This is a genomic window from Crocinitomix catalasitica ATCC 23190 (assembly GCF_000621625.1).
Lineage (GTDB): Bacteria > Bacteroidota > Bacteroidia > Flavobacteriales_D > Crocinitomicaceae > Crocinitomix > Crocinitomix catalasitica.
This window is the reverse complement of record NZ_JHXV01000034.1, coordinates 1-49,170: the sequence shown is the minus strand read 5'-3', so window position 1 is coordinate 49,170 and position 49,170 is coordinate 1. Positions and strand designations below refer to the sequence as shown.

General features: G+C 34.5%; 50 protein-coding genes and 1 pseudogene. 10 read left to right on the top strand and 41 right to left on the bottom strand.

Annotation, left to right across the window (positions count from 1 at the left end; all coding sequences use genetic code 11):
* The 33 genes and pseudogenes from T367_RS0116740 to rpsL all read right to left on the bottom strand — a co-directional run.
* Positions 1–3,350 (bottom strand): annotated as a pseudogene (locus T367_RS0116740) (SprB repeat-containing protein); the annotation flags it as partial.
* Positions 3,351–3,652: 302 nt separating this feature from the next.
* Positions 3,653–4,123, bottom strand: coding sequence for a 50S ribosomal protein L17 (gene rplQ / locus T367_RS0116735; protein ID WP_027420885.1), 471 nt, complete (start codon positions 4,121–4,123; stop codon positions 3,653–3,655).
* 150 nt (positions 4,124–4,273) lie between these two features.
* Positions 4,274–5,266: a DNA-directed RNA polymerase subunit alpha gene (locus T367_RS0116730; RefSeq protein WP_027420884.1), complete on the bottom strand. Its 993-nt coding sequence runs from the start codon at positions 5,264–5,266 to the stop codon at positions 4,274–4,276.
* A 133-nt stretch (positions 5,267–5,399) separates the two neighbouring features.
* Positions 5,400–6,005, bottom strand: a complete 606-nt coding sequence (gene rpsD / locus T367_RS0116725; protein WP_027420883.1) for a 30S ribosomal protein S4 — start codon at positions 6,003–6,005, stop codon at positions 5,400–5,402.
* 25 nt (positions 6,006–6,030) lie between these two features.
* Positions 6,031–6,417: a 30S ribosomal protein S11 gene (gene rpsK, locus T367_RS0116720; RefSeq protein WP_027420882.1), complete on the bottom strand. Its 387-nt coding sequence runs from the start codon at positions 6,415–6,417 to the stop codon at positions 6,031–6,033.
* Between the two features lie 10 nt (positions 6,418–6,427).
* Entirely contained in the window at positions 6,428–6,802 is a 375-nt protein-coding gene (rpsM, locus tag T367_RS0116715) for a 30S ribosomal protein S13 (RefSeq protein ID WP_027420881.1), read from the bottom strand.
* Between the two features lie 14 nt (positions 6,803–6,816).
* Positions 6,817–6,933 (bottom strand): 50S ribosomal protein L36, encoded by a 117-nt coding sequence (rpmJ, locus tag T367_RS24560; RefSeq protein WP_072032221.1) that lies wholly within the window; start codon positions 6,931–6,933, stop codon positions 6,817–6,819.
* Between the two features lie 7 nt (positions 6,934–6,940).
* Positions 6,941–7,159, bottom strand: coding sequence for a translation initiation factor IF-1 (gene infA, locus T367_RS0116710; protein WP_027420880.1), 219 nt, complete (start codon positions 7,157–7,159; stop codon positions 6,941–6,943).
* 6 nt (positions 7,160–7,165) lie between these two features.
* The gene (secY, locus tag T367_RS0116705) at positions 7,166–8,491 is read right to left on the bottom strand and encodes a preprotein translocase subunit SecY (protein ID WP_027420879.1); all 1,326 of its coding nucleotides are present in this window, start codon (positions 8,489–8,491) and stop codon (positions 7,166–7,168) included.
* Between the two features lie 20 nt (positions 8,492–8,511).
* Positions 8,512–8,958 carry a 50S ribosomal protein L15 gene (gene rplO / locus T367_RS0116700; RefSeq protein ID WP_027420878.1) on the bottom strand — a complete coding sequence of 149 codons (447 nt, stop codon included), beginning with the start codon at positions 8,956–8,958 and terminating at the stop codon, positions 8,512–8,514.
* A gap of 20 nt (positions 8,959–8,978) precedes the next feature.
* On the bottom strand, positions 8,979–9,155 hold the full coding sequence (gene rpmD / locus T367_RS0116695; RefSeq protein WP_027420877.1) for a 50S ribosomal protein L30: 177 nt from the start codon (positions 9,153–9,155) through the stop codon (positions 8,979–8,981).
* A gap of 13 nt (positions 9,156–9,168) precedes the next feature.
* Positions 9,169–9,678 (bottom strand): 30S ribosomal protein S5, encoded by a 510-nt coding sequence (rpsE, locus tag T367_RS0116690; protein WP_027420876.1) that lies wholly within the window; start codon positions 9,676–9,678, stop codon positions 9,169–9,171.
* Positions 9,679–9,681: 3 nt separating this feature from the next.
* Positions 9,682–10,035, bottom strand: coding sequence for a 50S ribosomal protein L18 (rplR, locus tag T367_RS0116685; protein WP_027420875.1), 354 nt, complete (start codon positions 10,033–10,035; stop codon positions 9,682–9,684).
* An 8-nt stretch (positions 10,036–10,043) separates the two neighbouring features.
* Positions 10,044–10,595 (bottom strand): 50S ribosomal protein L6, encoded by a 552-nt coding sequence (gene rplF, locus T367_RS0116680; protein ID WP_027420874.1) that lies wholly within the window; start codon positions 10,593–10,595, stop codon positions 10,044–10,046.
* A 20-nt stretch (positions 10,596–10,615) separates the two neighbouring features.
* On the bottom strand, positions 10,616–11,008 hold the full coding sequence (rpsH, locus tag T367_RS0116675) for a 30S ribosomal protein S8 (protein ID WP_027420873.1): 393 nt from the start codon (positions 11,006–11,008) through the stop codon (positions 10,616–10,618).
* A 12-nt stretch (positions 11,009–11,020) separates the two neighbouring features.
* Positions 11,021–11,308: a 30S ribosomal protein S14 gene (gene rpsN, locus T367_RS0116670; RefSeq protein WP_027420872.1), complete on the bottom strand. Its 288-nt coding sequence runs from the start codon at positions 11,306–11,308 to the stop codon at positions 11,021–11,023.
* 5 nt (positions 11,309–11,313) lie between these two features.
* Complete coding sequence (gene rplE / locus T367_RS0116665) at positions 11,314–11,865, bottom strand: 50S ribosomal protein L5 (protein WP_027420871.1); 552 nt, start codon at positions 11,863–11,865, stop codon at positions 11,314–11,316.
* Positions 11,865–12,182, bottom strand: coding sequence for a 50S ribosomal protein L24 (rplX, locus tag T367_RS0116660; protein WP_027420870.1), 318 nt, complete (start codon positions 12,180–12,182; stop codon positions 11,865–11,867). Before rplX ends, rplE begins: the two co-directional genes overlap by 1 nt.
* A gap of 11 nt (positions 12,183–12,193) precedes the next feature.
* A complete protein-coding gene (gene rplN, locus T367_RS0116655; protein WP_027420869.1) occupies positions 12,194–12,562 on the bottom strand; it encodes a 50S ribosomal protein L14 in 369 nt (122 codons plus the stop codon).
* 6 nt (positions 12,563–12,568) lie between these two features.
* Complete coding sequence (gene rpsQ, locus T367_RS0116650; RefSeq protein WP_027420868.1) at positions 12,569–12,829, bottom strand: 30S ribosomal protein S17; 261 nt, start codon at positions 12,827–12,829, stop codon at positions 12,569–12,571.
* A gap of 15 nt (positions 12,830–12,844) precedes the next feature.
* On the bottom strand, positions 12,845–13,054 hold the full coding sequence (gene rpmC / locus T367_RS0116645) for a 50S ribosomal protein L29 (RefSeq protein ID WP_027420867.1): 210 nt from the start codon (positions 13,052–13,054) through the stop codon (positions 12,845–12,847).
* Positions 13,055–13,060: 6 nt separating this feature from the next.
* Positions 13,061–13,483: a 50S ribosomal protein L16 gene (rplP, locus tag T367_RS0116640; RefSeq protein ID WP_027420866.1), complete on the bottom strand. Its 423-nt coding sequence runs from the start codon at positions 13,481–13,483 to the stop codon at positions 13,061–13,063.
* A 16-nt stretch (positions 13,484–13,499) separates the two neighbouring features.
* Positions 13,500–14,210 (bottom strand): 30S ribosomal protein S3, encoded by a 711-nt coding sequence (gene rpsC / locus T367_RS0116635; RefSeq protein ID WP_027420865.1) that lies wholly within the window; start codon positions 14,208–14,210, stop codon positions 13,500–13,502.
* Positions 14,194–14,613 (bottom strand): 50S ribosomal protein L22, encoded by a 420-nt coding sequence (rplV, locus tag T367_RS0116630; protein WP_027420864.1) that lies wholly within the window; start codon positions 14,611–14,613, stop codon positions 14,194–14,196. The genes rpsC and rplV overlap by 17 nt, the downstream gene beginning before the upstream one ends.
* Positions 14,614–14,633: 20 nt before the next feature.
* On the bottom strand, positions 14,634–14,906 hold the full coding sequence (gene rpsS / locus T367_RS0116625; protein WP_027420863.1) for a 30S ribosomal protein S19: 273 nt from the start codon (positions 14,904–14,906) through the stop codon (positions 14,634–14,636).
* Positions 14,907–14,913: 7 nt separating this feature from the next.
* Entirely contained in the window at positions 14,914–15,738 is an 825-nt protein-coding gene (gene rplB / locus T367_RS0116620) for a 50S ribosomal protein L2 (RefSeq protein ID WP_027420862.1), read from the bottom strand.
* 6 nt (positions 15,739–15,744) lie between these two features.
* Entirely contained in the window at positions 15,745–16,041 is a 297-nt protein-coding gene (rplW, locus tag T367_RS0116615; RefSeq protein ID WP_027420861.1) for a 50S ribosomal protein L23, read from the bottom strand.
* 11 nt (positions 16,042–16,052) lie between these two features.
* The gene (rplD, locus tag T367_RS0116610; RefSeq protein ID WP_027420860.1) at positions 16,053–16,679 is read right to left on the bottom strand and encodes a 50S ribosomal protein L4; all 627 of its coding nucleotides are present in this window, start codon (positions 16,677–16,679) and stop codon (positions 16,053–16,055) included.
* Position 16,680: 1 nt separating this feature from the next.
* Positions 16,681–17,295 carry a 50S ribosomal protein L3 gene (rplC, locus tag T367_RS0116605; protein ID WP_027420859.1) on the bottom strand — a complete coding sequence of 205 codons (615 nt, stop codon included), beginning with the start codon at positions 17,293–17,295 and terminating at the stop codon, positions 16,681–16,683.
* 17 nt (positions 17,296–17,312) lie between these two features.
* On the bottom strand, positions 17,313–17,618 hold the full coding sequence (rpsJ, locus tag T367_RS0116600) for a 30S ribosomal protein S10 (protein ID WP_027420858.1): 306 nt from the start codon (positions 17,616–17,618) through the stop codon (positions 17,313–17,315).
* Positions 17,619–17,636: 18 nt separating this feature from the next.
* Complete coding sequence (gene fusA / locus T367_RS0116595; RefSeq protein ID WP_035845438.1) at positions 17,637–19,775, bottom strand: elongation factor G; 2,139 nt, start codon at positions 19,773–19,775, stop codon at positions 17,637–17,639.
* 2 nt (positions 19,776–19,777) lie between these two features.
* A complete protein-coding gene (gene rpsG, locus T367_RS0116590; protein WP_027420856.1) occupies positions 19,778–20,251 on the bottom strand; it encodes a 30S ribosomal protein S7 in 474 nt (157 codons plus the stop codon).
* Positions 20,252–20,262: 11 nt separating this feature from the next.
* Entirely contained in the window at positions 20,263–20,637 is a 375-nt protein-coding gene (gene rpsL / locus T367_RS0116585; protein WP_027420855.1) for a 30S ribosomal protein S12, read from the bottom strand.
* A gap of 255 nt (positions 20,638–20,892) precedes the next feature.
* Between rpsL and T367_RS0116580 the strand changes: the two genes are divergently transcribed.
* Entirely contained in the window at positions 20,893–23,166 is a 2,274-nt protein-coding gene (locus tag T367_RS0116580) for an ATP-dependent helicase (RefSeq protein WP_027420854.1), read from the top strand.
* Position 23,167: 1 nt separating this feature from the next.
* Here the strand turns inward: T367_RS0116580 and T367_RS0116575 are convergent, their stop codons facing one another.
* Positions 23,168–26,188 (bottom strand): sensor histidine kinase, encoded by a 3,021-nt coding sequence (locus T367_RS0116575; RefSeq protein ID WP_027420853.1) that lies wholly within the window; start codon positions 26,186–26,188, stop codon positions 23,168–23,170.
* Between the two features lie 72 nt (positions 26,189–26,260).
* Here T367_RS0116575 and pbpC point away from each other — a divergent pair, with 72 nt between their 5' ends.
* Entirely contained in the window at positions 26,261–28,636 is a 2,376-nt protein-coding gene (gene pbpC / locus T367_RS0116570) for a penicillin-binding protein 1C (RefSeq protein ID WP_245593065.1), read from the top strand.
* On the opposite strand, the gene ispF is transcribed toward pbpC, so the two are convergent.
* The 3 genes from ispF to porU all read right to left on the bottom strand — a co-directional run bounded on the left by ispF (position 28,633) and on the right by porU (position 34,396).
* Positions 28,633–29,127 carry a 2-C-methyl-D-erythritol 2,4-cyclodiphosphate synthase gene (gene ispF, locus T367_RS0116565; protein ID WP_245593064.1) on the bottom strand — a complete coding sequence of 165 codons (495 nt, stop codon included), beginning with the start codon at positions 29,125–29,127 and terminating at the stop codon, positions 28,633–28,635. The two genes, pbpC and ispF, sit on opposite strands and share 4 nt — an antisense overlap.
* A complete protein-coding gene (gene porV, locus T367_RS22825; protein ID WP_072032220.1) occupies positions 29,117–30,373 on the bottom strand; it encodes a type IX secretion system outer membrane channel protein PorV in 1,257 nt (418 codons plus the stop codon). The genes ispF and porV overlap by 11 nt, the downstream gene beginning before the upstream one ends.
* A gap of 165 nt (positions 30,374–30,538) precedes the next feature.
* Positions 30,539–34,396, bottom strand: coding sequence for a type IX secretion system sortase PorU (gene porU, locus T367_RS24185; RefSeq protein WP_027420850.1), 3,858 nt, complete (start codon positions 34,394–34,396; stop codon positions 30,539–30,541).
* Positions 34,397–34,556: 160 nt separating this feature from the next.
* Here porU and T367_RS0116550 point away from each other — a divergent pair, with 160 nt between their 5' ends.
* The 3 genes from T367_RS0116550 to T367_RS0116540 all read left to right on the top strand — a co-directional run bounded on the left by T367_RS0116550 (position 34,557) and on the right by T367_RS0116540 (position 39,481).
* Positions 34,557–35,546 carry a PorP/SprF family type IX secretion system membrane protein gene (locus T367_RS0116550; protein WP_027420849.1) on the top strand — a complete coding sequence of 330 codons (990 nt, stop codon included), beginning with the start codon at positions 34,557–34,559 and terminating at the stop codon, positions 35,544–35,546.
* 72 nt (positions 35,547–35,618) lie between these two features.
* Positions 35,619–37,673, top strand: coding sequence for an SUMF1/EgtB/PvdO family nonheme iron enzyme (locus T367_RS25210; protein ID WP_051568625.1), 2,055 nt, complete (start codon positions 35,619–35,621; stop codon positions 37,671–37,673).
* 98 nt (positions 37,674–37,771) lie between these two features.
* Positions 37,772–39,481: a DUF4139 domain-containing protein gene (locus T367_RS0116540; RefSeq protein ID WP_169736080.1), complete on the top strand. Its 1,710-nt coding sequence runs from the start codon at positions 37,772–37,774 to the stop codon at positions 39,479–39,481.
* A gap of 1 nt (position 39,482) precedes the next feature.
* Here T367_RS0116540 and T367_RS0116535 read toward each other — a convergent pair whose 3' ends face one another.
* Positions 39,483–40,253, bottom strand: a complete 771-nt coding sequence (locus T367_RS0116535; RefSeq protein ID WP_027420847.1) for a lysophospholipid acyltransferase family protein — start codon at positions 40,251–40,253, stop codon at positions 39,483–39,485.
* A 149-nt stretch (positions 40,254–40,402) separates the two neighbouring features.
* On the opposite strand from T367_RS0116535, the gene T367_RS22810 reads away from it, so the two are divergent.
* Genes T367_RS22810 through moaA form a run of 3 tightly spaced genes read left to right on the top strand, consistent with a single transcriptional unit; the run spans position 40,403 to position 43,575 of the window.
* The gene (locus T367_RS22810) at positions 40,403–42,262 is read left to right on the top strand and encodes a T9SS type A sorting domain-containing protein (RefSeq protein WP_051568624.1); all 1,860 of its coding nucleotides are present in this window, start codon (positions 40,403–40,405) and stop codon (positions 42,260–42,262) included.
* Positions 42,262–42,576 (top strand): hypothetical protein, encoded by a 315-nt coding sequence (locus T367_RS25670; RefSeq protein ID WP_027420845.1) that lies wholly within the window; start codon positions 42,262–42,264, stop codon positions 42,574–42,576. Before T367_RS22810 ends, T367_RS25670 begins: the two co-directional genes overlap by 1 nt.
* Before the next feature lie 9 nt (positions 42,577–42,585).
* Positions 42,586–43,575: a GTP 3',8-cyclase MoaA gene (moaA, locus tag T367_RS0116515; RefSeq protein WP_027420844.1), complete on the top strand. Its 990-nt coding sequence runs from the start codon at positions 42,586–42,588 to the stop codon at positions 43,573–43,575.
* Here the strand turns inward: moaA and T367_RS0116510 are convergent, their stop codons facing one another.
* The 3 genes from T367_RS0116510 to T367_RS0116500 all read right to left on the bottom strand — a co-directional run bounded on the left by T367_RS0116510 (position 43,576) and on the right by T367_RS0116500 (position 45,898).
* Positions 43,576–44,247: a response regulator transcription factor gene (locus T367_RS0116510; protein WP_027420843.1), complete on the bottom strand. Its 672-nt coding sequence runs from the start codon at positions 44,245–44,247 to the stop codon at positions 43,576–43,578.
* 7 nt (positions 44,248–44,254) lie between these two features.
* On the bottom strand, positions 44,255–45,412 hold the full coding sequence (locus T367_RS0116505) for a PAS domain-containing sensor histidine kinase (protein WP_027420842.1): 1,158 nt from the start codon (positions 45,410–45,412) through the stop codon (positions 44,255–44,257).
* 96 nt (positions 45,413–45,508) lie between these two features.
* Complete coding sequence (locus T367_RS0116500; protein WP_027420841.1) at positions 45,509–45,898, bottom strand: DUF7793 family protein; 390 nt, start codon at positions 45,896–45,898, stop codon at positions 45,509–45,511.
* 192 nt (positions 45,899–46,090) lie between these two features.
* Between T367_RS0116500 and T367_RS24175 the strand changes: the two genes are divergently transcribed.
* Both T367_RS24175 and T367_RS0116490 read left to right on the top strand, forming a co-directional pair.
* A complete protein-coding gene (locus tag T367_RS24175) occupies positions 46,091–48,562 on the top strand; it encodes an aminotransferase class I/II-fold pyridoxal phosphate-dependent enzyme (RefSeq protein WP_051568623.1) in 2,472 nt (823 codons plus the stop codon).
* 343 nt (positions 48,563–48,905) lie between these two features.
* Positions 48,906–49,170, top strand: a 265-nt coding sequence (locus T367_RS0116490; RefSeq protein ID WP_027418676.1) for an ISAon1 family transposase N-terminal region protein, incomplete at its 3' end; no start/stop codon positions are given.

Below are 49,170 nucleotides of genomic sequence, written 5' to 3'. Positions count from 1 at the left end.
ATTACAACATTAGACTCAGAAGAGAATGAAGGACAACCTTCGTTTCTTGTACATCTTAGGAAATAAGTTGTTTCTGTCAACATTCCTGGATCATAAGATGCATCAGTATTTGCTCCTAGTGCAGGAGTCCAATAAGGCTCACCTGGTACAACTGGTACTAATACATTACTTTGAATCCATAAATATTCAACTGGACCGATACCACCTGAAGCAGGTGTTACACTTGTCAGCATTGCTGGATCGAATGGTCCACATGATTCTTGATCTTCAGCGATTAAGCCTGGATCAGTTACATCACAACAAACTGGTCTTCCAATAAGCACAGCTTCGTCAATCATTTCACATCCATTAGCATCCGTTACAGTTACAGAGTAAGTTCCGAAATCTAAATCTGAAACTGAAGCAGTAGTTGCTCCGTTGCTCCATAAATAAGAATAAGGCGCTTCACCACCAGTTACTATCACTTCTGCAGAACCGTCATGGCCTTCGCCATCACAAGTAGAAGCAGACGCAGTAACATCTATTACTAATAAGGCAGGATCAACTAAAGTAATTTCAGCTGTTACCATACAAGCATTTGAATCTCTAACAGTCACAGAATAAGTATCTGCACTTAAACCAGAAATTGAAGCTGTTGTTTCACCATTACTCCATAAATAAGTATAAGGAGTCGTTCCACCAGTAGCTAGTACTGAAGCAGTTCCGTCCTGATCACCATTACAAGTAATTTCTGTAGAACTTAGATCAAGGATTAAAGAATCCGGAGATACTACTTCAACTTCGTTAGTGTATTCACATCCGTTAGCATCAGAAATAATCACTGAATAAGTTCCAGCAGCTAAATCAGAAATTGTAGAAGTCGTTCCACCATTACTCCATAAATAAGTATAAGGAGATGTTCCACCACTTACTGTAGCAGTTGCAAATCCAGTCTCATCACCGTAACAAGCCACACTTGAACCGTACATAGTAGCAGTTAAAGCATCGGGAGCACTAATCTCAGCATCAGCAGATGCAGTACATCCGTTAGCGTCAGTAATAGTTAAAGAATAAGTTCCAACACCTAAACCAGCAATTGATTCAGTTGTTTCGCCATTGCTCCATAAATATGTAAATGGTGCTGTTCCACCTGTGATAGTTGAAGAAACAGTTCCATTAAGATCACCATTACACAATAAATCCTCAGCTGTAAGGCTCAGGTCAACTGCTGGGTGAATAATAATAGTAACAACGTTAGATTCTGAAGAGAATGCAGGGCATCCTTCATTTCTAGTACATCTTAAAAAGTAAGTCGTTTCTGTAAGAACACCTGGATCATAAGTTTCACCAGTATTAGCTCCTAAAGCTGCAGACCAATAAGGTCCACCAGGAATAACAGCTACTAAAGTATCACTTTGAATCCATAAATATTCTGGAGGTCCAACTCCACCTGAAGCAGGTGAAACGCTAGTAATTAACGCCGCGTCTGTAGGTCCACAATATTCTTGATCTTCGGCTATAATACCAGGATCAGTTACATCACAACAAGGAGCTCCAAGAAGTTCATAAACCTCTTCAACTTCACAACCTAAATCGTCAGTTACAGTCACAGTATAAGAACCTTCAGCTAATCCAGAGATTGTTGCTGTAGTTTCACCATTACTCCAAGCGTATGTATAAGGACCAGTTCCTTCAGAAGCCGTAGCTGTTAAAGAACCTGATTCAAGCGCATCACAAGTAGGTGCTGTAGCTACTTCAACTTCAACCGCTGGGCTTTCAGTTATAGTAATTGTCACCATATTAGATTCACCATAATACATATCACAACCTTCATTTCTTGAACATCTCAAGTAATAAGTAGTTTGAGACAATACACCAGGTGCATAACTCTCACCTGTTGCTCCAGGTATCATCGACCAATCTTCGTTACCAACAATATTAGGTACATTTACATGTGATTGCATCCAAACATATTCTACCGGACCAACGCCGCCAGAAGAAGGAGAAACACTTGTAATTTCATCAGGAGTTGTTCCTTCACAAATAGTTTGATTCGCAGCGATAACACCTGGAATAGTAATTGGACAACAATCAGGTAGTCCAGCTAATACTTCAGTTGCTTCAGTAGCACATTCATTTGCATCAGAAACAGTAACAGTATAAGAACCATTATCTACACCAGAAATAGTTGCAGTTGATTCACCATTACTCCATAAATAAGAATACGGCGCTGTTCCTAAAGAAGCAGTTGCCGTCAGATTTCCACCGTCTAAATCATCACATGTCGGTTCTGTTGCTGCTACTTCAACAGATGGACTTGGATTAACAGTGATTGTAATCATATTAGATTCACCAGTAAAAAAATCATCACAACCAACATTTCTTGAACATCTCAAGAAATAAGTCGTTTCAGTTAAAGGTCCTGGAGAATAACTTGCAGAATTTGCTCCAGCTATACCAGACCAATGAGGACTATCAACATAATTTGGAACATCAACTAATGATTTCATCCAAACATATTCAATAGGCCCTACTCCACCAGAAGGATCTTCAACACTAACTATAGTAGCAGGAGTTTCTCCAGCACAAATAGTTTGATTAGATCCAATTTCTCCTGGATTATTTACATTACAACATACTGGAGACGTTACCGTTCCAATAGTAGAATTAGTACAACCATAATTATCTGTTACAGTAACAGCATAATCTCCTGGCTCTAGACCAGAAATAGTTCTTGTCCCTACAGGAGAACCATCAACAGTCCACTCGTATGAATAAGGAGCACATGTTCCAGATCCAGTCGCTCTTAAACGACCATCATCATCACAAGTCTGATCCAATTCAACGACAGCAATTCTTGGGTTACTATTAATAGTAACCTTAGTTGCTGGAGTTTCACCTGGCCATGAACCGGCACAAGCACGTCGAGAGCATCTTACAAAATACATTGTACTAGATACTTCGACAGTAAAACTAGATTCAGTACTTGGAACAGATCCAGGTACTCTACTTAGACTACCACCAGGAGTAGTTTTGTACATCCACACATATTGAATGTCTTCGTCATCCGATCCACCGGATGCTTCTTCAACATTTGATAGTGTGATAGTAACCGGCCCATCCGAACAAAATTCATTGTCTGGAACTGTCTCGCCATCATATAACACTTCAAATGATCCTGAAGCAGTCACATTACGACAAGGCGGAGCCGGCATTTCATTATCGGTGACTTTCACCGCGTTTTCGATTTCGTCGTTTTCGTAGAAATACGAAAAGTCAGACTTTCCCCGTATCTCCGTTCGTCCAAACATCACTGCAGGCAGTGCGAGAAGGACGACCAAAAACAACCGAGAGTAGGTTTTTAGGCGCATAATTTGTTTTTTAGTTTATAATTATTAAATAGCTTGTCTCATTATTAACGGGTTAGTAGCATTTAACCGTCAATAATTCAACGCCTCAAAAATATAAAAAAAAAACCATCTATTTCGATAAACACCTCATTTTTATAGACAAACATCAATTTCAGCCCGATTAAAACAAATAGATTATTCTCGAACTAGGCGTTTTTACTGAGTTTTCTATAGGACTTTAACTGGAGAAAAAAATTAAAAAAAAAGCACAAAAAAAAGGGTTCCAAAATGGAACCCTTTAAATATTTTGTAGAAAAAATTACTTATTCTTCTTCTTTACTCGCTTCTTCAGTAGTTGCAGCAGCAGCTGTTGCTGATTTTCCACCTCTTCTTGAACGACGTGTAGTTTTAGGTGCATTTGAAGAACCATATACTTCATTGAAGTCAACTAATTCTATTAAACACATTTCAGCATTATCACCAAGTCTATTTCCCGTTCTAATTATACGTGTATAACCACCTGGACGATCAGCAATTTTTGGCGCAATATCTCTGAATAATTCAGTTACTGCATATTTACTTTTTAAATATTTGAATACGATTCTTCTTGAGTGAGTAGAATCCGTTTTACTTTTCGTTATAAGCGGTTCAACATATACTCTTAAAGCTTTAGCTTTTGCTAAAGTTGTATTAATTCTTTTGTGTTCAATTAAAGAACAAGCCATATTAGAAAGCATTGCTTTTCTATGCGCCGACTTTCTGCTTAAATGGTTTACTTTTTTACCGTGTCTCATTTTTTTTAATTTGTGTTCAAACCTGCTATAGAACTTGAACTAGTGTTTGTTTTAAACTCTACCTTACTTTATTATTAAACTTTCTCATAAGGATTTTGAAAGTAAAAATCAGTCTACCTATATAATAAGCAGACTGATTTTTTAATCTTATTACTCTTTATCTAATTTGTATTTAGAAACATTCATTCCGAATGCTAAACCTTTAGCTTCTACTAAATCTTCCAATTCAGTTAAAGATTTTTTACCAAAGTTTCTAAATTTCAATAAATCATTTTTATTGTAAGATACAAGATCACCTAATGTTTCAACATCTGCTGCTTTTAAACAGTTTAATGCTCTAACAGATAGATCTAAATCAACCAATTTAGATTTTAATAACTGACGCATGTGAAGCGACGTTTCATCAAACTCTTCAGTTTCAGATTTAATTTCAGTATCTAAAGTAATTCTCTCATCTGAGAATAACATAAAGTGGTGAATCAAAATTTTAGCAGCTTCTTGCAATGCATCTTTCGGAGCAATTGAACCATCAGATTGAATGTCAAAAATTAATTTTTCATAATCCGTTTTTTGTTCAACTCTATAATTCTCGATTGTATATTTTACATTCTTAATAGGTGTAAAAATAGAATCTATCGAAATAGTACCAAATGCAGCACCTGCATTTTTGTTTTCTTCAGCTGGCATGTACCCACGACCTTTTACGATCTCAACTTCCATGCTAAATTTAACAGACGGTTCCATTTGACAAATCACCAAATCAGGATTTAATACTTGAAATGCAGTTGTAAATTTACCTATATCTCCAGCAGTTAAAGTTTCTTGTCCAGATACAGAAACGATAACTTTTTCAGTATCCGTTCCTTCTATTTGTTGTTTGAATCTTACTTGCTTAAGATTTAATATAATTTCTGTTACATCATCAACCACACCTTTTAGTGTAGAAAATTCATGATCAACGCCTTCAATTTTAATATTTGAAATAGCGAAACCTTCTAAAGAAGATAACAATATTCTTCTTAATGCGTTACCAATTGTAACACCGTAACCAGGTTCTAGTGGTCTGAATTCGAATTGACCTCTAAAGTCATCCGATTCAATCATTATAACCTTATCCGGTTTTTGGAAATCTAAAATAGCCATTTATTTATCTTCTTTTTAATTGAAAAACTAGTTGCGCGGTTTATTTGCTTGAAGATGTTGCAAAAAAACCCTTTGGCCAGTATCCAATGTGGTTTATTTAATTTGCGTACTAAGAAATAATAATGATTAATTATTATTTCGAATAAAGCTCAACAATAAGTTGTTCTTTAATACTTTCAGGAATCATTTCTCTGTTAGGTTTATTCAAAAATTTACCTTCCATAGATGTTGGATTCCAATCAAGCCAATCAAATTTCGCATAGTTAGAACTAATTGAAGTAGAAATAGTTTCAAGAGATTTTGATTTCTCTCTAACACTTACTACATCACCAACACTTAAAGTATAAGAAGGGATATTTACGATCTCACCATTTACAGTAATGTGTTTGTGTCCTACTAATTGACGAGCACCTCTTCTGGTAGGAGATAAACCTAATCTAAATACAGTATTGTCTAATCTAGACTCACATAATATCAATAAGTTTTCACCCGTAATACCTTTCATACGAGATGCTTTTTTGAACAAGTTAGAGAATTGCTTTTCCAAAATACCATAAGTATATTTTGCTTTTTGCTTCTCCATCAACTGAATAGAATATTCAGATTGTTTACCTCTTCTTTTATTAGGACCATGTTGACCAGGGCCATAATTTTTTCTTTCCAAAGCCTTATCAGGACCAAAAATAGGATCTCTAAATCTTCGTGCTATTTTAGACTTTGGGCCAGTGTATCTTGCCATCTTCTCTTTTTTACAATATTCTTAATTAAACTCTTCTTCTTTTAGGTGGACGACACCCGTTGTGAGGCATTGGTGTGATATCTACTATTTCAGTAACTTCTACACCAGTATTGTGAATTGCTCTAATCGCTGATTCTCTTCCAGAACCAGGACCTTTCACATACACTTTTACCTTTCTTAATCCAAGATCATGTGCCTCTTTAGTACACTCTTCAGCTGCAACTTGTGCCGCATACGGAGTATTCTTTTTAGACCCTCTAAATCCCATTTTACCCGCTGATGACCAAGAAATAACTTGACCACCGTTGTTGGTTAACGAGATAATAATATTGTTGAAAGAAGCTTGAATATGCGCTTGGCCTACTGCTTCAACTTTAACACTTTTCTTTTTTACTTTACCTGCTTTCGCCATAACTCAGCTATTATTTAGTTGCTTTTTTCTTGTTAGCAACCGTTTTTCTTCTACCTTTTCTGGTTCTTGAATTATTCTTAGTTCTTTGTCCTCTCAATGGAAGACCAGCTCTATGTCTAATTCCTCTATTACATCCGATGTCCATTAAACGTTTAATGTTTAATTGTACTTCAGATCTTAAAGCACCTTCAACTTTTATTTCCGTAACGTAGCTACGAATTTTTCCAGTTTGGTCATCTGACCAATCAGATACTTTTAAGTTTTGATCAACACCGCAATCATCTAAGATCTTTTCAGCGGTACTTTTACCAACTCCGTAGATGTATGTCAATGCAATTACACCTCTTTTTTCCTTTGGTAAATCTATTCCAGCGATTCTAGCCATAATTCAAATATATCTTAACCTTGTCTTTGTTTAAACTTTGGGTTTTTCTTGTTTATAACATAAACAACCCCTCTTCTTTTTACGATCTTACAATCTGCTGACCGTTTTTTTACAGATGCTCTTACTTTCATTTTAATTTTATTTATACCTGTACGTAATTCGTCCCTTAGTTAAGTCATAAGGCGACATTTCTAATTTAACTTTATCACCAGGCAAAATTTTAATATAATGCATTCTCATTTTCCCTGAGATATGAGCTGTTATCATGTGTCCATTTTCCAGCTCAACTCGAAACATTGCGTTTGACAATGCCTCTATAATGGTTCCATCTTGTTCTATCGAAGCTTGTTTAGCCATAATTAATTATATAACACTTGAAAGTTCACGTTCACCTCTTCTACCACGAATGGTACCACCTTCCATCAAACCGTCATAATGTCTATTTAGTAGATAAGTTTCAATTTGTTGTAATGTATCTAAAACTACACCAACCATAATCAGCATTGATGTACCTCCCATAAACATTGCAAACGCATCCCCAACACCAAACATCATAGCGAAAGCCGGAATAATGGCAATTGCTGCTAAAAGAAGTGATCCTGGGAAAGTAATTCTTGACAAAATATTATCTAGAAAATCTGCAGTTTCTGTTCCTGGTTTAACCCCCGGTACAAAACCACCATTTCTTTTTAAGTCATCTGCAATTTGTTTAGGATTGATTGTAATAGCCGTATAGAAATACGTAAATATTATAATCATCAAAGCAAAAACAAAATTATACCAGAATCCTCTAAAATCTGCCAAAGCAGCAAAGACTACATTTGAGGATCCGATCATAGAAGGAACCGTCATAATAGCTTGTGCAAAGATAATAGGCATTACACCTGAAGCATTTACCTTTAAAGGAATATAACTTCTAGAGTTCGTTTGTGTTGCTGCAGCGTTACCACCAACAATCTTTTTAGCATAATTGATAGGCACTCTTCTCACACCTTGTACAATAAGAACAGTAACAAGGATAATTGCGAAGAATACTATTAACTCAACTATAAACATAAAGATTGATCCAGCACCACTCATTCTTGCTCCAAATTCTGTAACGATAGAACCTGGAAAACGAGCTAATATACCAACAGTAATTAACAAAGAAATTCCGTTTCCAATACCTTTATCAGTAATTCGCTCACCTAACCACATTGCAAACATGGTACCGGCAATTAGTAAAGAGATTGAACTCACCCACCATAAAAGAGCGGGATTGTTAGCACCACCTTGATCAATTACATATAGTTGCAAATAACTAGGTGCTTGGAAAGCACAAATTGCAATTGTTAAAAAACGGGTATACCCATTAATTTTACGACGACCGCTTTCGCCATCTTTTTGCATTTTTTGTACAACTGGCACGGCCATTCCGAGCAATTGCATAATAATGGAAGCCGATATATACGGCATAATTCCCAAAGCCATAATCGAAGCTTTAGAGAAAGCACCACCAGCAAATAAATCTAGAAGACCAACAAGTCCTCCACCACCGCCACTTGCAGCAAGTGCAGCTTGATCTACTCCTGGAATTATAATAAAAGAACCGACTCTATAGATTAGAATTAACCCTAGAGTTAATCCTATTCTATTTCTAAGCTCTTCGACTTTCCAAATATTTTTTATTGTATCTATAAATTTTTTCATTCAAGGTGTGTGTTAGGTCATTAAACTGTTTCTACACTTCCGCCTGCAGATTCGATACCAGCTTGCGCTGAACCAGAAAAAGCATTTGCTGAAACTTTCAATGAAGCTTTCAATTCCCCTCTACCTAATATTTTTACTAAATCATTTTTAGATGCTAAGCCGTTTTCTTTCAAAAACTCGATAGTGATTTCATTCACTTTCGTTTTATCAGCTAAAGCTTGTAAAGTATCAAGGTTAATTCCTTTATACTCTACTCTATTAAAGTTAGTAAATCCGAATTTCGGTACACGTCTTTGTAAAGGCATTTGACCACCTTCAAATCCGATTTTTCTGCTGTAACCAGAACGTGATTTAGCACCTTTATGTCCTCTAGTGGCAGTACCACCGTGACCAGATCCTGAACCTCTACCAATTCGTTTTACACTTTTAGTAGCTCCTTTTGCTGGTTTTATATTGTTTAAATTCATTTCTATTACTATTAGAATTTTTAATCAATGATTTCTATCATGTGAGAAACTTTATTCACCATTCCCATAATTTGAGGAGTAGCTTCTTTCTCAATAGTTTGGTTTAGTTTTCTAAACCCAAGTGCCACCAATGTTCTCTTTTGATCGATTGGACGATTTATTGCACTTTTAACTTGTTTTATTTTAATCTTAGCCATTTCTTAAAACTTTTTATCCTAGGAAAACTTTATCTAAAGAAACACCTCTATCGTGTGCAACCATTACTGCATCTCTCATATGCGTCAACGCATCAATTGTTGCTTTAACAACATTATGAGGATTAGAAGACCCTTGCGATTTAGCAAGGATATCAGTAATACCAGCGCTTTCAAGAACAGCTCTCATTGCACCACCAGCGATAACACCAGTACCGTGAGAAGCAGGTCTTAAGAAGACACGAGCCCCTGAAAACTTACCTTTTTGTGCATGAGGTACAGTTCCGTTAATAATAGGCACTTTAATTAGGTTCTTTTTTGCATCATCAACCCCTTTAGAGATTGCTTCAACTACTTCTTTTGCTTTACCTAGACCGTGACCAACTACACCACTTTCGTCACCAACAACAACTACTGCTGAGAAACTGAATGTACGACCACCTTTAGTTACTTTAGTTACACGGTTAAGTGTTACTAATTTGTCTTTTAATTCTAAATCCGTAGATCTAACTGTTTTTGCTTTCATTTATTAAAATTTTAATCCACCTTCACGTGCACCGTCAGCTAGAGACTTCACTCTACCGTGGTACTGGTATCCATTTCTATCAAAAACTACTTTTGCAACTCCAGCACCAATCGCTTTAGTTGCTAAATCTTTTCCTATAATTTCTGCTGCTTCGGACTTTGTTTTACCCTCTACAGTTTTATTTTTATAAGATGAGGCAGAAACAACAGTTACACCATTAACGTCATCGATAATTTGTGCGTAAATCTGTTTGTTTGATCTATAAACACTTAAACGTGGTTGTTCAGTAGTTCCGAAAACTTTCTTACGGATTCTACGTTTTATTTTCGCTCTTTTTTCAACTTTCTTTAAAGCCATAATCTTAATTATTTCGCAGCTGATTTACCAGCTTTTCTTCTAATAAACTCATCTGAATATCTGATACCTTTACCTTTGAACGGTTCTGGTTTTCTTAGCGATCTAATTTTAGCCGCTGCAGCACCTAATAATTGTTTATCATGCGACTCCAAAGTAACTACAGGAGGTTTACCTTTTAACGTTTCCGCATTCAAGATAATTTCACTTGGTAATTCAATTATTACAGGATGAGAATATCCGATAACCATTTCTAATTTTTGACCAGTAGCGGTTGCTCTATAACCTACACCAAAAAATTCTAATTTTTTAGAAAAGCCTTTAGACACCCCAATAATCATATTATTCACTAAAGATCTGTATAACCCGTGTTTTGCACGAACATCTTTGTGATCTGAAGAACGTTCGAAAGTAAGTGTATTACCTTCTTGTTTGATTGCAATACTCGGGTCAACAACTTGTGTCAATTCGCCCTTTGGTCCTTTTACAGAAATCAATCCTTCTTCAATCTTAACTTCTACTCCGCTTTCTATAGTAACCGGTGCATTTCCAATTCTAGACATAACTAATTTTCTTTACTTTTTTAATAAACGTAACAAAGAACTTCTCCACCAATTTTATTTTGGCGCGCTTCTTTATCTGAAATTACACCTTTAGATGTAGAGATAATTGCGATACCTAAGCCATTTAAAACTCTTGGTAAAGCGTCAGCTCCGACATACTTTCTTAAACCGGGTGAACTTGCTCGTTCTATTTTTTTAATTGCAGGAGAACTATCAACATATTTTAATGCTATCTTGATAATACCTTGCTTATCGTCTTCCACTACTTTGTGACTAAGGATATAACCTTTGTCTTCCAAAATTTTAGTGATTTCCTTTTTGATACCTGACGCTGGAATTTCGACAACTTTATGTCTCGCCATTTGCGCGTTTCTAATACGCGTCAAAAAATCTGCTATTGGATCTGTATTCATAGTAATTCTTTTTTACCAGCTTGCTTTTGTAACACCTGGGATTTTTCCATTTAAGGCCATTTCTCTAAAAGTTACCCTAGAGATCCCAAACTGTCTCATGTATCCTCTAGGACGTCCTGTTAATTGACATCTATTATGTACTCTAATCGGCATAGAGTTTTTAGGAAGTTTTTGTAATGCCATCATTGCATCCCAATCACCTTCACTAGCCGCTTTTCTTAATTCAGTTCTTTTGTCTGCATATTTAGCAGCCATTTTGATCTTCTTTCGCTGTTTTGCTTTAATTGATTCTTTTGCCATCCTTCTTAATTTTTAACAAATGGAAATCCAAATTCTTTCATTAAAGCCTTTCCTTCTTCATCAGAAGAAGTTGAAGTCACGAAAGTTATATCCATTCCGAATATTTTATTTACTTTATCGATATCGATTTCTGGGAAAATAATATGCTCTTTGATCCCCATGTTGAAATTTCCAGTTCCGTCAAAACCTTTATCATTTACTCCTTTGAAATCTCTTGTTCTAGGAAGCGCGATATTGATAAGACGATCTAAAAATTCGTACATTTTGTCACCACGAAGTGTAATTTTCACACCTACTGGCATACCTTTTCTCAATTTGAAATTTGAGATATCTTTTTTTGACAACGTTGAAACTGCTTTTTGACCTGCAATGATAGTCATATCATTTACTGCAGAATCAACCAATTTCTTGTCTGAGATTGCGTCACCAACTCCCTGGCTCAATACAATCTTTTTTAACTTAGGTATTCTCATTACAGATTTGAATTCAAATTGTTCTTTCAATTTTCCTGCAATCTCTTCAGAATACTTCGTTTTTAATCTTGGTGTATAGCTCATTATTTAACTACCTCCCCGTTCTTTTTTAAAATTCTAACCAATTTACCGTTTTCGTCTAATTTACGGCCTACTCTAGACTTGACACCGTTAACAGTTAACATAATATTCGAAATATGAATACCAGCTTCTGCTTCTTCGATTCCACCTTGAGGATTGGACGCACTAGGCTTCACATGTTTTTTAACAACATTTACACCCTCAACAATTGCACGATTTTTCTTTCTGTCGATAGATAAAACTTTACCTTCTTTATCCTTAGACGTTCCGCTAAGCACCGTTACGGTGTCTCCAACTTTTACGTGTAGTTTCTTTTGCATTTTTCTTAATTTTAAAGTACCTCCGGCGCTAATGAAACAACTTTCATATATTGCTTATCTCTTAATTCACGAGCAACAGGTCCAAAAATACGTGTTCCACGCATTTCACCAGCTTCGTTTAAAAGAACAACAGCATTATCATCAAATCGGACGTATGAACCGTCCGGACGTCTTACTTCTTTTTTTACTCTAACAATAACAGCTTTAGATACCTGACCTTTTTTTACGTTTCCTGAAGGTATTGCACTTTTTACAGTCACAACAATCTTATCACCTACAGAAGCGTAACGTCTTTTCGTACCTCCTAAAACCCGAATACACAAAACTTCTTTTGCACCACTATTATCGGCTACTGCTAATCTACTTTCTGACTGAATCATTGTTTTCTATTTAGCTCTTTCAATAATTTCTACTAATCTCCAGCACTTATTTTTACTAAGTGGTCGAGTCTCCATTATACGAATAGTGTCACCTGGGTTACACTCGTTTTTTTCGTCGTGGGCGACAAATTTAGTAGTTTTTTTCACGAACTTACCATATTTCTCGTGTTTTACTTTTCTTTCTACAGAAACAACAACAGATTTTTCCATCTTATTGCTAGTAACCACACCGATACGTTCTTTTCTTAAATTTCTTTTATTTTCCATTATTGGAATAATTTATTAAAGAGAAGTCGTCTCAGTGCTTAACACTCGACTTCTAATTTCGGTTTGTAAACGAGCGATCGTTTTACGACCGTCTCTTATTTGGATAGGATTCTCTAGTTGAGAAACCTTATGACTTAAAGTTAATTTTTCGTGCTGCGCAGTTAATTCAACTAACTTTTCTTTTAAGTCCTCGATTGACAATTCTTTAATTTCCGCTTGTTTCATATTTTACTATTTTCCTACGTAGTCATTTCTAACTACAAATTTACACTTAAGCGGAAGTTTTTGAGCTGCCAAACGCATAGCTTCGCGTGCAGTATCCAGATCTACCCCTTCTGCTTCGAATAAGATACGTCCTGGTCTGACAACGGCTACCCAATGACTTGGAGCACCTTTACCTTTACCCATCCTTACTTCGGCTGGTTTAGCGGTAATTGGTTTGTCAGGAAATACACGGATCCATACTTTACCTTCTCTCTTCATGTAACGCGTAACTGCGATACGAGAAGCTTCAATTTGACGTGAAGTAAGCCACCCTGGCTCTAATGACTTCAATCCAAAAGATCCGAATGCAATTTGACTACCACGATGAGCAAGTCCTGTATTTCGTCCCTTTTGGGCTTTTCTAAATTTAGTTCTTTTAGGCTGTAACATTTTCGAATACCTTTACTTATTTATTCTTTCTTCTGTTTGTGAATTTAGGTTTGCCAGCGCTTCTTTTTTGTTGAAGACCAACATTTGGAGATAAATCTCTCTTACCATAAACTTCACCCTTACAAATCCACACTTTAATTCCTATACGACCATAAGTAGTATGTGCTTCAGCTAGTGCGTAATCAATATCAGCTCTAAACGTATGTAAAGGTGTTCTACCATCCTTATACATTTCGTTTCTTGCCATCTCAGCCCCGTTTAAACGACCTGAAATTTTAATTTTAATACCTTCTGCACCCATTCTCATTGTAGACTGGATTGCCATCTTAATCGCTCTTCTAAAAGAGATACGACCTTCAATTTGGCGAGCCACACTATCAGCTACAAGTTTTGCATCTAATTCTGGTCTTTTAATTTCAAATATATTAATTTGAACTTCTTTACCAGTAATTTTTTTCAACTCTTCTTTTAGCTTATCTACTTCTTGTCCACCTTTACCAATAATTACACCTGGACGAGCCGTGTTGATAGTTACAGTAACAAGCTTAATTGTACGTTCAATAATAATTTTAGAGATACTTGCTTTGCTTAAACGTGCATTAAGGTATTCTCTGATTTTATAATCTTCTACAATTTTAGCAGAATAGTCCCTACCTCCAAACCAGTTAGATTCCCAACCTTGGATGAACCCTAATCTATTACCTATTGGATTAGTTTTTTGTCCCATTCGATTTTGTTTTTACACTATCAACAATGATAGTAGTGTGATTTGATCTTTTTCTAATTCTATGTGCTCTACCTTGAGGTGCAGGTTGAATTCTTTTCAACATACCTGCATTGTCTACTCTTACTTCAGAAACAACTAATGTTTCATCTTCAAGGTTTTTATCTGCATTTTTTTGTTCCCAATTGGCGATAGCCGAACGTAACAATTTTTCTAGTCTACCTGACGCTTCTTTAGAGTTGTGTGACAAAATATTTAACGCTTTGTTCACTTCAACACCTCTTACTATGTCAGCAACTAATCTCATTTTTCTAGCAGAGATAGGGCAATTGTTCAACTTTGCAATAGCAATAGTTGATTTATGCGCTTTTAGTTGTTCTGCTTTTAATCTTTTTCTAGCCCCCATGACGATCTTCTATTTGACTATTATTTCTTTTTCTTTTTGTCCGCGTGACCTCTGAAAGTACGTGTTGGAGCGAACTCACCCAACTTGTGACCTACCATGTTTTCAGTTACATAAACAGGTATGAATTTGTTCCCATTATGCACAGCTATTGTTAAACCAACAAAGTCTGGTGTAATGGTTGAAGATCTTGACCATGTTTTGATTACAGCCTTTTTTTGTGACCCTTGAGTCTCTTCAACTTTCTGCATTAATTTATAATGTACGAAAGGTGGTTTTTTTAATGATCTACTCATACCTTAATTATTTCTTTCTCTTTTCAATTATATACTTAGACGAGTACTTCTTCGCTGATCTCGTCTTATATCCCTTCGCAGGAATACCATTTCTTGATCTTGGGTGACCTCCTGAAGATTTACCTTCACCACCACCCATTGGGTGATCGACTGGATTCATTACAACACCTCTAACTCTAGGTCTTCTACCTTTCCATCTTGAACGTCCTGCTTTACCTGAAACCAATAACATATGCTCTGCATTTGAAACTGCTCCAATAGTAGCTAAACACGTTACAAGAATCATTCTAGTTTCACCAGAAGGCATCTTAACGATAGCATATTTACCATCACGCGCTTGTAATTGAGCATAACAACCAGCCCCTCTTGCGATAGACGCTCCTTTATTTGGCTTTAACTCGATATTATGAATTACAGTACCTAAAGGAATATCACTTAAGAATAAAGCATTACCTACTTCAACTTCGCTCCCTTTACCAGACTTAATTACATCCCCAACTTTTAAACCTTCTGGGTGTATAATATATCTTTTCTCACCGTCAGCATAGAATAATAATGCAATTCTAGCAGAACGATTCGGATCGTATTCGATTGATTTTACTGTTGCAGGAATTCCAAATTTTTCACGTTTGAAATCTACAATTCTATATTTTTTCTTGTGACCACCACCTAAGTATCTCATGGTCATTTTACCAGTGTTGTTTCTACCACCTGATCTTGTCTTAGTGGTAACCAAAGACTTTTCTGGTGTCGACTTTGTGATTTCTTTGTAATCACTAGCGATTTTATGTCTTTGACCTGGTGTAGTTGGTTTTAACTTTCTAACTCCCATCTTATCTTAAATATTGTCGTACAAATTAATATCTTCTCCTTCAGCTACAGTTACGATTGCTTTTTTCCAAATTGAATTGGTTTGTTCAGCAACCCCACGAGAAGTGTATTTTCTTTTCGCTTTTCCTCCGCCGTAAGTCATTGTACGTACGTTTTCTACTGTGACACCATATAAATTCTCAATAGCGTCTTTAATTTCCAATTTATTAGCTCTTCTATCAACTACAAAAGCGTATCTGTTATTCAGTTCGCTATCAAGCGTTGCTTTTTCAGTTAATAGTGGCTTTTTTATCATATTGTTCATCTCTTCAACTATTAATTCAATATGGTTACTATTTTATCTACAGCGCTTTCAAGGATAACTACCTTATTAGCATTTAAGATCTCATATGTGTTTAAGCTATCAGCCGTAACTACATTTGCTCCAGGAATATTTCTAGAAGACAAATATACTTTACTATCATCAGCAGGTAAAACAAAAAGAACTTTTTCGAAAGCGATATTCATCGCCGTCATGATTGTCATGAAATCTTTCGTTTTCACGTCAGCCATATCAAAATTATCAACTACGATAATATTGTTTTCTTTAGCCTTATAAGTCAATGCTGATTTTCTAGCTAAACGTTTTAACTTAACGTTCAATTTGAAATCGTAGTTTCTTGGTCTTGGACCGAAAACTCTACCACCACCTCTAAAGATTGGTGATTTAATACTTCCTGCACGAGCAGTACCAGTACCTTTTTGTTTTTTGATTTTACGCGTACTTCCGGCAATATCAGCACGTTCTTTCGATTTGTGCGTTCCTTGACGTTGTGCAGCTAAATACTGTTTTACATCTAGGTAAATTGCATGATCATTTGGTTCAATACCAAAGACAGAATCGGCAAGCGTAACCTTTGCGGCAGTTTCTTTACCTTTTGTGTTTACAACTTTAATTTCCATCTTATCTTTCAATTATTACGTAAGAACCATTTGCACCGGGTACAGAACCTTTCACCAAAATTACATTCTTATCATTTAACACTTTCAATACTTGCAAGTTTGACTGCGTAACGCGAGCGTTACCAGTTTGACCTGCCATTCTCATCCCTTTGAATACTCTAGCTGGATAAGAAGCTGCACCGATTGAACCTGGTGCTCTTAATCTGTTGTGCTGACCGTGTGTAGCTTGACCAACTCCGGCGAATCCATGACGTTTTACAACACCTTGAAAACCTTTACCTTTTGAGGTTCCTACAACATCAACGAAAGTACCTTCTTTGAAGATATCAACTCCAACAACGTCTCCCATTTTTAAGTCATTAAAAACAGGAAACTCAACCAATTTTCTTTTTGGTGTAGTTTTCGCTTTTTTAAAGTGACCCATCATGGCACTTGTAGTATTCTTTTCACGCTTATCATCATAAGCTAACTGAATGGCAGAATACCCATCTTTTTCTTCGGTTTTCACTTGCGTTACAACGCAAGGACCTGCTTCTATCACTGTGCATGGTGTTGCCTTACCCTCGGCACTGTAGATGCTAGTCATCCCGATTTTTTTTCCAATAATCCCTGGCATACTTAAATTATTACTAATTAAACTTTAATTTCAACATTAACACCACTTGGCAATTCCAACTTCATTAATGCGTCTACAGTTTTTGATGACGAACTATAAATGTCAATCAATCTTTTGTAAGCACACAATTTAAATTGCTCTCTTGCTTTTTTGTTCACGTGTGGTGACTTCAACACGGTGTAAATTCTTTTGTGAGTTGGTAATGGAATAGGTCCACTAACTACAGCTCCAGTTGCTTTAACCGCTTTTACAATCTTTTCAGCAGACTTATCTACTAAATTGTGATCGTAAGACTTTAACTTTATTCTGATCTTTTGGCTCATCTTAAATAGATCTTATTATTATGCTTCAATTTTTCCTTGTACTTTCTTAATCACTTGGTCCGCGATATTTCGTGGCGTAGTTGCGTAGTGTGAGAACTCCATAGTTGAAGTTGCTCTACCAGAAGATAATGTTCTTAATGTTGTTACATATCCAAACATTTCTGATAAAGGCACATCACACTTTATAACTTTAGCACCAGATCTATCATCCATACCATTGATTTGACCTCTTCTCTTATTCAAATCGGCAACAATATCTCCCATGTTTTCTTCAGGAGTTACTGCTTCAACTTTCATAATAGGCTCTAACAACTCAGGAGATGCATTTTTCAATGCATGTCTATACGCCATTTTAGCACAAATCTCAAAAGACAAAGCATCTGAATCGACATCGTGATAAGAACCATCTAATAACTCAACAACGATACTATCAATTGGGAATCCAGCAAGGATACCGTTCTTCATAGAATCTTTGAATCCTTTTTCAACTGAAGGGATGAATTCTCTTGGAATGTTACCACCTTTAATTTTATTAATGAATTCAAGACCTCGTTTTTCTTTATCTTCTTGCGGGTAAATTTTAACAGAGATATCTGCGAATTTACCACGACCACCAGATTGTTTTTTATAAACTTCCTTGTGTTCAACAGAAGATGTGATACGTTCTTTATATGCTACCTGAGGCGCACCTTCGTTAACCTCTACACCAAACTCTCTTCTCAAACGATCAACCAATACTTCCAAGTGTAACTCTCCCATTCCAGAAATAACAGTTTGACCTGAATCTGCGTTAGTAGAAATTTGGAAAGTTGGATCTTCTTCAGATAGTTTACTTAATCCCATCCCTAATTTATCAACATCAGCTTGAGTTTTAGGCTCAATAGCAATACCAATAACCGGATCTGGGAAATCCATAGATTCTAATACAATTGGGTGTTTTTCATCACATAAAGTATCACCAGTACGAATGTCTTTAAATCCAACACCTGCACCTATATCACCTGCTTCGATAAAATCGATTGCATTTTGTTTATTAGAGTGCATTTGGAAGATACGAGAAATACGTTCTTTCTTATCTGTTCTAGTATTATGAATATAAGATCCAGCCTCAATACGACCAGAATACATTCTAAAGAAACATAAACGTCCAACAAACGGATCCGTAGCAATTTTAAATGCTAAAGCAGCAGTTGGTTCATCTACGCTTGGTTTTCTTTTTTCGATCTCATCAGTTTTAGGATTAAACCCTTCTACTGATTCGATATCCATCGGAGATGGTAAAAATGCCATGACAGCATCTAAAAGGTTTTGAACACCTTTATTTTTGAAAGAAGATCCACACATGATAGGTTGAATCGACATATTGATTGTTGCTTTTCTAATAGCTACAAACATCTCATCAACTGTAATTGAATCAGAATCTTCAAAGAATTTCTCCATTAAAGCTTCATCAGATTCAGCTACTGCCTCTATCAATTTATCTCTCCATTCTTGTGCTTCTTCAAGTAAATCAGCTGGAATTTCAACATCAGTCCAAGTTGAACCGTAGTTCTCCTCATCCCAAACAATTCCTTTCATTGTAATTAAATCTACAACACCTTTAAACTCATCTTCAGCTCCAATAGGAATTTGAAGAGGAATAGGATTTCCACCTAATCTTTCTCTAACTTCCTTAACACACTTCATGAAATCTGCACCTGCACGGTCCATTTTATTCACGAAACATATTCTTGGTACTTTATATTTATCAGCCTGTCTCCATACAGTTTCAGATTGTGGCTCAACACCAGAAGCAGCACAAATTAATGCAACTGCACCATCTAAAACACGTAATGAACGCTCCACCTCAACTGTAAAGTCAACGTGACCAGGCGTATCAATAATGTTAATCTTGTATTCTTTTGTACTATCAATAGCTTCGCCTTGAACAGTAGGGTATTTCCAGAAACAAGTAGTAGCAGCAGAAGTAATTGTAATACCTCTTTCTTGCTCTTGCTCCATCCAATCCATAGTTGCAGCACCATCATGCACCTCACCAATTTTATGACTTACACCAGTATAAAATAAAATACGCTCAGTTGTAGTAGTTTTACCTGCATCAACATGGGCCATAATCCCAATGTTCCTAGTGAAAGTTAAATCTCTTTTCTTAGCCATCTTTAGAATCTATTAAAATGTGAAAATGCTTTGTTTGCCTCAGCCATTCTGTGCATATCCTCTTTTTTCTTATAAGCAGCGCCTTCTTCTTTAGCAGCAGCCATAATTTCAAAAGCTAATTTTTGAGCCATTGTTTTTTCATTACGTTTTCTTGAAAAACCAATCAACCATTTCATAGCTAATGATTGTTTTCTATTGTCACGTACAGGTGTTGGGATTTGGAAAGTTGCCCCTCCAACTCTTCTTGATCTAACCTCAACGTTAGGAGTCACATTCGTTAATGCTCTTTTCCAAACATCAACTGGACTTTCTTCTTCATTCTTAGCAGCTACAATATCCATTGCATCATAAAATATCTTAAAAGAGATACTTTTCTTACCGTGTAACATTAAGTTATTTACAAACTTAGTCACCAAAATATCTTTGTACTTTGGATCAGGTAAAATCGTGTGTTTTTTTGCTTGTCTTCTTCTCATGATTCCTTAGCTTATTTCTTTGGACGTTTAGCTCCGTATTTAGATCTTCTTTGAAGTCTGCCTTCTACACCAGCAGTATCTAAAGCACCACGAACAACGTGATATCTTACACCTGGTAAATCTTTTACTCTACCACCTCTTACAAGTACAATTGAGTGCTCTTGTAGATTGTGTCCTTCTCCTCCGATGTAGGCATTCACCTCTTTACCATTGGTAAGTCTTACCCTAGCTACTTTTCTCATAGCTGAGTTTGGTTTTTTCGGCGTGGTTGTGTAAACTCTTACACAAACCCCTCTTCGCTGCGGGCAAGAATCGAGTGCTGCTGATTTACTCGTCTTTACCTGAGCTACTCTACCCTTTCTAATTAATTGCTGAATAGTTGGCATATTACCTTATCTGTTTTTACTAATAATTTACAATACAATACATCCAAATTCGTGAAAATTCGGAGTGCAAAGGTATTAAGTTTTTTCTATTTTCCAACATTTAGTATATTATTTTTTACATTTTTCACAAAAGACTGTTGAAAATCCATTTTCTACTCATTTTTTGGTGCAAAATTAAACCATATATCAAAACCTTTTAAATAACATTTTTACATGGATAGAAAAAAGTAAAAATTTAATGTATATTTTTGTTTCATGAATTATTTGTCGACATTAAATCCTGAACAATTAGCAGCTGTAGAAAACACAGAAGGCGCTACAATGGTTATTGCTGGAGCAGGTTCTGGAAAAACACGTGTACTCACATACCGAATTGCTCATATGATAGAGAAAGGTGTCGACTCCTTTAATATATTAGCATTAACCTTTACCAATAAAGCGGCGAAGGAAATGAAGGACAGAATTGCTTCTATCATTGGTCAGTCTGAAGCAAAAAATATATCAATGGGGACTTTTCACTCTGTATTTGCGAGAATACTAAGATTTCACAGTGATAAGTTAGGTTATCCTTCGAACTTTACCATTTATGATACTCAAGATTCGAGAAGTTTAATTCGTACTATTATAAGAGAACTAAAACTTGACGATAAAATATATAAACCTGCGCTAGTGGGTAGTCGTATTTCGTCTGCAAAAAACAATCTAATATCTGCAGCAGCTTATGAAGCTAATACAGATATAATAAGTGAAGATAGGCTGAGCGGTAAACCAAGATTATTCGAAATATTTAGAGCTTACGAAAAAAGATGTTTCAAGGCGGGAGCAATGGATTTTGATGATTTACTTTATAAAACAAATGTTTTGCTAAGAGATCATGCTGACGTATTACATTACTATCAGCATAAATTTAAATATATTTTGGTAGATGAGTATCAGGATACAAATTACTCCCAATATCTAATTGTTAAAAAATTAGCTGCTGCATACAATAATATTTGCGTCGTTGGAGATGATGCACAAAGTATATACTCTTTTAGGGGTGCAAATATTGAAAACATACTGAACTTTAAAAATGATTATAAAGATCATAAAGTATTTAAGCTCGAACAAAACTATAGAAGTACAAAGGTTATCGTTAACGCGGCCAATAGTGTAATCGAAAAAAACACCAACCAAATTCAAAAAACGGTTTGGACGGATAATACAGACGGAAACAAAATAAAAGTAATTCGAACACTTACGGATAACGAAGAAGGCAAAACTATTACGAATCAAATTTTTGACACGAAACAAAACGAACAAGCTGCCAATTCGGACTTTGCTATTTTATATCGAACGAATGCTCAATCTCGATCTTTTGAGGAATCTTTAAGAAAACTAAACTTACCCTATAAGATATACGGAGGTTTATCTTTCTACCAGCGTAAAGAGATTAAAGATTTATTGGGTTATTTCAGACTTACGGCCAATCATCAAGATGAGGAAGCATTAAAACGAATTATCAATTATCCTAAACGAGGAATAGGAAATACAACTGTTGAAAAAATTATTGTAGCTGCTAGTGAGCACGATGTGAGCATGTGGGAAGTAATTACACAACCGGGGAAATATCCGACGGATATCCCTTCTGGAGCAAAGAGCAAACTTAACGCCTTTGTTAGCACGATTAAAGGTTATGCTATTTTACTTGAAAAAATTGATGGATTTGAATTGGCGGAACAAATTGCTAAAAGTTCGGGAATCCTTAAAGAGTTGTATGATGATAAGTCTCCTGAAGGTGTTTCTCGTCATGAAAACATACAAGCATTATTAGCAGGTATAAAAGAGTTCACAGAAACAGTTGGTGAAGGTGAGACGGCATATTTAAGTGACTTTATGGTTGACGTTGCATTATTAACAGATGCTGATCAAGACAAAGAAGAAGACAAAGACAAAATTACTTTGATGACAATTCATGCATCTAAAGGACTTGAATTTCCATATGTATATATTGTTGGATTAGAAGAAAATCTATTCCCTTCGCAAATGGCTTTAAGTTCTAGAACTGACTTAGAAGAGGAAAGGCGATTATTTTATGTAGCTTTAACTAGAGCAGAAAAACAGGCAACATTATCCTATGCTACTAGTCGATTTAAATGGGGGAATATTGTAACAAGTGAACCTAGTCGTTTTATTGAAGAAATTGATCCTAAACATTTAGAGATCCTTAATAATAAATCCAACCAATCTGGTGGGCGATCAATGAATCAAGTTAACCTTGAGAAAAAGATCAATCAAACCAAGGAAAGTTTATTTTCAAGCAGAAGGCATCTAAGACCTGTCAGCAAGGCTAAACCTATGACAAGTGGAGGAACTGCTGCAAGTGAATTGAATTTGAAAGTTGGTAATAATGTTGTTCATGAAAAGTTTGGTAAAGGAAAGGTAATTGGACTTGAAGGCACACCTCCGGTTAAAGCAACAGTATTCTTTCCGCAAGTAGGAAATAAACAATTACTTCTAAAATTCGCAAAATTAGATCTACTCGATTAAATTATTTCAGTCTAATTTTTAGGATTATTTTAGTTCCAATTGGTTGCCCAGCCGCATCTTTCAAATCACTTATTTTAAAATGTTGCTGGTTATTTTCGCCATTAATATTACTCAAGCGTTCTTGAGTCACTTCTAAGGCTAAAGATTTGTGAAAGGCTTCTTTTTGAGCCAGGTTTTGAACAGCCGCTCCCCTACCTTTCCCATTATCTTCAATTATACACACCAAATGCTGATCCAACTCAATAGCAAAGGAAATTTTAATACGACCTATATAGTCAATATTTTTAAATCCATGAATAATTGCATTTTCTACAAAGGGTTGTAGAATTAATGGAGGAATAAGCGCTTCGAATGTTTCGACATCTTCTGCTATATCGACGATAAAATCAATCTCTTGATTTGTTGTCAATCGTTCTAACTGAATATAATTAGAAACTGTTTCCAATTCATCGTCAATAGAAATATTCTTCTCTCTAGAATTTTCGAGTACTTGCCTCATCAATTTTGAGAATTTTGACAGTGCATATCTTGCATTATCAGCATCATTTAAAATGATAAGGTTATGAATAGAGTTAAGTGCATTAAAAATAAAATGCGGATTCATTTGCAACCGCAATGCCTTTTGCTCTAGTTCCAGTAAATTTTTCTCCAATGTTAATTTTTCTTGTATTCCTCTTGACTTCTTTTTTTGTCGTCGAAGGATGAAAAATATTATTGCCGCGATTAATAATATGATAATTGAATAATAAGCCAACCTAAAAGGCCATGTTTGCCAATAAGGTTTTAAGATTTTAAACTTGATGACGATTGGGTTATCCCAGCGATTATTTGCAGACGCCCAAACCTTAAACACATAATTACCCGGTGCTAAATTTGAATAAACGGCAGCATTATTTTTTGATGGTGGCGACCATGAAGGGTCAACATTACTCATTTGCCAACGATAACGTATATTTTTTACTTGTGTAAAATGTATTGCTTTAAAATTAAAACTTAAATGATTTTTATCATGTGGTAATTCCATACCACTTCCAATTTGACCTTCACTAAAGAAATGAGCATATTCAGTTGACTTAATGGATTCATAAACAATTTGAAAATCTTCTAAAAACAATAAAGCATCCTGCTGTTCATCATTTGAGAACTCATTATTAGTGAACTGGTATAAACCATTTACTGTACCGATCCACAAATTATTATTTTTGTCAACGCTTCCGCCATTCACATTGGTCTCAACTCCTTTAAACCCATCTTCAAATCCAAAATGATCAACCAGAAAAGGATTTAACAAACTGTCGAATTCAATTTTATCCAATCCTTTTTCGGTACCAATCCAAACAGTATTTCCCGTATTCATGAGTTGATAAATATTTTTTGAAGAAGCAATTTCCAAACCCAACCATTTTTCTTCGATAATTTTATCTCCCTCTATTTTAATACTGAGTAGACCATTATCCTTTGTTCCGAGCCAAACACCAGTTGGCGTCTCAATTAAGTTTCGGAAATAATAACCTGCCTTATTAAAAATAACAAGTTCATTGTTTTTTAAATAACCAAATTGCCCCGATGCAGAAGTGAACCATAATTTGTTATCAATCAATTTTAAATCGGTTATGGACTGTGGTAATTCTTTTCTAAAAACCTTTACGAAATTCATTAAATAAGGAAAATTCGCGTTTCTATTTAACCTAAATAACCCTGCATCTCCGGTTCCTATATAGAGTTGTTTCTTTTCGTCTTCTGCAAAACAACGGACCCAATTCCCCATTCTATCACCTGTATTATTCGGTGTAAATATTGTATCACCAAAAACAGGTGAAAAATAACCTAAACTACTTCCTTCAGTTCCAAACCAAAGACCACCATATTTATCTTCATAGATTGATTTTACTTTTTCATTGTAAAAACCCTTTTCTTTATCAAACAATAGGTTATTCTCATTATTTAAACGCATTACACCAGTCCCTTCTGTTGCGAGCCATATATTATCTTTAGAATCGTTTAAAGCCACAAAAACGTAATCTCCATTTAGCCCACTCATTCTATTGTATTCAATAAACGGACTATTTTGAAAGATAGCGATTCCTCCACCACTGGTCCCTATCCAAATATTCCCCCAATAATCAGCCTGAATTAAACGAACATGATTATTTGAAAGACCATTTGCAGTGTTGTAATTGATTAAGCTATTCTTTTCAGGATTATAGACATAAACTCCATTGTTCATAGTACCAATCCACAATTCCTTATTATTCGAATTATACAGTGACAAAACAATCTTTCCTTTTAATTCGTTTAGTTTTTTAGGAATACTGACTGATTTATTATAAAAATTGACCCCACCTCCATAAAGACCAATTACATAATGATCTTGAAAAAAAGTGGCAACAGTAGCATAATCCGTACTTAGACCTCTGTTTTTATTCAACTTCTTGTAGGGATCATTCAATTTGAACATTCCGATGGATGTACAAACCCATAAATCATTATTAGGATCTTTAAAAAACGACTGGATATCAATTTCATCATGCGTTAAATTCGCATCGTAAGGAACAATTTTATTATTGACTATTTGGTATAAACCTTTATCAGACCCAAGAAGAATTAAATCATCTTTGGTAATAATTGATTGGAAAATAATTTGATTGTCTGCAGATCGAACATTTCTGATCCATTTTTTAGATTGGTCATAAATAGAAACGCCTCCTTTTTGACAAACGAATATTTCATTTCCTATTTGGGACATGGCCATTACCCTATTCGAAATTAGCGAATCGCTAATATTTAAATAATTGAATTCTTCGCCATCAAAGATTGTAATTCCGCCTCCTTGTGTCCCTATCCAAGCCTCTTGTTTATTGTCAAAAATTAGTGAAAAAGCCTGAGACTGAGAAAGACCGTCTTGAATGTTTATTTTTTTAAAATTATAGGCTTGTGCAAAAACTTGACTCCAGCTTAAAGCTGAGCATAGAATTCCTATAATTAAATAAATTTTAAATATTTTCTTACAAAAAAAAACCAAAGCTAGTCGAATAATAAAGCAGTGCTAAAAGTGAAAATAAATTGTGTAGTTTTAACATGCTAAATATACGATTTGAAACGCATAAAGAACATAGGAAGTAAATTTATTAAAACTATAAAGCGGTATAAATACTTGCTTTCGACTATTTTCGGTGTTTTTATAATTCTTTGGATATTCTGTTTACCCAAACAACTTTTTGATCATTCTACCAGCACTGTAATCCTAGACAGGGATGGGAAATTATTAGGAGCAACCATAGCACGAGATGGGCAATGGCGATTCCCTCACAACGATAGTGTTCCTGAAAAGTTTAAAATTGCGATACTTGAATTCGAAGACAGGAATTTCGAACGCCATTTAGGCGTAAGTGTTCGAGGATTGTCAAGGGCCGTTTATCAAAATATTAAAAATGGGTCGATGGTAAGTGGAGGAAGCACTATTACGATGCAAATAATGCGTATGTCGCGAAACAAAGGCAGCCGATCACTTTTTCAAAAGCTAATAGAGATGTTTTGCGCCACCCGTGCAGAATGGAGATACAATAAAGAAGAATTACTCGCTATATATGCTTCTAATATTCCTATGGGAGGAAATGTTGTTGGTATAGACGCTGCAGCCTGGAGATATTTTGGACGCCCAGCAAAAGATTTATCTTGGGCCGAGACATCTACTTTAGCTGTATTACCCAATGCACCATCGCTGATGCATCCTGGAAAAAATCGTGAAAAACTATTACAAAAAAGGAACAGGTTATTAGACCGACTTTTGACGACAGAAAAAATAGATTCATTAACATGGGAGCTTGCCAAAACAGAGCCGTTACCAGACAAGCCTCATGATATACCAAGAATTGCTCCTCACTTATTAACACGCGCAATTCAAGACGGCAACCTCGGTAAAGTGATTCATACAAGCATAGATCTGAACATGCAGAAACGTGTAAATAATATTGTGCAATATCATCATGAAAAACTAAAAGAGAATAAAATTTATAATGCCGCAGTGCTCGTTATGGATATTGAAACAGCTCAAGTATTAGCATATACAGGAAATGTTCCAAACTTAGCATCAGAACATGGTAAAGACGTTGATATTATTCCTGCTCCAAGAAGTTCAGGTAGCATTTTAAAGCCATTTCTATATGCAGGAATGCTGTCGGATGGATCTATTACTCCCCATATGTTAATTCAAGATGTTCCAACAGTTATGTCAGGTTATTCACCTAAAAATTACAATACGAAATATGACGGAATTGTACCAGCAGACGAAGCAATATACCGATCCTTAAATGTTCCTCTGATTCGTATGCTTACAAAGTTCGGCATCGAGAAATTCCATCACTTATTACATGAATTAAATTTCAGCACGATCAATCAACCTGCAGAGCATTATGGTTTATCACTCATTTTAGGAGGTGCTGAGACAAGTTTATGGGATTTAGTATCCGCCTATGGTGTTTTAGCGAGAAGTCTCCTAGCATATCCTGAAAAGCCTTCCAATTTAAATCAAAAGGCAAATTATATATTCAATAGTAAAAATATAAGTCAGGATAATAATTATGTGATTAATCCAGCGAACGCTTATTATATGTTTGAAGCGATGAAAGAAGTTCAACGACCAGGCGAAGATATTAATTGGGATTTATTTTCAACGGCTCAAAAGATCGGTTGGAAAACGGGAACAAGTTATGGCTTTAGAGATGCTTGGGCGGTTGGCACGAATGGTAAATATGTTATTGGTGTATGGGTTGGCAATGCTGATGGCGAAGGAAGACCTGGATTAATTGGAAGAGAAGCAGCTGCTCCTATACTATTCGATGTATTTTCCAGCTTACCTGAATCGGATTGGTTTAAAGCGCCTTTTGACGAAATGGTTGAAATTAATATCTGTCAAAAGTCGGGACAACGGGCTGGTGATGCATGTGAACCGATAAAAAAAGAATGGTTACCCAAATCGAGTTTAAGATCAGAATCTTGTCAATATCACGAATTCATTTATTTGGATGCTAGCTCAAGTTATCGGGTGAATTCTGCATGCTACGAACTTTCAAATTCAAAAAAAACAAGTTGGTTTAGACTTCCAGCGCTTGTAGAGTATTATTATAAGAATGTAAATCCAAATTACAAAAAACTACCTCCCTATATGCCCGGATGTGAGAAAAACTTATCGAAAAATGCATTTACAATCATCTATCCTAAATCGAATAGTCAAATATTTATACCAACTAATTTAAAAGAAGTAAAAGAGAAGATCATTTTAGAAGCGACACATTTAGAACCCAATGTGACTTTATTTTGGCATTTAGACAATATTTATCTTGGCAAAACGCAGTATATTCATCAAATAGAATCGAGACCAGAACCCGGTCTACACACCTTAAAAGTAATCGATGAATTGGGCAATGAACAAGTTGTAAAATTTGCGGTAATTATAAAGCCTGAAAACTAGTCCTTATAAATCAAAACCGAAGCATAAGCTTGAATACCCTCACTATTGCCGATATACCCCATTTTCTCACCTCTAGTAGCCTTTATTGAAACCGCATCTTCATCTATATCCAATAATAATGCAATGATTTTTTGCATGACTGGAATGTGAGGATTTACTTTTGGTTTCTCGAGTAATACTGTACAATCTAAATTACCAATTCGATAACCTTTGGCTTTTACTTTATTAAAACATTCTTTAAGGAGAATAGTACTATCAGCATTTTTATAATTGGGATCAGTATCTGGAAAATGATAACCTATATCTCTAAGGTTAGCAGCACCAAGAATAGCATCAGAAATTGCATGTAATAAAACATCTGCATCGGAATGACCGAGGGCTCCAAAATCAGCAGCCAACTCAACACCACCTATTATTAACTTACGTCCAGGTACCAGCTGATGAATATCAACACCAAATCCAGTTCGAATATGAAATGAATTAGATGCCACTATCTTCCGCTGCCTTACTTCCGTTTCCGCTTAAAGTTTTTGTACCAAATTTGAATTTAAGAGAAAATCTAATTGTATTCGCTAGTGGATTTGTCTTTTTTAACGCAGCCAAATAAGAAATATCTATTCCGAAAACGCTGTAATAAACACCAGCTCCAAATGTTAAATATTTACGATCTCCTTTAGATCTATGCTCATAAAAATAACCAGCTCTTAAAGCAAGTATATCACTATACATATATTCTAAACCTCCACCAATATTGATCTCATTTAATTCCTCAGTTAGCTTACTCCCTGGTTTCAATGCAAAAGTACTATCAGAATCTGCAGCTGAGTTTCCAGGAGCATCATAAAAAGATTGTAAAATACCAGAAATAGCACCAACATCGTTATCTTTACCTGAAACAACTGTGCCGTCTCCATCTCTTTTAGGCGTAGTAGGCACTAATAGTTTATTAAAATCTACAGTAGCAGTCATTGCATTATAATCGTCAAAATCTAATTTCAATGCTGTTCCTAATTTTAAATTAGTAGGTAAAAAATCTCTATCCGATTCAGATGTATAAGCTACCTTATTACCGATATTCATAATACTTGCTCCGAAAGACCATGTACCATCATAATCACCAATATTCAATTCGTTATTATAGAATTGATAAGATAGATCAACAGCACCAGCTACACCAGCCTTAGTAGTTGTATTTCCTGAATTCACTCCTCCTGTTAAGTTAGAGTATATAAATTTCACGTTTGCACCAATCGAACTTCTATCAGAAAGTTTCAAAGCATACCCTCCTAAAACCTCAAATTCGTTTGGATTAAAAGGTAGGGTCACATTCCCTAATTCATCAGTAAAAGTAATATTCCCTAAAGAAAAGTATCTAAGAGAACCTCCTATAACTTGGTTTTTTCCAATTTTAGTATACCCGCTTAAGTATGATAAATGGATGTCGTTCACTAAACTTTTTAGCCATGGCGAATATGACGCACTAAATTCAGCTTTCTCTTCTGAAAAAGCTAATTTTGCTGTATTCCAGTGAAATGAATTAGCATCTGCAGATGTTGCAGCTCCCGCATCACCTAAAGCACCAGCACGAGAATCGGGCGCAATAATTAAAAAAGGTACTGCCGTTGTAATCGTATTTAGCGGCGTTTGTCCAAACTCAATACCATCTTTTGAAATGACTTGAGAAAAACCTGAAACTGACATCATTATCGAAGTCAGCAATATATATCTTTTTTTCATCTTATACTTTAAAAACTAATATCTCAATATACGTATTAAAACAAAGTATATTGTTAGTGGTTAAAAAAATTATGCTCTTATCTGAATAAAAACTTTTCCACCCTTAAATAAACTTGCGCTAAAATTACTGAATTAACTCAATTAATGCAATACATTTAATAATTACTATAATATTACCAATTTTTCAATCTTATCAGCACGCTTTCCATCGCAGGTCTCTAGGCTGAGTTCATAAATGTATACACCACGTGCTAATTTATCTCCAAAATCATCTCGTCCATCCCAATGAATACCTTCGCTTCTGAAACCTGAAGAACGTGTAATTTGCTGAATTGTTTTAACAAGTTTACCAGAAATTGTAAAAATTTCTATCGACACATTCATCGCATTACAGATTTGATTGTGTTCAAAATAAAAATCTGTACTTGTAGTAAAGGGATTAGGATAATTAAGTAAGTGAGAAATTCCAATCTCCTCATCATTCATCACGACAAAATCCAAAGTCATTTCAGAAGAATTATTATTTACATCCCATATTTTAAAGGTAATTTGATGCGGTCCCTCCTCTAATTCAGTCATTCGGTATAAGACTTTACCACTTTGATATGTATCTAAATCGGCTTCATAAAAATTATTCAAAAAGATAGGTTCTGCCGTATTACCATCTAGTATAATAGTGATATCATGCCCTATCCCATTTCCAGTTGTATTGATCCCATTTTCGTCTGAGACATGAGCAATAAATAAAGGTTCTCCATTGGTTAATCCACCATGAACAAAATTTTCATCGTTCATAAACAACTCAATTTGCGGACCGACATCATCAACTAAACCATCGGGGTTGATTCCACCAACTACAACAGAGGTATCAAAGCCATAATAATTGGAAGATTCATCGTTCGCATAATAGCTAACCTTACCAAGTCCAAAACTGTAATCAATATCTTTTGGAACAACAAAAGTAAATTTGAACTGTCCATCTGCAACAGTTGCCTTTCCTTTATAGATAATGTTATTTCTATCATTAAAATCTTTTATTGGGGAACCGGGATCTTGACCAAGCGTTTGTTTGACTTTACTTTTATCATATACCGTTGGATAAACAGTTCCATTGAAACCAGTTAATGGTACATCCAAATAATCTGTTAAATGGCCACTAATTGTAACCCTAGATAAAGCCTTTAGTGTATCAATTGGCATATCAATACTCACTCCATTAATACTATCAGTATGAATTCGTGCCGAAGGTTTACCTAATTTCATTGCTGGATCACCAAGTAATGAAAAATTTCTAATATGATTTCCTCCTCCAGCTGACAGATTCTTTGATTGGCGAAGTATTTCACCAATAGGCAAAGGCTCACCATTAACTTCATTAAAAATAACACGATATAAATTACCAACTATTGTAGAATTAAAAGAAATACTTACAAGCCTTGTTGTCGTTAACATCCCCACTGCTCCACCGTATGGAGAAGTTAAGGTTATTTCCCCTGCAGATTCTTTAGAAGGATCGTCAAAACGGCTAAACTCACATGTTGCTGACACAAATACTGTAAGATTATTTACATTCGTCCAATTCCTAATCATATCAATATCTACAGTCCTTTCTTGTGTTAAACCAGTTTCTCCTCCATGTCCAACATAATTAAAAAGTAAAGCACCTCTTTCTATGTTTTGGTCAATCGCTTCCTCAACTGCTGGGTAACGTTGACCTCCTGAGGTTGTTATTTGTTTATATGCATCTAGATAAAGTTTCGTTATATTAATCTCAGGATGATTTAAATTAGTATAATTACTTACATCTTCACAATCCGTTACAAACTTCCCATCATCCTCATCATCCGCCATTAAAACAACTCGATTCCGCCAATCTCCAAAAGTAGACGCGTAACCAGATGCATCACATTGAACTCCTGTAGCATTACTGAATAAAGTAGAACCATATTTCATATAATGTTCTATTTTATTAATAACATCATTTGCCACTTCATTCGTTGAAACAGGAATTCGCCCTATGGCCACATCTATTAAATCTGATTTATCGATTCGATCTTCATCATCTAACAGCGCAAAAAAGTCATCAGCAGTATAAGAAGAACTAAAATTGATGTATTTTTTTTCACCTATAATATCCGTCTTATTATAGGTAGGCATTAAATAATTATTCTTCGATATTCGATTTAGCGGATCATAGGTTCCATCGCCAAAAAGACAGATATAATCTAACATTTTTGAAACATCACCTGCTGCTCGATCATAAAACATTTTAGCAAACCATCTTATTGCAACAGGATCTGAAACACCACTACTAAATTCATTATATATTTTTTGAATCGGAACAACATTAACAGTTAAACCTCTTTCTCGATGTATATTAGCCAAACGCTCAGCAGAAGTCAGTAAAGATTCATGAGAAACAATTAAATAATCGAACGGTGCCAATGCATGCAGATTTTGATTTTCAATTTTTCCTAGAAATGCTCCAGACTTTATAGGCGTAAAAGTTTGGTTCGATTTAAAACTTGAAAACAAACGTAAACTATCAGCGTTCATCTTAAAGGTATAAATAGAACCAGCCAAAGAACCATTAACTTTCTTCACATTTGTAGGATCTGTTATTTCCCAAATTTGTAAATCTTCATTCGCATTTGATATATTGTACTGTGCCACATTCCCTGCTCCCACACTTTCTAGACTACTAATAATAAATTGACCTGTTCCAACCTGTAATCTACGTGTATAATTCAGTTGTATAAAATCAATCCAACCTTCAGTATCTGCAGATGTTCGAACTAAGTTTACCTGAAAACGAAGATTACTAGATCCAGACTTAAAACTAGCATCACTTGACATCAGACGTCCTTTTAAATAATCTCCCACTGAAATATTAGTATCAAAGAAATCATCTACTAAAACACCATCAACTAAAACGTTATACTTCGCCGTACCCGTTTTTATAGCAGACCCCATCTGGGTACGAACATATACAGAATCAGCCACCTCTCTATTCTCAATATTAAATACGACCTCATGTTCCAATAAAATATCCAAATTCTCACCAAGCCAAATATCACCAGATCCTAATGTATTTACATCATTTGACTCATGATAGGAATAAGATTGATAAGATGATAAATTATGTGTAGTTGCGTCTGCCGAATTACCGACCGAAGAAATTCTTTTAGGAGGAACACTTGCATTTACATGGATGAAATAATAGTTTAACGAATCGATTTGATTCTTTCTCGCATAAATTCTGTTCGGTGAATAAGTCACCACATCCGGTCCTTTACCATAAAACAAGATGTAATCACTTGTATTAAACACGCCATCCCCTTCACCTACAATTTGTATTGCATTTTTAAGTAAATCGTCAGGATGATATTCTGAATTTAGAATGGGTAATGTAGGTACATGATTCCCATATATATTAATATGAAGTGGATTTAAAGTCCCCATATTAATACCAAGTTCACTCAAAAAATTATAATCAATTTTTTGAATCCCATCATTTTTTACGCCAATCTTATACCAATCACCAGAAGCAAGAACAGATGTGGAAGCAAATTCAGCTTCTCTATTCCCAGATGTAAAAACGCGCTCACCACTTACTTCAAATATTATCTCCTTTACCATTTTGGATTCTCCACCGATCAATAAGACGGGATTAAAATTTAAAACAGCAAAATTCTCAGCTTTCGATATTTTAAATAGAATTTCTAAATCTAAATCACTTGTTAAAGCCTTTTTAACGTCCAAATCGGTTACTGTAACCGCTTCGTAAGAAATACTTTTTACAGTATATGAAAAGTTATACTTTCCTCGCATAGTGATTGGTCTAGCGGTATTAACTTTATAACGATTGGATACATTCTCAAGATAACATTCCGAACATAACTCATTTTGCGCGTCCCAATTGAGCTTTAAGCTTATCGTTTCGGATTGTGAAAAACCTAAAAAAGGCAATATAATTAGGGTGAACGCTAAAAATAAATAAGTTTGATTTAATTTTTTTCTCATAATTGAACAAAGAGATGTCGATTTTGTTTTAAAAACGAACTAAATTAGCTATTATTGCAAATCTTGATAAAGATTTAATTTCTTTTTACCATATTTGACTTTTAAAATATTAGGTATTTAAGCAAAATTAATATTTTTGGTACTATAACACCAAGTTAGAATGATGAAAAAACTACTTATTGGGGTGTTTGCGGTATTCATTGGTCTAAGTGCGAAAGCACAGGACCCAGAGTTTACGCAATTTTACGCCAACCCTATTTATTTGAACCCGGCCATGGCAGGATCCCATGGATGCCCAAGGTTTAATTTGAATTACCGAAACCAATGGCCTTCTATTTCAGGCGCATTTGTTACCAACAGTATTTCTTACGACCAATATGTAAATATTTTACGTGGTGGTATAGCAGTGATGGTAACCAATGATATGGCTGGTAAAAACACTTTAAACTGGTCGACTGTTAATTTAGCATATAGCTATCACTTACAAGTTTCTAGGAAATTTACTTTTTTGATTGGCGCTCAAGCTGGGTGGAATCAAAAATTTATTGATTGGAACAAACTAACATTTGGCGATCAAATTGATCCTCGAAGAGGTTTTATTTACCAGACAGGAGATTTACCAAGAGGTAGATTATTAGACAATGGTTGGGGTACTAAAGGATTCATTGATTTATCAGCAGGTATTGTTGGTTATTCTGAGAACTTTTATTTTGGTTTCGCTGCTAAGCACTTAAACACACCAGAAGAGAGTTTAATTCTAAATCCTGACGGTCAGAGTAATTTACCAATGCGTTTTACGGCACATATTGGAACGAATATAGAATTTGGAAAAGGATCACAATACAGTAATGTAACATCTATCTCTCCAAACATTATATATACCTACCAAGATGGTTTTATGCAATTAAATTTTGGAACTTATATTAAGTATGGGGCGTTTACTGCTGGAGCATGGTGGCGTGCACGTGATGCTTTTATACTTTCAATTGGAGTTGACGCTGGAAACTTTAGATTAGGATATAGTTATGATATTACAATTTCTCCTTTGACGAATGCTTCGGGAGGATCACACGAACTTTCTTTAGGTTTTAACTTAAGCTGTAAAGAAAAATTAAAAAGTTTTAGAACAATTTCTTGTCCATCTTTCTAAAAAATGTAACCATTTTGTATAAAAAGGTGTAACTATAAAATATATATTTGTTATAGCATAAAGTATTCAATAATGAAAACGCAAATTAAATCATTAAAAATGAAGGGGAATAGACTATTTCTTATAGTGTTAGCTGGGATGGCTCTGATGGCTTGTTCAAGAGAACGATCTAATACTACAGGTTGGGAATTTAACAACCCACAAAATGGCGGCTTTCAAAAAGTTCCATTTTTCGATCAAGAAACTGGTCCTGGGCTAATTTTAGTTGAAGGTGGTACTTTCACTATGGGTAGATCTGAGCAAGATGTTACTTACGAATGGAATAATATTCCAAGACGTGTAACTGTGTCTTCTTTCTATATTGACCAATTTGAGGTAACTAACTTTAACTGGTTAGAATATTTATATTGGGTAAAAAGAACTTACGAAGAGTTTCCAATGATATACAGACAAGCATTGCCTGATACTCTATGTTGGAGAAGCCCGATGGCTTATAACGAACCTTACGTTGAGTATTATTTACGTCACCCTTCTTACCAAAACTATCCTGTTGTTGGAGTTAGTTGGAAACAAGCAAATGATTTTTGTTCTTGGAGATCTGATCGAGTTAACGAGTTTATATTAGTAAGAGAAGGTGTATTGGCTTTGAATCCTGATCAAGGTGGTGAGCCATTCACAACTGATGCCTATTTAGCCGATCAATATCATCCACAAGAAGAAAACTTTTTGAGAAACTTATCTCCTAATCAAGGTTGGAGTGGTAAGAAAAAAGATCTAGGACAACGAATTGTTCGAATGGAGGATGGTATTCTTTTACCAAAATATAGACTCCCAACTGAAGCTGAATGGGAATTTGCTTATTATGGTTTAGTCGGAAGTATGACGAATGCTGAAGATCCAGGTGTAATTGAAAATAGAAGAACTTATCCTTGGACTGGACACTGGGTTAGACAAGACAATAAAGAATTTCAAGGTGATATTAGAGCAAACTTTGTTAGAGGAAGAGGTGATTATATGGGCGCAGCAGGTGCTTTAAATGATGCTGCTGACGTTACTGCTCCTGTTGATTCTTATTGGCCAAATGATTATGGTTTATACCATATGGCTGGTAACGTATCGGAATGGGTAATGGATGTTTACCGTCCTTTATCTCACGAAGATTTTGACGAGTTTAGACCATTTAGAGGTAACGTTTTCAAAACCAAAGTCCTTGGTAATGACGGTGTGATTGATGAAAAAACTACACAAATTCTTTATGATGTTCATGGAATTAAAGAATTCTTACACGAATTTGAAAGTAAAAGATTCCAAAGAATTTCTGCACAAGAGCACGTACCAGGTAATACGGATACAACTTCTATTATGTTTGAAGGGATGTCTAAAAATGTGAAATCAAGAAATGATATCGATTTTTATAATAGTCCTCCTGAACGAGTTTACTTATCAAAAAGTAAAGCAAAGGATTCTTTAGAATTATTGTTATTAGATGAATTAAACATTGTAGTTGATAGAGCAATTCAAATGGCAGATGATCAATTCTACATGGAAGCTTCTGAAACTATTCAAACAAACATCTTTGATGGTTTATTTGATGGAATTGATCCTAGATTTATTCGTGCCGATGGTGTTGGTAATGAATACCCACTAGAAATTATTCCAATCCTTAGAGAAGGTATCTCTTCTTATATTGTGAATACTCCAGGGAATCTTAAATATAGAGAAGTTGTTGCTGAAGAAAACATCAACAGAAGAAATTATAGAAATGCAGATTATAAAGATCATTTAGATGGTGATTTCGAATCATCTTCAAGATTTAATGATGATGAGCGTAAGAATGATATTAACGCAGGTGTTAGAGATCAATCTTTAGTAATGTATCAAAATGATCACGAAGAATTCGATTTAAACGGAAATCAAATTAAGCCTAACGACAAAACAAGTTGGCCTACTACATTAATCTCTGATGATTCTAGAGTATACAAAGGTGGATCTTGGAGAGATAGAGCTTATTGGATTGTAGGTTCAAACAGACGTTTTTTAGATCAAGATCAATCATCTGCAACAATTGGATTCAGATGTGCAATGGACAGAATGGGAAGTCCTAAAGGTCTAGGAAGATACAGATAGAGATCATTTTAAAATATATTTAAAAGCCTACTTTTTAAAAAGTAGGCTTTTTTTTTGAACCAAAGTGAATGACAAATGTACAGGTAGAAAAAAACATCATGAAAAATATACTTGCATTCATCATCATCTCTCTCACAATACCCTTTTCAAAAGCGGCAAACGACATACCTACAAAAATAAATAAAGTTGTAGTCTATCAACAAGGCGCACAAATAAACAGAACAGGTAATTACGTTGCACAAAAAGGAATAACAGAAATAGTAGTTAGTAACGTTAGTCCTACCATCAACTCAAATACATTACAAATCAAAGCCACGGGAAATATGGTGATTCTTGATTCGAAAATTAAAATAAAGTACCCCGAACCTACGCTCGCACCAGACCCAAATAATATTCCACCAAATATCCGAAAAGAGATTAAACAATTACAAGATTCATTATTTGAAATGACCTTTTCTAAACTTGAATTACAACAAAAAATTGAAGTTCTAAACAACCAAAAAAGAATCATTGAAAACAATGGAACTATTAAAGGAACGGGAAAAGTGAACGACTCTATCCCTCTACTGCAAGATGCCATAAATTTCTATCATCTTAAAATGAATACAATCAATGCATCACTATTAGCATTAAGCAGAACACAAACTATACTTTTAAAGAGTGAAAATAGAATGCATACGCGATTGGCAAATCTTAACAATTACAATGCAAATAACAATTTAACTCCGATTCAAAACCAATCACCAATTTATCAAATCGTCATTACAATATCAGCTGACGCTTATACAACCGGTAGTTTAGATATTAGTTATCTGGTAAATAATGCTGGATGGAACCCTCTTTATGATTTAAGAAGTGACGACAAGGCGAATTCTATTGAACTTACTTATAAAGCCGAGGTTTATCAAAACACAGGAATAGATTGGGATAATGTAAAATTAAATTTATCGACAAATAACCCTTACGAAAATAAAACAAAACCAAATTTATACCCATGGTATTTGGATTATAACCCTCAAATAGGTTATTTAGATAAGTCAAGCATGAAAAAGGAAAAGGATCAATATGAAGCAAACGATGAAATGTTGGATGAGATCGATTTAAGTAAAAGTTTGCGTTCCGAATCTATTGCTGCTGAACCTGCCATTATTAATTCACAAAATGCATTTGAATTTACTACTGAAGTTCAGCAAATGATATCAGTAGAATATGCAATTAACTTGTCTTATTCCATTGCGTCTGACAATCAAAAAAATATGGTCCTCATCAAAAGAGCAGAACTAGAAAGTAAATACATGTATTTCACGGTTCCAAAAATGGACATAGGTGTTTATTTAGTGGCAAGAATTACAAATTTAGATGCTTTAAATATTCTACCTGGCAGAGCGACCATTTTTCATGATGGGAGTTATATAGGAGCAACACAATTAAACCCTGCTCAAATGAATGATACTTTAGATTTAAGCTTAGGACGCACATCGAATATTTCAGTAAAACGTACCCTACTTAAAAATGAAACTAAAGAAAAAATAGTTGGAGATAAAATTGAGAAAACTTACGCATATCAAATATCCGTTAAGAACCAAAACCGATCAAATATTGAGCTGATTATCCAAGATCAAATTCCTGTAGTTCGCGATAAAGACATTGAGATTGAGGTTTTAGAAAAGGACAAAGCTAATTTGAATTTGATAACAGGATTATTACAATGGAATGAGAAATTAAAGGCTGGTGAATTAAAAGATTTTGAAATCAAGTATACCATCAAGTATGATCGAACGAAGCCAATCAATCTGGCACAATACTAAGTTATTTTAAAGCATTTTCCTTTTTTAAGGATGTCATTGTGTCAAATTCAGAAGATTGCTCAATAGAAGTCATCAACTGAGCTAATATATCTTCAACTGTATTTGAATAATCAATATCGAGAGGTGCTTTAACTGTCATTCTTAAAGTACTTCTCTTTTTCTTGTTTTTCAATCCCTTTTTATCAAATGCTCTTCTAAATCCATCTATTACAACCGGAATAACAATAGGTTGATGCTTTTTAATTAGAATAGCAGTCCCTACTCTACCCGGAGTATACGGTTTAGTAGTTCCTTGTGGAAAAGTAATTACCCAGCCATCATTCAATGCTTTATCAATATTTTTAACTTCTGATTTATCAACAACCCTTCTCACATTTTCTCCATTCGCTCTCCACGATCGATTAACTGTTACTGCCCCTGATAAAGCAAGAATTTTAGGCAAGAAGCCAGATTTCATGGTTTCTTCAGCCGCCACATAATAAATATTGTGCTTTTTACACTTTAAAAATCCTGGATATCTGATATCATTAGGATGTCCAGTTAACGCCGCATGAATTACGTGAAGGAAAAAAGAAACATCTGCAAAGTAGGTCTGATGATTTGAAACAATCAATACATTTCTATCTTGAATTTGATTGAAAATCTCAGCACCTTGAATTTCCGTTTTATGTGTCCAATTAAATCGACCATAAACGATTGTTCCAAAAATTCGGATAATTATTTTCTTGATGAAAATTTTTTGGCCAAAAATATTTTTTTTAAACAGATTCAAAGCTGGTTATTTTTAGAAGCAAAGATAAAAATATTAAGCTGTCTAGCTCTTATAAAAAAATATCAATTCTATTTTCTGAACATAGCCGTCGGAAATTATTATCTTAATAAATGCTTACCTTTAGTGTTAAATTCAATTATTGACCTGAAATGAACCGAATCATTCCATTTTTTTTCTTGCAATTATTCCTTGTTAATTTTAGTTTCTCTCAAACTGACAAGGAAGTGCACGATTCTAAAACTAAAATCGAAAAATGTTCTAATTTTTATAAAACACCGGCATTAAGAGATCTTTTATCGGCAATTGAAGGAACTGAATATCAACAAAAAAATGTGCCTGACAGCGATAGAGATCGAAAAATACATAGAGACACCAATAAAAATAATATATCAGACATTGGTATTCCTCAATTCAAAAATATTGATCCTCTCATTCAAAAATCGCCTGCCCAAATTAGCGGACGCAATATGATACAAGAAAATTGGGACGGTCAATTAGGTTCTTTACCTCCTGATCCAACTGGTGCTGCTGGTACAGATTATTTTTTACAAGCCGTAAATGATCAATATCGCGTATTTAACAAAGACGGAACTGCAGCTGCAAGTGCTATTTCATTAGATTTAATATGGGGTGTAGAAGGAAGAGGTGACCCAATTGTGATGTATGATAAATTTGCGGAAAGATGGTTTATCAGTCAATTCTACCTACTTCCTGATATGGATGATACAGGCGTAATGATTGCTGTATCTCAATCATCCGATCCTCTAGGTGAATACTATGCTTATACTTTTTCATTTGATGAATTCCCTGATTATCCTAAATACAGTGTATGGTCTAACGGTTATTATATGTCTGCTAATGCGGATGATGATAATTGTTGCGTTTTTGAACGAGATAAAATGCTGTTAGGTGATCCTGGTGCACGAATTATTAAAATGACTTTTCCAGACTTGCCGGATGGTGATTTTCGTAGTCATTTACCTGCTGATGCTGATGGTCCTAATGAACCTGAAATTGATGAGCCTTGCTATTTCTTTGTAGTTCAAGACGATTCATTCGACGGTGTTGATGTCGACCATATAAAAGTTTTAAAAGCCACAGTCAATTGGGATGCTCCTGAAACCTCTACAATTACTATCAGCCAAAGTTTGACTACGGCTCCATTTAATTCTGTTTTTTCAGGTACGTACGCAGATATAAGACAAAGAGGCACCTCACAAAAACTTGATCCAATTAATTCAATATTAATGTATCGTGCACAATACAGACGTTTTGACGGTTATAACACTATCGTTCTAAGTCAAACAGTTGATGTAGATGATACGGACCGCGCAGGCGTGAGATGGTACGAATTAAGAGATAACAATACAGAAACTTGGTCTATTTATCAACAAGGGACGCATTCACCGGACGAAGAAAATAGCAGATGGATCAGTGGTATATCTATGGACTATTGGGGGAATATTGGTTTGGCATACTCCTTTAGTGGACCTGATGATTATGCAGGATTACGATTTACAGGACGACACAGTGCTGATCCTCTAGGAGAGATGACTATTATTGAAGAGGTTGGCATTGCTGGTACTGGCTCCCAAACAACAAGTGCTAGATACGGGGATTATGCCCATATGACAATTGACCCTACCGATGATGAAACATTTTGGTTTACAGGTCAATATGTAGGCCCTGGTGGAGCAAGAAAAACAAGAGTATTCTCATTTAAATTTGGAGATCCTTCCAGTGGTCTTACAAAGACTACAGAAACTAAAACATTTAATATTTTTCAACCGACTAAAAACACAATTCAATTAAGCTGGTATAATATTTACGATGATAATTTAGAAGTTCAAATATTAGACATCCAAGGTAAATTAATTGGCTCGATGCCACTGCAAGCAAATGAAGGAGAAATGCAATTCGTGGTACCTCAATTCGCTAATGGAATTTATGTTGTAACTTTAGTGGGAAGTACAACACTATTGAGTAAAAAACTATACCTTGGTAAATAATGAGAAAATTAATTACAGCTATATTATTCATTCCTTTATTAAGTTGCTCTATAAATAAAGAAAGTACTGAATCAAATACTGAAATAGTAGCAAATAAAAGTACAACTGGTATTATTCGAGATAAATCGATGTTAGATTGCGGATTCTTAATTGAAATAAAAATTGATGACAATTTAACACTTCTTGAACCTCTGAGTTTACCTGAAAACTATAATTCTGATGGCATGTCAATTAAATTTGACTATGCTATTTCACGCAGAACTTCGACATGTAGTATTGCTATGCCAATAATTATAAATGAAATTTTTGAATAATTACACCGCATGCTGGTAGATCAATTTGGTAGAAATCATAACTATTTACGCGTTTCATTAACGGAACGTTGTAATTTGAGGTGCACCTATTGTATGCCTGCAGAAGGAATTGCTTTAAGAGAACGGTCAGAATTCATGTCTCAAGAAGAGATGATTGCAATCGTTGGTCGTTTTGTAAACTTTGGCGTTGATAAAATAAGGTTGACAGGTGGAGAACCTTTGATCAAGAAAAACTTCTCTGCAATACTTAATGAACTCTCCAAATTCCCAGTTGATTTAGCTATTACAACAAATGGCGTATTGTTAGATCGGTATATAGATGATTTAAAAAAAGCCGGATTAAATAAAATCAATATAAGTTTAGATTCACTACAAGAAGAAAAGTTCAATCGAATTTCTCGTCGATTCGATTTTAAACGAATCATGGAAAATATTCAGCTTACCATTGCCGAAAATTTTAATGTAAAAATTAATGTGGTATTAATGCAGGATGAAAATATCGACGAAATTGTTGATTTTATCTTATTTACAAAGGACAAAGAAATAGAAGTTAGATTTATTGAATTTATGCCTTTTAATGGCAATGAATGGGATTGGAGCAAAACAGTTTCGTCCAAAACAATTCAAAATAAAATTTCTGAACATTTTGGATTAAATGAAATTGAAACATTACCATTGCCACCGAATAGTACAACGAGAAACTATAAAATAAAAGGCTTTAAAGGTCAGTATGGCATTATTAGTTCTGTGACCAATCCATTTTGCGATAGTTGTAATAGAATTCGTTTAACGGCAGATGGTAAATTAAAGAATTGTCTATTTTCAAATCACGAATTAAATTTATTGGAAGCCTATCGACATAATGAAAATATCGATCCAATAATCCAACAAATTATTCATGCAAAAAAGGAGAAAAGAGCGGGAATAGATTCTTTTGAATCTGAAAGTGCAGCATTAATTTACAATGCCAATAGGAGCATGACTACTATAGGAGGTTAATTAAACTAATCCCAGTCGAATTGCATACTTAATCAATCCTGCTGTATTTTTAACTTGTAGTTTACTTAAAATATTCTGTCTATGCGAATCTATCGTTCGTTTGCTCAACTCAAACTTTTTAGCAATCTCTTCATTCGTATACTCATTCGCAATTAACTTCAATACCTCTAATTCTCTTCGAGTAAGTGAAATTTTACGGTTATCAACTCGAATATCATCCGACTTTCCTTGAGACAAATTCCCAGTATAAGGCTCCATTAATTTTAAAGCGACTTCATTGCTGTAATATTTTCCACCTTCAAGTACTGTTTTGATAGCACTCGTTAGTACTTCAGATCCCGTATTCTTCAATAAATACCCCATTGCTCCTGCCTTAATCATACTTCTAATCTCATAGTCATCACTATGCATTGATAATGCAATGATTTTAGAATTGGCTTTGTCTTTAACTATTTCAGCAGTTGCCTTAATACCATCCATTTCCGGCATATTAATATCCATTAAAATAATATCATAATCGAAAATTCGCGCACGCTCAACAGCTTCTGCCCCATTAACAACTTCATCAATACGGTCAATGAAATTGCTATCACCAGTACCTGTCAATGTATATTTGATACCTGTACGTACTAATTTATGATCGTCAGCAATTAATATTTTCAATTTCTCCATATATTTTTTATTTTGGAAATTCAACCCAAAGCTCAGTTCCTTTTCCAATTTCGCTATTATATTTAAATTTACCGTTATAAGCAATGACTTTTGTCTTAATATTACTCAAACCTCGATTTTCTCCAATATTTTCTAACTTTTTCAAATCAAACCCTTGTCCATTTTCCTTTAAAACGAATTCAATCGTCGAATCATTCTCTACTAAGTGAATGTTTAATCTAGTTGCATTTGAATGTTTGGTCATATTATTTATGAATTCCTGAATAATTCTATAAATAACAACCTCCAATTCCGCAATTAATCTAGGAAAATTTTCAGTACTAACAAAATCAATCTTGAATTGTTCAATTTTATTTAACTTACCTACTAAAGTCTCTACTGCCAACTCTACACCACCTTTCACCAATACATTTGGCATTAAATCGAAACAAATTTCACGTAGCCTTTTTATTGAATTACCTAGTATTTCGTCACATAGTGCTACCAAGTTACTGAATTCACTATTATCAATCTTAAATTTATTAATATTACTCAACATCAATTGCGCCATGGACAATTCTTGACCTAAAGAGTCATGCAAATCATCCGCCATCCGCTTTTGCTCAGCAATTTGAGTTGAAAGGATCGTCGTTAGGATTAATTTTTCGTTTTCTTTTTGTTCAGTTATATCTTTAATACTGATTAAGTAACCTACAAATACACCGAGGTGATCAAAAATCATTGCACAAGTAAAAAGACCAAAAACAATATTACCAGATTTTGTTAATAACTGACATTCAACTACAAACCTATTGTTCTCTTTGCTGAGTTTAGATTTTATATTCTCAAATAAATTCGAATTGGGATCCTTTAATAACTTTTCAAAATCGCTTGAGACTAAAGTTCTTTTAGAATACTCTAATTTTAAAACAGCTGATTGGTTTACCTCTATTATATTTCCAGATTCATTTACAACTAAAACCAAATCTGTTACCGAATTAAAAATGCTGGTAAAATAATCTTTAGATACATTTGACGATTCTAATTCCTCTCCAAGCATGTTAATGCCTAGTATAATCATATCTATCTCGTCAGCATGCTCAGAAATCTCACCTTTAACATGGTAATTTCCTGCGGAATACGATAAGAGTAAATTACTTATTTCGTCTATTTGGGATTTTCGCATAAAATTGTCTCTTAAAAAGAGTAAAAGAAAACTTATAAAATTCTTAAATTTTCTTCCTTACAATAATACGAAGTTAATCAAAAATAGAAAAAAACATTATTTTTTGAATGTTTGTAACCATTCTACAGCTTCTTTTTGATTATTGAAGACTCTCGCTGGTATTTTCGAATTATTCGCAGATATCTTTAAGAAAAAATTAGCCATGTATTTTGTAAACGGAGAATTACTCAATAAGGCTGCTGCCGTAACACCTTTAATTCCATCAGCAGAAGATAAGAAATTACGTGCTTCCTTATCAATACTTTTTAAACTTACACCATCAATAAGCAAAGGAACACTTTCGTTATTCGTAAGCTCCAATCTTTTCAATACAATTTTTTTTGCTATTGCAAGAGTAATTGGTCCATCAATGTAAGTTAGGTGAAACACACCATCTTCCATCATAAAACGATAAAATTCTGCTTCAAATAAAATTTTAGGTCCCATTCGTAAATATAAATAATTAAAGATATTAATTCCAAATATACAATAAATATATGGAATAGTCTAAGTATTTATACGTAGGTCTTTTTAACATATTGCTATATTTAGCCATAACGGTTACTCCGTTTTTTAGCGGTTGCATATAACCTTTAATTGTAAGAATTTTGTTCAACAACTAACAAAATACATGTACCTATGAGTCAAAAATCAATTATTGAAACTGTAAATCAGATTGCAAACCATGCTAAAAACAATGGCATAGCACATCTGAACACTCAAGACCAGTCACTTACCCAAAATGTGATTACCCTAAACAATATAGAAACGGTAAATTTTGGTTCATGTAGTTATCTCGGTCTAGAATTCAACGATAAAGTAAAAGAGGCAGCAAAAGCGGCAATAGATTCCTATGGCACGCAATTTTCTTCTTCTCGTGCTTACGTATCTCCTATTTATTATTCTCAATTAGAGGATAAATTATCTCAAATATTTGATGCTCCTACAATTGTAACTCCCACTACAACTTTAGGACATATTGCGGCAATACCAACTTTAGTTAGTAATCAAGATGCTGTAATTCTCGATCATCAAGTACACAATTCAGTACAAACAGCTACTGCAATTGTAAAATCTAAGAACACCCACGTTGAGTTATTACGACACAATAGAATGGATTTGTTAGAACAACGAATTATTAAATTAAAAGAAAAGTATGAAAAAATCTGGTATATGGCCGATGGCATCTACTCAATGTATGGAGATGCAACTCCAGTAGATGAAATTTATGCTTTAATGGATAAATATCCAGAATTCCATTTTTACGTTGATGATGCACACGGTATGAGCTGCTTCGGTAAAAACGGTAGAGGGTATGTTTTAGCTGATAGAAAAATTCATCCTCAAATGGTTGTTGCAACTTCTTTTGCCAAAGCTTTTGCAACAGGTGGTGGAGCACTTATTTTTCCAACTCAAGAAATGGCTCAATTGATTAGAAATGTCGGTGGACCGATGATTACATCAGGACCAATGCAACCAAGTGCATTAGGAGCTGCTGTAGCTGTCGCAGATATCCATCTTTCCGACGCTATCAAAACATATCAAGAAGACCTTCAAGAGAACATCCGTTATACTAATATGATGTTGAAAAAATATGATTTACCAAATTTAGCGGAGTCTTTTTCTCCAATATTCTTCATTGCCGTAAGTCTACCTAAGGTTGCTTACGATATCATTAATAGATTAAAAGATGATGGTTTCTTTTTAAATATTGGAATTTTTCCTGCAGTGCCGATTAAAAATACTGGCGTTCGTTTTACAATAACGCGTTTGCATACTTTTGAACAAATTGAAAATATGGTCAAAGCTATGGCATACCACTACCCTATTGTATTAGAAGAACACGGTATTACCAAAAGTGAAATTTTTAAGGCGTTTAAAATGACACCGCCTGAGGAAAAAGAAGCGATTGTTAAAGTTAAACAACTAGTTAATCAGTCACAGCTTAATATTGAAAGCTATTCAACTATCAAAAAAATTAACGAAGAAGAATGGAATGATCATTTAGGCGATAATGGCACTTTTGATTGGAAAGGATTATTATTATTAGAAGAATCATTCAGTAAAAATGAATTAGAGCATCAAAATTGGATATTTGATTATATCATAATTAGAGATAATAATAGAAAAATAGTTTTAGCTACATTCTTAACAACAGCGCTATCTAAAGATGATATGTTGATGAATAAAGAAGTGTCTTATGAAATAGAAACTGTTCGTTTAAAAGATCCTTCTTACATGACTTCACAAACGCTTTCGATCGGATCTCCGTTAACAGAAGGGAATCATGTTTATGTTGACAATGACTCAAAACTTGCCAAAGGAGCTTGGGACTTATTATTACAAAAAATGAGTTCAATACAGGAAGAAAGAAATATAACGAATATAATTATTAGAGATTTGCCTAATAACGATGACAATTTAGATAATTACATGATTGATAATGGCTTGTTTAAATCTGCAATGCCTGAGAATTGTAAGATCACCGACTTAAATTGGAAGGATGAAGAAACTTACTTTAGTAATCTATCTAAAAACTCTAAAAGACATTTTAGAAAGAACGTTACACGTAATGAGCACTTTTTTAATACTGAGATAAAATCAAATCTTGACGACAATGAAATGCAACTTTATTATGAGTTATACGTTAACACCAAGAATAACAGTTTAGCGTTAAACACATTTAAATTACCGTTCAAATTGTTTAAAAATATCGCAAAAGACGAAAATTGGGAAATTGTTTCAATAACCTTAAAACCCGCTTTTGATGATAGAGAGATTAAAAAACCAATTGCAATGGCGCTATGCCACAAAGGAAGATTGAATTATACCTTTGTTATTGCTGGTTTAGATTATGAATTTAATACTGAGTTTTCATCTTATCGCCAATTATTATGGAGAATAGTTGAAAGAGCAGGCTCCACAGGTTACAATAATGTAAACATGGGGTATACCTCTACAATCGAAAAACGTAGATTCGGCGCTAAAATCGTCGAAACATGCGGATATATGCAAGTAAAGGATAATTATTCTTTAGAAGCACTTGGAACCATGTCTACGAGCAAAACAAGTGAATATGATACTAACAAAAGAAGAATATTGCCTATTTAATATTAAGTCTAAAATACAATTAATAGAAAAGGACGGGCGATTTATCACCCGCAGGGTATGTAGTGACTTATATTTAATAACTTTTTATCAAATATATGGATTCTATGTAGAAACTATTTATGAGATGTCAACATTTAAAACCTTATCTGCTGACCCAGTCATAAACATAGATATAATGCAACTATACCCGCCTCCTTTGAGGCAGATGAATTCTATTGCTTAAGTGAAAACGACTTGTATTCATTGAACACCCTTCAATTATTTGGAGGGTGTTCTGGATCAGTCACAAAAGTTGGGGAAGAATTTAGACTAAAATGATTTTCTTTGTAAAAAAGAATAAGTTTTGGAGGGATATTTAGACTTAATAAAAATGATTTTACCTGAGATTTTAGTAGCACATTTTGAGCTTACGGAATCAAAAAAAGTAGGAGAACGATTGAACCTTTATTTTGAGGAAAAGAATACTGTTCCCCAAGAATTTAATTCACGTCAATTAATTTCAAAAGGTTTTCATAAAACCATTACAGTTCAGGATTTTCCTTTAAAAGGTATGTTTGTTTTTTTTCATATTAAACGACGTAGATGGACAGATAAAGAAACATCTGAAA

Excerpts from the sequence above, each read along its gene's own strand:
- rplB (WP_027420862.1), bottom strand. The coding sequence starts at position 15,738 with ATGGGAGTTAGAAAGTTAAAACCAACTACACCAGGTCAAAGACATAAA.
- rpmJ (WP_072032221.1), bottom strand. The coding sequence starts at position 6,933 with ATGAAAGTAAGAGCATCTGTAAAAAAACGGTCAGCAGATTGTAAGATC.
- rpsQ (WP_027420868.1), bottom strand. The coding sequence starts at position 12,829 with ATGGAAAATAAAAGAAATTTAAGAAAAGAACGTATCGGTGTGGTTACT.
- porV (WP_072032220.1), bottom strand. The coding sequence starts at position 30,373 with ATGAAAAAAAGATATATATTGCTGACTTCGATAATGATGTCAGTTTCA.
- rplF (WP_027420874.1), bottom strand. The coding sequence starts at position 10,595 with ATGTCTAGAATTGGAAATGCACCGGTTACTATAGAAAGCGGAGTAGAA.
- secY (WP_027420879.1), bottom strand. The coding sequence starts at position 8,491 with ATGAAAAAATTTATAGATACAATAAAAAATATTTGGAAAGTCGAAGAG.
- T367_RS25670 (WP_027420845.1), top strand. The coding sequence starts at position 42,262 with ATGAGAAAATTAATTACAGCTATATTATTCATTCCTTTATTAAGTTGC.
- T367_RS0116730 (WP_027420884.1), bottom strand. The coding sequence starts at position 5,266 with ATGGCTATTTTAGATTTCCAAAAACCGGATAAGGTTATAATGATTGAA.
- T367_RS0116510 (WP_027420843.1), bottom strand. The coding sequence starts at position 44,247 with ATGGAGAAATTGAAAATATTAATTGCTGACGATCATAAATTAGTACGT.
- rpsM (WP_027420881.1), bottom strand. The coding sequence starts at position 6,802 with ATGGCTAGAATCGCTGGAATAGATTTACCAAAGGAAAAAAGAGGTGTA.
- T367_RS24175 (WP_051568623.1), top strand. The coding sequence starts at position 46,091 with ATGAGTCAAAAATCAATTATTGAAACTGTAAATCAGATTGCAAACCAT.
- rpsL (WP_027420855.1), bottom strand. The coding sequence starts at position 20,637 with ATGCCAACTATTCAGCAATTAATTAGAAAGGGTAGAGTAGCTCAGGTA.
- rplX (WP_027420870.1), bottom strand. The coding sequence starts at position 12,182 with ATGCAAAAGAAACTACACGTAAAAGTTGGAGACACCGTAACGGTGCTT.
- rplO (WP_027420878.1), bottom strand. The coding sequence starts at position 8,958 with ATGAATTTAAACAATATAAAACCAGCAAAAGGAGCTACTAAAAGTGTA.
- rpsC (WP_027420865.1), bottom strand. The coding sequence starts at position 14,210 with ATGGGACAAAAAACTAATCCAATAGGTAATAGATTAGGGTTCATCCAA.
- rplV (WP_027420864.1), bottom strand. The coding sequence starts at position 14,613 with ATGGGGGCTAGAAAAAGATTAAAAGCAGAACAACTAAAAGCGCATAAA.
- T367_RS0116500 (WP_027420841.1), bottom strand. The coding sequence starts at position 45,898 with ATGGGACCTAAAATTTTATTTGAAGCAGAATTTTATCGTTTTATGATG.
- rplN (WP_027420869.1), bottom strand. The coding sequence starts at position 12,562 with ATGATTCAGTCAGAAAGTAGATTAGCAGTAGCCGATAATAGTGGTGCA.
- rplD (WP_027420860.1), bottom strand. The coding sequence starts at position 16,679 with ATGGAAATTAAAGTTGTAAACACAAAAGGTAAAGAAACTGCCGCAAAG.
- rpsG (WP_027420856.1), bottom strand. The coding sequence starts at position 20,251 with ATGAGAAGAAGACAAGCAAAAAAACACACGATTTTACCTGATCCAAAG.
- rpsN (WP_027420872.1), bottom strand. The coding sequence starts at position 11,308 with ATGGCAAAAGAATCAATTAAAGCAAAACAGCGAAAGAAGATCAAAATG.
- porU (WP_027420850.1), bottom strand. The coding sequence starts at position 34,396 with ATGAGAAAAAAATTAAATCAAACTTATTTATTTTTAGCGTTCACCCTA.
- T367_RS0116550 (WP_027420849.1), top strand. The coding sequence starts at position 34,557 with ATGATGAAAAAACTACTTATTGGGGTGTTTGCGGTATTCATTGGTCTA.
- T367_RS0116540 (WP_169736080.1), top strand. The coding sequence starts at position 37,772 with ATGAAAAATATACTTGCATTCATCATCATCTCTCTCACAATACCCTTT.
- rpsK (WP_027420882.1), bottom strand. The coding sequence starts at position 6,417 with ATGGCGAAAGCAGGTAAAGTAAAAAAGAAAAGTGTTAAAGTTGAAGCA.
- rplC (WP_027420859.1), bottom strand. The coding sequence starts at position 17,295 with ATGCCAGGGATTATTGGAAAAAAAATCGGGATGACTAGCATCTACAGT.
- T367_RS0116505 (WP_027420842.1), bottom strand. The coding sequence starts at position 45,412 with ATGCGAAAATCCCAAATAGACGAAATAAGTAATTTACTCTTATCGTAT.
- rplQ (WP_027420885.1), bottom strand. The coding sequence starts at position 4,123 with ATGAGACACGGTAAAAAAGTAAACCATTTAAGCAGAAAGTCGGCGCAT.
- rpsS (WP_027420863.1), bottom strand. The coding sequence starts at position 14,906 with ATGAGTAGATCATTAAAAAAACCACCTTTCGTACATTATAAATTAATG.
- rpmC (WP_027420867.1), bottom strand. The coding sequence starts at position 13,054 with ATGAAACAAGCGGAAATTAAAGAATTGTCAATCGAGGACTTAAAAGAA.
- rplR (WP_027420875.1), bottom strand. The coding sequence starts at position 10,035 with ATGGCTTTAAAGAAAGTTGAAAAAAGAGCGAAAATAAAACGTAGAATC.
- fusA (WP_035845438.1), bottom strand. The coding sequence starts at position 19,775 with ATGGCTAAGAAAAGAGATTTAACTTTCACTAGGAACATTGGGATTATG.
- rpmD (WP_027420877.1), bottom strand. The coding sequence starts at position 9,155 with ATGGCTAAGATTAAAATAAAACAAGTTAAAAGTGCAATAAATCGTCCA.
- rplE (WP_027420871.1), bottom strand. The coding sequence starts at position 11,865 with ATGAGCTATACACCAAGATTAAAAACGAAGTATTCTGAAGAGATTGCA.
- moaA (WP_027420844.1), top strand. The coding sequence starts at position 42,586 with ATGCTGGTAGATCAATTTGGTAGAAATCATAACTATTTACGCGTTTCA.
- rpsD (WP_027420883.1), bottom strand. The coding sequence starts at position 6,005 with ATGGCAAGATACACTGGCCCAAAGTCTAAAATAGCACGAAGATTTAGA.
- rpsE (WP_027420876.1), bottom strand. The coding sequence starts at position 9,678 with ATGAAAGCAAAAACAGTTAGATCTACGGATTTAGAATTAAAAGACAAA.
- rpsH (WP_027420873.1), bottom strand. The coding sequence starts at position 11,008 with ATGAATACAGATCCAATAGCAGATTTTTTGACGCGTATTAGAAACGCG.
- infA (WP_027420880.1), bottom strand. The coding sequence starts at position 7,159 with ATGGCTAAACAAGCTTCGATAGAACAAGATGGAACCATTATAGAGGCA.
- rpsJ (WP_027420858.1), bottom strand. The coding sequence starts at position 17,618 with ATGAGCCAAAAGATCAGAATAAAGTTAAAGTCTTACGATCACAATTTA.
- T367_RS25210 (WP_051568625.1), top strand. The coding sequence starts at position 35,619 with ATGAAAACGCAAATTAAATCATTAAAAATGAAGGGGAATAGACTATTT.
- T367_RS22810 (WP_051568624.1), top strand. The coding sequence starts at position 40,403 with ATGAACCGAATCATTCCATTTTTTTTCTTGCAATTATTCCTTGTTAAT.
- rplW (WP_027420861.1), bottom strand. The coding sequence starts at position 16,041 with ATGAACAATATGATAAAAAAGCCACTATTAACTGAAAAAGCAACGCTT.
- rplP (WP_027420866.1), bottom strand. The coding sequence starts at position 13,483 with ATGTTACAGCCTAAAAGAACTAAATTTAGAAAAGCCCAAAAGGGACGA.
- T367_RS0116580 (WP_027420854.1), top strand. The coding sequence starts at position 20,893 with ATGAATTATTTGTCGACATTAAATCCTGAACAATTAGCAGCTGTAGAA.